The organism is Micromonospora sp. ZG13, from assembly GCF_059359355.1.
Genome location: NZ_JCADBQ010000012.1, coordinates 1 through 55,717, shown reverse-complemented (window position 1 = coordinate 55,717; position 55,717 = coordinate 1). Strand labels below are relative to the sequence as shown.

The following is a 55,717-nucleotide window of genomic DNA, read 5'->3' as shown; positions in this document are numbered from 1 at the left end:
GGTGGCGCCGGGGGTGGCGAGTACGCGCCGGAGCACCCCGCCCAGCGCCTCGTTGACCTCGTCGGGCCGCTCCATCATGAGCATGTGCCCGGCACCCGGGCAGACGGTCAGTTCGGTCGCCGGCAGCGCGGCGGCGATCGACTCGGCGCAGGGCGGCGGGGTGAGCCGGTCCCGGTCGCCGACCAGGGCCGCCGCCGGCAGGTGGGCCAGCGCGGTGAGGGTGTCCAACCGGTGCTGCGCGCCGATGGAGGCGCGGAACCCGCCGATCGAACGCAGGGAGGCCCGGGCCACCGCCGAGGTGACCAGCCGGATGTCGTGCGGGTCGCAGCGGTCGCCGAAGAGCATCCAGCGGATGCTGGGACGCAGCGCCCGCAGCAGCGCCCGGGGCGGCCGCCAGGACCCGCACCGGGCCAGTACGCCGGCCCCGGTGGTCTCGGCGAGCCGGATCAACCGGGCGATGCGCGGCGAGAGGCCGTAGACGGTGTGCGTATGGCCCTCGGCGGTGGTGGAGACGAAGACCAGCCCGGCCGTCCGGGCGGCGAAGTGCCCGGGGTGGCGGTGCGCGTACTCCATGATCGTCATGCCGCCCATCGAGTGGCCGACCAGCACGACGCGGCCGGTCGGCGCCACCTCGTCCAGCACCGCGGCGAGGTCGTCGCCGAGCTGGGCCACGGTGGCGGTGGGCAGCGCCATGCAGCTCGACCGGCCGTGCCCGCGCGCGTCGTAGGTCACCACCCGCACCGCGTCGGCGAACCGTCGCCGCAGGTCGGCGAGCTGCCGGTGCCAGGCGCGCCCGTCGAGCGTCCAGCCGTGCAGCAGCACGACCGTGACCTCGGCGTCGGCCGGTCCGGCCGCCTCGACGTGCAGGCGTACGTCGTCGGCAAGACGCACCTCGACGTGCTCCGGCATCGTCACCTCCCCAGGGCCGCACGGAACCGCAACACCGGGGATACCCGGTGGTAACACCGGCTACCCGTCATGAGACCACGACAACCGGGTCGGTGAGAAGATTCGCAACCCGCTCCGGACCTCCCGGGGGCCCGCCAAGCTGAGGGCATGGGGTCGCCCCGCGCCGCGCTGGCCGAGCTGCTCGCCGGCAACCGCCGCTTCGTCAGCGGCCAGCCGATCCACGGCCACGACGTCACCGCGGCCGCCGCGGCGGCCTCCGGCGACCAGCAGCCGTACGCGGTGCTCCTCGGTTGCATCGACTCGCGGGTGCCGCTGGAGGCGATCTTCGACCAGACCTTCGGCTCGATCTGCGTGATCCGCACCGGCGGGCACGTGCTCGACCGGGCGGTGCTCGGCTCCATCGAGTACGTGGTGGGTGAGCTGGGCGTACGGCTGGTGGTGGTGCTCGGGCACGAGCGGTGCGGCGCGGTGGCCTCGACCGTGGACACGCTGCGCGGCGGGCGGTCGCCGGGCGGCTCGCTGGCCCACCTCGTCGAGCAGATCGCCCCGGCGGTGACCGAGGTGGGCGTCGACGACCCCCGGGTGCATCCGTTGGCGATCCGGCGGCACGTGCTGCGTACGGTGCGCGCCCTGCGCGCCGACGCCCTGCTCGCCGCCCCGGTCGCCGCCGGCCGGCTGGCGGTGGTCGGTGCCCTCTACGACCTGGCGACCGGCGAGGTGGCCCTGCTGGAGACGTGAGGGTCCGCAGACGCGCGACCGCCCGCCGGGATGGTCCCGACGGGCGGTCGCGGTGTCGCGTGGGGGAGGGGCTCAGCCCTCGAAGACGCCGGCCTCGACGAGGCGCTTCTCGGTGGCGTCCCAGCCGTCACCCGGGTGGGTGGCGTTGAGGTTGTTGAGCTCGGCCCGGATCTTCGCGGCGTGGCCGGCGGCGGCCAGCACCCGGATCTCCTCGACGAAGGCCTCGGAGTCGGTGCGCAGGTGCGCGGTCTTGCCGTTGGTCAGGTTCCGCACGTAGGCGTGCTTGCCGCCGTTGAGCGGGATGACGTACTTGAACTCGCCCAGCACGCTGAGGGCGCCACCCTGGCCAGCCTGGCCGGCCCGGACTGACGCGCGCGCGGTCTTAGAGGTGTTGCTCGCCACGGAGGTACTCCTTGCAAGACGTACGGGAGGACGGAACGTCCGGGGGCTGTGCGGGTGTCACCCTGCTGGGTGCGCCCGCGAAGATGTGCGCGGCACAGGCCGCCGATGGAACTGTACACGAACACGGTCCCTGGCTGGTCATCGCGTCGTGAGGGGTCAACCGGGGCACCCGTCCGACTATTCCGACCGCGAATTTTCCGATTCCCTGGCGCACCATCCGTCACACCAGTCATCATGTGTTCCAGCAACCACTCGGGTGGTCGAGGTCGTAGGGGAAGACGCACCTCGCTCTCCGGGAGGTCACCGTGCCAACGCGTGGCGTCGTATACGTCCACTCGACCCCGCTCGCCGTGTGCTCACACGTCGAGTGGGCGATCGCGCGCGTCCTCGCCGCGCCGGTCAACCTGCAGTGGACGGCTCAGCCCGTCGACCCCGGCGCCCGCCGGGCCGAGTGCGGGTGGACCGGTCGCCCGGGGACGGGCGCCGAGCTGGCTGCTGCCCTCCGGCAGTGGCCCATGATCCGTTTCGAGGTCACCGAGGAACCCAGCCCCGGCGCCGACGGCGAGCGCTTCATGTACGTGCCCGGACGGGGCCTGTTCCGGGCGACCGTCGGGGCGGCCGGCGACATCCAGCTCGGCGAGGACCGGCTGCGCAGCATCATGGCGGGCGCGCGGGCGCCGGAGGCCCTCGCGCACGCCCTCGACAAGGCGCTCGGCACGGCGTGGGACGCGGAACTGGAGCCCTACCGGTACGCCGGCGACGGCGCGCCGGTGACCCTGCTCACCCGCGTCGGCTGACACCACGGCCCGGACCGGGGCCGACTCATCCGATGGGGTGAAGGTCAAGTTGCCCCGATAACGGGCGAACTGGTGGGATGGGCCGCGTGTCGACTACCCCGCGACGTGCCGGCGTCGCGCTCGCCGTCCTGACCGCGCTGCTCGTCTCCGGATGCTCCCGGCCGGCGGAGCGCCGCCCCGACCCGACGCCCACGAGCGCCGCCGCCCCGACGGCCACCCCGGCACCCACCGCGAGCGTCCCCGGCGCCGACCCCGCCGCCCGCGCCGCCGCCCTCGTGGCCTCGCTGGCCGACGAGGACCTCGTGGGGCAGGTGCTGATGCCGTACGCCTACGGCGACGCGGCCACCCGGGTCTCGCCCGGCTCGGCGGCCGGCAACCAGGCGCTGGCCGGCGTGGACACCCCCGCCCAGATGGTCGAGAAGTACCGGCTCGGCGGGCTGATCCTGGTCGGCTTCAGCGCCGACGACCCCACCAAGGGCAACCAGGAGACGACCAACGTCGACAACCCGAAGCAGGTCCGCGCGCTGACCGACGGCCTGCGCGCGGCCGCCGGCCGGCTGCCCGCCGGGCCGGCGCCCTTCCTGGTCGGGACCGACCAGGAGCACGGCGTCGTCACCCGGATCACCGACGGCGTGACCCTGCTGCCCAGCGCCCTCGCCGCCGGTGCCGCCGGACGACCGGAGCTGACCGAGGCCGCCTGGCGGGCGGCCGGCGCCGAACTCGCCGCGATGGGCATCAACCTCGACTTCGCCCCCGTCGCCGACGTGCTCGTCACCCGCAGCACGGTGATCGGCTCCCGGTCGTACGGGGCGGACCCGAAGGTGGCGGCGGGGCAGGTCGCCGGCGCGGTACGGGGCCTGCAGGCCGCCGGCGTCGCGGCCACCGTCAAGCACTTCCCCGGGCACGGGCACAGCGCCGCCGACTCGCACGAGGGTCTGCCGGTGCTCGACCAGCCCAGGAAGACGCTGGAGACCGGGGCGTGGCCGCCCTTCTCCGCCGCCATCGACGCGGGCACGATGGCCGTGATGTCCGCCCACCTCGACGCGCGGTCGGTGGACCCGGGCACCGCGGCGACCTTCTCGCACAAGCTGCTCACCGGCGTGCTCCGCGGCCAGCTCGGCTTCCAGGGCGTGGTGATCACCGACGGGATGAACATGCCGCCGGCCAAGCGCTGGTCGCCGGGCGAGGCCGCCGTGCGGGCGCTGAAGGCGGGCAACGACCTGATCCTGATGCCGCCGAACGTCCGTCAGGCGTACGACGGGCTGCTCGCCGCGCTCCGCGACGGCTCGCTGCCCCGGACCCGCCTCGTCGAGGCCGCGACCCGGGTGCTGACGATGAAGTTCAAGCTGGCCGACCGGCCCACGCCCGAGCTGTCCACGCTGGCCGGCCCGGCGCACCGCAAGGCGGCGGAGGACCTGGCCGCGGCGGCGGTGACGGTGCTGCGCGGCGCCTGCGGCGGCGGCGTACGGGGCCCGGTGACCGTGACCGCCTCCGGCGGGCGCGAGCACACCCGGGCGGCGCTGACCGAGGCGCTCAGGGCGGCCGGGGTCGAGGTGGTGGCCCGTGGCGGCACGGTGGTGCACCTCGTCGGGTACGGCGACGGCGCCGGCGACCTGCGCGCCGACGCCGCCGTCACGGTCGCCATGGACACTCCGTACGTGCTGGCGAAGGCCAAGTCGCCGACCCTGCTGGCGACCTACTCGTCCAGCCGGGCGTCGATGACCGCCCTCGCCGGGGTGCTGGCCGGCAAGGCCCGCCCCGACGGCCGCTCCCCGGTGCCGGTGAGCGGCCTGCCCGCCACGACCTGCGGCGCCTGAGCGGCGTCAGTCGCGGTTGATCCGGGCCGACTGCTTCACCAACTGGTACGCGGGCAGCAGCTCCGTGGGTTCCGGAGTGTCCAGGCTCAGCACGATCGGCCCGTAGAGGGAGGAGACCGCGACGGCCCGGTCGTTGACCGCGCCGCCGTCCTTCCTGGGGTAGCTCGCCTCGACGGCGTCGAGGGTGCCGGCCTTGAGCCGCCGGTACTCCGCGTCCGCCGCCTTCGGCGAGTACGCGTCGAGGAAGTGCTTCAGGTGCGCCTCGGCGCCGCCGGCGACCCCGTCGACCCGCCACACGCGGAGGAACCCGATCGAGCCGGCCGGCCGGGCGTCGATCTCGCACAGCATGAGGGCCTTGCCGAGGCGGGCCTCGCCGAACTCCGCCGAGCCCTTCACCGCCTCGACCTTCCACCGCGCCGGCACGGAGAAGGTGACCGGCAGCTCGCAGGGCGTGCCCTTCCCGCCGACCGTGGTGCCGGCGGCGGCAGCCGCCACCTCGTCGTGCCAGGGCGGTCCGGGGGTCACCGGCGAGGCGGTGGCGCTCGGTGAGGCCGACGGGGAGGTGCCGGCCGAGGGCGGCTCCTCCTTGCCGTCGGCGCAGCCGCCGGTCAGTCCGATGGTGAGCGCCGCGAGCACGGCGACGCGGGTACGACGTTCCATGGTGTCCATTCCCCGTTGACGACGAGAGCCGGCTCATCAAAGCGGCGCGGACCGATGCCGTCAACCCGGTTGATCTACGGCGTCGCGCGCAGGGCGGCCACCAGCCACTCCACGGCGGGCACCGAGGGCGGGAACGGGGGCCGCCGGTTGAGCACCCCGATCAGCTGCCAGTACCGCTCCACCTGCCGGTCGGTGAAGGCCGCGATGCCGTCGGCGAGCGCGAGCCGTTCGGCGCGGGACAGCCCCGGGTCCACCATCTCGTGGAGCACCGCCCGCGCCCGCCCGGAGTCCGGGGCGATCCCGGCGGCGAGCGCGGCGCGCGCCGGCTCGATGGAGGGCATCGCCGGCGGCGGGGACGTCACCGCCGCCCCGGCCACCGCCATCGCCCGTACCCGCAGCCGGAAGGCCGGGTCGGCGACCAGTTCGGCCAGCTCGACCCAGGCGTCCACCTCCTCGTCGGTGGGCTCGTCGGGCAGGTCGGTGGGGAGCGTCCGCATGGCGCGGGCCAGCCCGTCGCCGTCGGGGCCGGGCTCCACTCCGCCGAAGACCTCGGCGACGAACTCGTCGATGATCCGCTGCCGCTCCCGGGCGGAGAGGCGGGCCAGGTCGTTCATCAGTCTCAACTCCTCGGTCGTACTGCCACGTCGGGCGACCGACCGCAGCACCGCCCGGCGCAGCCGCAGCGTGCGGATCTCGGCGTCCAGGGCGCGGCTGTGCGCCCGCGCCACCTCCCGCACGCTCGTCCGCCGCTGGAGGATCCGGCGGACGTCGTCCAGGCCGATCCCCAGCTCCCGCAGGCTCCGAACGAGGTCCAGCCGGGCCACGGCCGCCGCGTCGTAGAGCCGGTAACCGCCGGTGGAGCGCGCGGTGGGCGGGAGCAGGTCGAGGTCGGACCAGAAACGGATCGTCCGGACGGAGAGGCCGGTCCGGCGGGCGAGCTGCCCGATGGTGAACAGGTCGGTGTGGTCGTCCACGTCCAAGAGCCTCCTGCCTCCAGCCGCTGGAGAGTCAAGCGGGAAACCGGGTCGCGTTCGGCCGCCCCACCTGGCACCCTCGCGCAGATGGGAACGGCTGAGGGTTTCGCGTACGTCGAGAGGTCGGACGGCACGGTGGTGATCACCCACCACGGCCGGGCGGCGGGCACCCTGCGGGGCGGCCGGGCGGCGGAGTTCCTCGCCGAGGTCGACGGCGATCCGCAGCTCGTCATGGCCCGGTGGACCGGCAACTACCGTCGGGGCAACGAGCGGACCGCCCGCCGACATCCCCGCAACCAGGGCTGAGCGACGCGGGAGGGCCGGCGCTCACCCGAGCGCGGGCCCTCCCGGCGGTACGTCGTGATGCGTTCTGTGCCTTGCACCGTGCCCGGCCGCGTGGCCGGTCGAGCCGGTGACCAGAGCCTGGACGACCGGCGCTGTCGTCGCCGCGTTGCGATACCACGGCGGTATCTTCATGCCGCAGAGGTATCAGCACCGCGGCGCGGTGGTTCGTCGGCGCCACGCGCCTGCCAGGTCCTCCGACCCCGCACTTCGGAAAATCAACGGCCGGCCCCGCAGCCTCCGCGCGGCCCTACAGGGGGATGTTGCCGTGCGCGCCCCGGGCCGCCGGGGCGGCGGCGAGGGCCTCGGCGATGCGGCGGCGCGTCTCGGCGGGGGTGATGACGCCGTCCACCACGCCGATCTCCAGGGCCCGGTTGACGCCGCCCGCGATGCGGGTCTGCTCCTCGACGAGCTGTGCGCGCAGCGTCTCGCGTTCCTCGGCGGGCACGGCGGCCAGCTTCTTGCGGTGCAGGATGTTGACCGCGGCGCCGGCGCCCATGACGGCGACCTCGGCGTTGGGCCAGGCGAACACGGCGGTGGCGCCCAGGGAACGGGAGTTCATCGCGATGTACGCCCCGCCGTACGCCTTGCGGGTGACCAGGGTGACCCGGGGCACGACGGCCTCGGCGAACGCGTGCAGGAGCTTCGCGCCGCGGCGGACGACGCCGTCCCACTCCTGGCCCAGGCCGGGCAGGTAGCCGGGGACGTCGACCAGGACGATCAGCGGTACGCCGAGGGAGTCGCACATGCGCACGAACCGGGCGGCCTTCTCGGCGCTGGACGCGTCCAGGCAGCCGCCCAGGCGCAGCGGGTTGTTCGCGACGACGCCGACGGTGCGCCCGGCGAAGCGACCCAGGGTGGTCACGACGTTGGGGGCCCACTTGGCGTGCAGCTCCACGCCGGGGGCGTCCAGCAGCGCCTTGACCACCGGCTTGACGTCGTAGGCCCGGTTCGGCTCCGCCGGCATCCTCGCCGCCAGGTCGTGTCCCCCCTCGTCCTGGGCGGACACGTCGTCGGGCGACAGGCGCCCCTGCCGGCCCAGCAACGCGGCGAGCCGGCGCGACTCGGTGATCGCCGACTCGTCGTCGGCGCAGGTCACGTGGACCACCCCGGAGCGGCGGCCGTGCGGCTCGGGCCCACCGAGACGCGCCATGTCGACCTGCTCGCCGGTGACGCTGCGGACCACCTCCGGGCCGGTCACGAAGATCCGGCCCGCGCCGCTCATCACCACGATGTCGGTCAGTGCCGGCCCGTACGCGGCGCCACCGGCCGCCGGACCGAGCACCGTGGAGATCTGCGGCACCCGCCCCGAGGCACGCACCATCGCCGCGAAGACCTGGCCCACGGCGTCCAGGGCGACCACGCCCTCGGCCAACCGCGCCCCGCCCGAGTGCCACAGCCCCACCACCGGCACCCGTTCGCGTACGGCGGTGTCGATGGCGTCCACGACGTGCCGGCACCCCTCGGTGCCCATCGCCCCGCCCATCCGCGTCGCGTCCGTGGCGTACGCGACGACCGGCGAACCCTCGATCTCGCCGCGCGCCCACAGCACGCCCGAGGTGTCGCGGGGCACCGACAGCCGCAACGATCCCGCGTCGAACAGCGCCCGGAGCCGAACCTCCGGATCCCGGTGGTCGACGACGGAAGATGCGTCCACGCCGACGGCGGTGGTGCTCACGTGTGCCTCCATGGCAGTGGTCTCAGGCCCGCGTGAAGACGAGAGCCACGTTGTGGCCGCCGAAGCCGAACGAGTTGTTCAGCGCGGCGGGGATGTCCATGTGGCGCGCCTCGTTGGCGGCCACGTCCAGACTGAGCCCGTCGTCGGGGTCGTCCAGGTTGATCGTCGGCGGTACGACACCGTCGCGGATCGCCAGGATGGTGGCGATCGACTCCAGCGCGCCCGCCGCGCCCAGCAGGTGCCCGGACATCGACTTGGTCGAGGTCAGCACCGGGTGGTCGCCCAGCGCCGCCCGCAGCGCGGTGATCTCCGCGACGTCGCCGACCGGGGTCGACGTGGCGTGCGCGTTGACGTGCACGATGTCCGCCCTGGCGATGTCCGCGTCCGCGATCGCCTTCGCGATCGCCCGGATGGCGCCCTCGCCCTCCGGGTGCGGCTGGACGATGTCGTAGCCGTCGGAGGTGAGCCCGGCGCCGGCCAGCCGCGCGTAGACCCGGGCGCCCCGGGCGGCGGCGTGCTCCGCCCGCTCCAGCACCAGGATGCCCGCGCCCTCGCCGAGCACGAAGCCGTCGCGGGCCTTGTCCCACGGGCGGGAGGCCCGCTCCGGCTCGTCGTTGCGGGTCGACATCGCCCGCATCGAGCTGAAGCCGGCGATGGGCAGCTGGTGGATGACCGCCTCGGTGCCGCCGGCCACCACCACGTCGGCCCGGCCGGCGCGGATCATGTCCATGCCGAGGGCGATCGCCTCGGCGCCGGTCGCGCAGGCGCTGGCCACCGAGTGCACCCCGGCCTTCGCGCCCAGCTCCAGGCCCACCCAGGCGGCGGGTCCGTTCGGCATCAGCATCGGGATGGTGTGCGGGGAGACCCGCCGGGGGCCGGACGCCTCCAGGATGTCGTCCTGGGCGAGCAGCGTCAGCGCGCCGCCGATGCCGGAGCCGACGCTGACGCCCAGCCGCTCCGGGTCCAGCCCGGAGTCGGCCAGGCCGGCGTCCGCCCAGGCCTGCTGCGCCGCGATGATCGCGATCGCCTCGGAACGGTCGAGCCGGCGGAGCTTGACCCGGTCGATCAGGCCGGTCGGCTCGACCGCGAGCCGGGCGGCGATCCGGACCGGCAGTTGCTCGGCCCACTCCTGGGTGAGCGGACCCACCCCGGAGCGGCCGGCGAGCATGGCGTCCCAGGTCGACGCGACGTCCCCGCCCAGCGGGGTGGTCGCGCCGAGCCCGGTGACGACGACGTCGGTGTGAGCCATGATCAGGACTGCGCCTCGATGTAGCTGACGGCGTCCCCGACGGTCTTCAGGTTCTGCACCTCGTTGTCCGGGATCTTGACGCCGAACTTCTCCTCGGCCGCCACCACGACCTCCACCATGGAGAGCGAGTCGACGTCCAGGTCGTCGGTGAAGGACTTCCCCTCGGCCACGTCGTCCGGGTTCACCCCGGCAACCTCTTCGAGGATCTCGGCGAGGCCGGCGGTGATCTCGTCACGGGTCATTGCGGTTGGTTCCTCTCATCGTGGTTCATTCGACGGCCGACGACGCCGGCCGTCACTCCCCGGCACGCGGCCGGAGGGGCTTTCAGGGGCAGCGGACGACCTGACCGGCGTAGGTCAGGCCGCCGCCGAAGCCGAAGAGCAGCACCGGGGCGCCGGAGGGCACCTCCCGCCGCTCCACCAGCTTGGACAGGGCCAGCGGCACGCTCGCCGCCGACGTGTTGCCGGACTCGACGATGTCCTTGGCGACGATCGCGTTCGGGATGCCGAGCCGCTTGACGATGCCGTCGATGATCCGGGCGTTGGCCTGGTGCGGTACGAAGGCGGCCAGCTCCGACGGGTCCACCCCGGCGCGCTCGCACGCCTGCCGGGCCAGCGGCGCCAGCTCCGTGGTGGCCCAGCGGAAGACCGACTGGCCCTCCTGCTGGATGTACGGGCGCCAGCCCTCGATGCGTACCGCGTCGCCCCTCTCCGGCACCGAGCCCCAGACCACCGGGCCGACGCCGGCCGGCTCGCCGTCGGCGACGGCCGACACGACGGCCGCTCCGGCGCCGTCGGCGAAGATGATGCAGGTGGAGCGGTCGGTCCAGTCGACCATGTCGGACAGCTTCTCCGCGCCGATGACCAGGGCGTTGCGCGAGGCGCCGGCCCGGATGGCGTGGTCGACGGTGCCCAGCGCGTACGCGAAGCCGGAGCAGGCCGTGTTGAGGTCGAACGCACCGGGCGCGGTGATGCCGAGCTTGGCGGCGACCCGGCAGGCCACGTTGGGGCTGCGGTCGGCGGAGCTGCACGTCGCCACCACGACCAGGTCGATGTCGGCGGCGGTGAGCCCGGAGTTGGCGAGCGCCTTGCCGGCGGCGGCGCTGGCCATGTCGGCGACCGTCTCGCCGTCGGCGATCCGCCGGGTGGCGATGCCGACCCGGTCGCGGATCCACTCGTCGTTGGTCTCGACGAGTTGGGCGATGTCGTCGTTGGTGACCACCCGGGAGGGCTGGTAGTGCCCCAGCGCGACGATCCGGCTGCCGGTCATGCGTGTCCTCCGATGCGGACGAGCGGTTGGCCCGGGGCGACCGGGTCGTCGTGGTGGGCGAGCCACTCGGTGAGCACACCGTCGTCGTGCGCGGTCACCTCGACCGGGCCCTGGCGGGTGGCCACGTGGCCGACGACCTGGCCGGTGCGCAGCATGTCGCCCTCGGCGAGGTCCCGGGCCGGCTCGAAGGTGCCGGCCGCCGGTGCCACCACCACGCGGAAGTGCATGGTCGGCTCGTGGCTGGGCGCCATCCCGTGCCGGGCGATCAGGTCCCGGGCGGCGGGCAGGTCGTCCGGGGTGTTGAGGGTGACCACCTCGGGGGCGCCGGCCCCCTTGAGCTCCCGCTTGACCAGGCCCGCGAGGGTGCCGGCCGGGGGCAGTTCGATCACGCCGGTCACCCCGAGGTCGGCCAGGGTGCGCATGCAGAGGTCCCAGCGCACCGGCGCGGTGACCTGGCGGACCAGGCGCTGCACCATGTCGCGCCCGTGGTTGACCGCGGCGCCGTCGAGGTTCGACAGCAGGATCCGGGCCGGGTCGGTCGGGGTGATCCCGGCCGCCACGGCGGCCAGCGCCGTCTCGGCCGGGGCCATGTACGGGGTGTGGAAGGCGCCGGCCACCTTCAGGCGGATGACCCGGGCCTTCGTCGGCGGCTCGGCGGCGAGCTTGTCCAGCCCCTCGACGGCGCCGGCGGCGACGAACTGGCCGGCGCCGTTGCGGTTGGCCGGGTGCAGCCCGTGCGCGGCGATCGAGGCGAGCACCTCGTCCGGGTCTCCGCCCAGCACGGCGGCCATCCCGGTGGGCTCCAGCGCGCAGGCGGCGGCCATCTCCCGGCCGCGTACGCCGGCCAGCGTGATCGCCGCCTCCGCCGGGAGCACCCCGGCGAGCGCCGCCGCGCCCAGCTCGCCGACGCTGTGGCCGACGGTGAGCGTGACGTCGTACATCGGCAGGTGCTCGGCGGCCAGCAGCGCGGCGGCGACCAGCAGCGGCTGGGTCCGCGCGGTGTCCCTGATCTCGTCCGCGTCGGCCGTGGTGCCGAGGTGCACCAGGTCGACCCCGGCCAGCGCGGACCACCAGCGCAGGCGCGCCTCGGCGCCGGTGAGGTCAAGCCAGGGAGTCAGGAAGCCGGGTTTCTGGGAACCCTGGCCGGGCGAGAGTACGGCGAGCACGTCTATGACTCTCCCGGATACGGGCGGGTAGCGCTGTGCCGCCTCCGACCAAACCGCACTAGAACCTTTGGAGGAATCCTACAAAGATCGGCGGCGATCATCACCTGTGTGTGGCGTTTTGATGATACTTGGGGCCATTGTCTGGGTTGGTACCATCGGGACCACCGGGTCGAGCCGGCCGACGGTGAGGGCGACCTGGAGCGCGAACGCGTCGCGCGCCGCGAGCGGCGAGAAGCCGGTGACGTCGGAGATCCGCCGCAGCCGGTAGCGCACCGTGTTCGGATGCACGAAGAGGGACCGCGCGGCGCTCTCCAGCGTGCCGCCGGCCGCGAAGAAGGCGTCGAGGGTCTCCAGCAGCTCCCCGCCGGCGCGGACCAGGGCCGCGTAGACGTCGTGACGCAGCCGGCGGCGCGCCTCCGCGTCCCCGGCCAGCGCCCGCTCCGGCAGCAGGTCGTCCGCCGGCACCGGTCGGGGCGCGGTCGGCCAGGCCGGGGCGGCCCGGAAGCCGGCCAGCGCGGCGCGCGCCGACTCGGTCGCCTCGTCCAGGCTCGGCACGGCCGGACCGACCACCACCGGCCCGTCCCCGAACGTGCCGAGCAGCTTGCCGGTGGCCGCGACCGGGTCGGCGGCACCGCCGAGCACGATGACCAGCCGGTCGCCGTGCACCCCGCCGATCACCTCCGTGCCGATGCGCCGGGCCTGCCGGTGGACGGTGTGCAGCACGGCGGAGACCTCCCCGCCGGGGGAGCGGCCGACCGCCACCGCCACGGGCGGGGCGTCCGCCCAGCCGAGTGCCGCCGCGCGGCTCGCCAGCACGTCCGGCGAGTCGCCGCGCAGCAGGGCGTCCACCAGCAACGCCTGCAACCGGGCGTCCCACGATCCGCGCGACTCGGCGGCGCGGGCGTACACGCGGGCGGCGGCGAAGGCGATCTCCCGGGAGAACCGCAGCACCGCCTCGCGCAGCTGCTGCTCCTCGCCCTTCGCCGCCAGGTGCGAGACCTGCTCCTCGACCACGTCGATCATCACCTTCACCAGCGCGACGGTCTGCTGGAGGCTGATCGAGCGGGCCAGCGCCTGCGGCGCGGTGGCGAAGACCTCGTCCGAGACCTCCTGGGTGCTGTCCGCCGTGCCGCCGCCGTCGCGCAGCCACTGCACCAGCGACCGGGCGCCGGCCTGGGCCACCAGCATCACCCAGGAGCGGTGGTCGGGCGGCAGGTCGCGGAACCAGGGCAGCGTCTCGTCCATCCGGGCCACGCTGGCGCTGGCCAGCGCCCCCGCCGCCCGTTCGATCCGGCGCAGCGTGGCCGACAGTTCCGTCCCGCCCGGCTCGCTCACCGCCCCAGCGTGACACGCCCCGACCTGCACCTGGGCGCCGGGCGGCCCGCCCGCTGCGGGTGGCCGGCCTGCCGTGGCCCCGGGCGGCCCGGCCGCCGCGACGACGGGCGGCGGTGAGGTCAGGCCGGGGGCGGGGCGGGCAGCCCCAGTTCCTGGGCCAGGATGGCGGCCTGCACCCGACTGCGCAGGTCCAGCTTGGCGAGGATCCGGCTGACGTGGGTCTTGGTGGTGCTCTCGGCCAGCGCCAACCGGTCGGCGACCTGCTGGTTGGACAACCCGAGCCCCAGGCAGGCCAGCACGTCGCGCTCCCGGGGGGTGAGCGCGTCCACGGCCCCGCGCGTCGCGGCGGAGCTGGTCGGGGCGGTCGCCGCGAACGCGGTGATCAGACGGCGGGTGACCGCCGGGGCGATGAACCCCTCGCCCCGCGCGACCGTCCGTACCGCCGCCACCAGCCCCTCGGCGTCGGTGTCCTTGAGCACGAAACCCGCCGCCCCGGCCCGCAGCGCGCCGAAGACGTACTCGTCGAGGTCGAAGGTGGTGAGCACGAGCACGTCGGCGAGCCGGTCGGCGGCGATCTCCCGGGTGGCGGAGATGCCGTCCAGCCGGGGCATCCGCACGTCCAGCACGGCGACGTCCGGGCGCAGCTCGCGGCACAGCCGGACCGCCTCGGCGCCGTCCTCGGCCTCGCCCACCACCTCGACGCCGGCCGCCCCCGCCAGGACCAGCGCCAGCCCGGCCCGTACCGCCGCCTGGTCGTCGGCCAGCAGCACCCGGATCACCTCGGCCACGTCACGTCCCGCCCCTCACGGCGCCACCTCCGTCGGCAGCTCCACCCGTACCCGCCAGCGGCCGTCCGCCGGGCCGGCGGCGAACCGCCCGTTCAGCAGCACGGCCCGCTCCCGCATCCCGATCAGGCCGGCGCCCGCGCCGTTCAGCGTGCCACGGCCGGCGCCGACCGGGTTGCCCACGTCCACCACCAGCCCCGCCGGCTCATACGCGACGAGCAGGTCGGCCTCGCCGGCGCCGTGCTTGAGCGCGTTGGTCAGCGACTCCTGCACGATCCGGTACGCGGCGAGGTCCACCCCGACCGGCAGCGCGCGCGGCTCGCCGCGCCGGGTCGCGCGTACGGTCAGCCCGGCCGCGCGGACCCGCTCGACCAGCACGTCCAGCTCGCTGAGCCGCGCCCGGGTCGCCTCCTCCGTGGCGTCGACAGCCGTCCCGCCCTCCGCCGGTTCCCGCAGCAGGCCGATCATCTGCCGCATCTCGCCCAGCCCCTGCACGCTGCTCTCCCGGATCACCCGCAGCGCCGACTCGACCTGCGACCGGTCGAGCCCGGGCGCGGAGAGCACGGCCGTGGCGTGGATGGCCACCGCGCTCAGGTGGTTGGCGATCACGTCGTGCAGCTCGCGGGCCATCCGGGCCCGCTCCGCGCCGACCGCCTGGCGGCGGTCCAGCTCCACCAGGCGGGCCGTCTGCTCCGCCCGCGCCCGCTCGGCGGCCGCCTGGTCCCGGTACTGCCGCACGCTGATCCCGGTGAGCACCGGCAGCACCCCGGCCAGGACCACGGGCGCCCCGAAGCCCACGCCCCGCCAGTCGCCCTTCAGCAGCACCCCCACCGCCGTGCCGAGGACGCTCAGCCCGACCGTCGCCTGGAGCAGCCGACGCCACGTGCGGGCCGAGCCGAACACGCACGCGTCGTAGAGCACCTGGGTGTAGACCAGGACGGTCGCCAGCGAGCCGCCCAGAGCGAGGTCGGCCAGCACCGCCACCGTGCCGAGCGCCAGGCTGGCCCGGCTGGCGACCCGGCGCAGGCCCACCGCCACGCAGACCACGGCCAGCGGCAGCAGGAACAGCGTTTCCGGCACATCGGGGCGCCAGGACAGCTGCGGCTGCGTGCCCAGGCCGTACATGACCAACCCGCCGGCCAGACCCGCACAAGCGAGCAGAACGTCCCGCCCACGCCCCCCACCCCATACCCCCACCCCCAGATCCCACCACACCCCCTACACCCCGGGTTTCCGCCGATCGTGCAGGTGTGGTGGGGGGACGAAAGCTGCACAGGTGTACGAAATTCCCACCACAACTCCATGATCGCGAGGGGAGGGGGATGGGTGGGGTGGGGGAGTCGGGTGGCTGATGGGAGGGTCGGTGGCGGCCAGTACGGTGGCAGGGCCCGTCGGAGCTATCCCGGCGGGCGGGGCGAACGTGAGGAGACTCCGATGGCGCACGGGGAGGCCGAGCACGGCTGCGCCCAGGGCGAGCCCTGCCGGCCGGGCCACCACGAGCAGCCGGCGGCGGCCAAGCACCGCCGGCTGCCCGGCGGGTTCCCGGCGCACGCGCCGGAGCACCCGGCCCGCGCCCCGGAGCGCCCCGATGACGAGGTCACCGTGCCCCGGCAGCGCGTCGCGGAGCCGGCTCCGGCCGGCGAGGTCGAGTCGGCGGTGGCGCGGGGCTGCCGCAGCGACCTGCCCGGCTGGGCGGGCGCGCACCGGCACGGCCCGGTCCGCCCCCAGCAGCGCGCGACCCGCCGCGAGCGCCCGCCGCGCCGCTGGTGCTGACCACGGCGACGCCGTCCGGCCGCTAGCGTGGTCGGTGTGAAGGCGATCGCGATCGACGCGTACGGCCCGGCCGACCTGCTGACCGTCCGGGACCTGTCCGACCCGCCGGTCGGCCCGGACACGGTGCTCGTGCGGGTGCGGGCGGCCGGGGTGAACCCGGTCGACTGGAAGGTGCGCGAGGGGCACCTGTCCGGCGCGATCCCCGGGCACTTTCCGCTTGTCCCGGGCTGGGACGCGGCCGGGGTGGTCGAGGCGGTCGGCCCGGCGGTCACCGGGTTCGCCGTGGGCGACGAGGTCGTCGGGTACGTCCGCCGCGACCACGTCCAGTACGGCACGTACGCCGAGCTGGTGCCGGCGCCCGAGCGGACGCTGGCGGGCAAGCCGGTCCAGGCGTCCTGGGCCGAGGCGGCCGGCCTGCCCCTGGCGGGTCTGACGGCGTACCAGGCGCTCCAGTCGGCCCGCACCGGCGCCGGCGACACGGTGCTGGTGCACGGGGCGTCCGGCGGGGTGGGCCACCTGGCGGTGCAGATCGCCCGGGCGCTCGGCGCCGATCGCGTGATCGGCACGGCCGGCGCGGGCAACCACGACTTCGTCCGGTCGCTGGGCGCCGAGCCGGTCACGTACGGCGCCGGGCTGGTCGACCGGGTCCGCGCGGTCGCGCCCGACGGGGTCGACGTGGTGCTCGACCTGTTCGGCGGCGACGCGCTCGACGCCTCCGCCGAGTTGATCACCCGCCCCGCTCGGCTGATCTCCACGGCCGACCCGGAGCACGTCACCCGGCTGGGCGGCAGCTACCTGTTCGTCAAGCCGTCGACCGTGGATCTGGGCGTGCTCGCCGGGCTGGTCGACGCCGGCCGGCTGACCGTCCACGTGCAACGGACGTTCCCGCTGGCGCAGGCGGCGGACGCACAGCGCCTGGTGGAGGCGGGGCACATCCGCGGCAAGGTGGTCCTGGAGGTCTGACCCGGCCCCGCGCACCCGGCCGTCGTTCGGGCGTGTGCCCCCGGCCGGGGCGGGTCAGCGGGTGCGGCGGCGGACCAGCAGCGCGATACCGGCGAGCCCCGAGGTGATGACCAGCACCACCGCGACGTTGAGCAGCAGCAGTCGCTGCAACTCGCCGAGCGCCTCGTCAATGTCCTTCGCCGGGTTGAGGGCGTCCTCCGGGATGACCCGTTCGCCACCGCCGACGCCGCCACTGACGGTGTCGAACTGCCGCTCCAGCGGGACCCCGGCCGTGCGGAGCGTCTCCGACATGCTGAGCCGGCCGAGGAACCAGCCCGCGGCGGTCTTGCGGGCGTCCGGCTGCTTGGCCGGGCGGAAGACGCGCGGCCCGCCGACCGCCTTCGGGTAGAGGTCGTACGTCTGCTTCGGGACGTCACCGGCGTAGACCACGACGGTGTACTTCGGACCGAGGTCGGCGGCCTTCGGGCCCTTGGCCTGCCCCGTACGGCCGAGGAAGTTGACCTGGTCGATGATCGCCACCACGTGCGCGGGCTGGGCCTCGGCGCGCAGCCGCAGCGGCTCCGCCAGCCCCTCGCCGGTGATCTGCACCCCGGCCGGCGGGGGCTTCGGTGCCGCCGTCGCCGTCTCGGCCGGGCCGAGCGACAGGACCGCCGCCGCGAGCCCGCCCGTCAACACCGCGACCAGCCGCCGCATCGTTCGGACCATCGCCGCCTCCTCGCCCCGTTCGATGGATGGCTTGCTGCAGGTCACGCGTTGGTTGGCTGACGGGGGTGACCGAACCCGTGCAGGGCGCCACCCTCAAGACTGCGCAGAACGTCGATCGGTTGCAGCTCGTGGAACAGTAATTGGAACTATCTGTGATCCCGGCCCGACCAATGAACGGCGGCCGTGGATCAGCGGGCGGATCGTACCTTTACGGAGGGGTTCATGGGGGGCAGATTCCCACGAGTGGCGCTCACCTGGCCAGTGGTGGTCGGCGTGGCGCTCGGTGTGTCGTTGTTGCTGCCGGCCGCGCCGGCGGCCGCCCACAACTCGCTGACCGGCAGCGATCCGCGCGACGGTGCCCGGGTGGCCGAGGCGCCGGCCCGCATCGAGCTGCGGTTCCTGGCCAAGGTGGACCCGAATACGACGAAGATCACAGTCACCGGTCCGGACAACGTGGCCGCGCTGGGCGGTGCCCCGACCTTCTCCGGGTCCCGGGTGAGCATGCCGTTCAAGCCGGGCCGGGCGGGGCTCTACGTCGTCGACTACCGGGTGGCCTCCAGCGACGGGCACCCGGTCACCGGCGAGGTGCGGTTCACCCTGACCACGGGCACCCCCGCCGAGTCGCCGACCGCTCCGGCGTCGGCCGTACCGCCGTCGCCCGGGACCGGGCCGACCTCGGCCGCGCCCGAGTCGGCGGGCACGGGCTCGCCGACGGCGGCGGTGCCGGCGGCGAAGGAGAGCGACGACTCGGGCGGGCGCGGCTGGCTGTGGGCGCTCGGCGGCGTGCTCCTGCTCGCCGCCCTCGCCGCCGGCCTGCTGCTGCGCCGCCGCTCGGCCGGCCGCTGAGCGGCACGAGCCCCCGACGCCTCAGCGCCCGGACCGACCGGTCCGGGCGCTGAGGGAGGTACGCCGTGCGCGGCGCGCCGGCGTGCGGGCCACCTGCCGGCGCGGACGCCTTCCCGACGGAGCGCTCGTGGCGGTCGGGAAGGCGACCGGGGCTCAGACCAGGCGGACCCGGGCGGCGCGCAGCCGGCTCAGGGTGCGCTCGCGGCCGAGCACCTCCAGCGACTCGAACAGCGGCAGCCCGACGGTGCGGCCGGTGACCGCGACGCGTACCGGGGCCTGGGCCTTGCCGAGCTTGAGCCCGCGCTCGGCGCCGACGGCCTCCAGCGTCGACTTGAGCGTCTCCGCGTCCCACGACTCCAGCGCCTCGAACGCCGCCGTGGCGGCGTCCAGCAGCTCCGCCGAGCCCTCCTTCATCGCCTTGGCCCAGGCGGCCTCGTCGATCAGCGGCGCGGCGAGGAAGAGGAAGTCGACGTTCGGCACGATCTCGCTGAGCAGCGCGATCCGGGTCTGCGCCAGCGGGGCCACGGCCGCGAAGGCGTCCGCGTCGAACTCCTCCGGCTGCCACGGCGGCGGGGCGATGGTGCCGGTGCCCGTCAGCCACGGCCGGCAGGCCTCGACGAACTCCTCGACCGGAAGCGCCCGGATGTACTCGCCGTTGAACGCCCGGAGCTTCTTCTCGTCGAAGAACGCCGGCGAGGGGTTGACCTCCTCCAGCCGGTACTCCTGCTCGATCACCGACCACTCGACGATCTCGCGGTCGCCCGACGGCGCCCAGCCGAGCAGCATCAGGTAGTTGCGCATCGCCGAGGCGAGGTAGCCCTCGTCCCGGAACGCCTCCAGGGCCACCTTGTCGCGGCGCTTGGAGAGCTTCTGCCGCTTCTCGTTGACCACCACCGGCACGTGCGCCCAGATCGGCGGCTTGACCCCGAGGGCGTCCCACAGCAGCTGCTGCTTCGGGGTGTTGGGCAGGTGCTCCTCGGCCCGGATCACGTGGGTGATCCCCATGGTCATGTCGTCGACCACGTTGGCGAGCAGGAAGACCGGCGAGCCGTCGCCCCGGGCGATGACGAAGTCCTCGATCAGCTTGTTCTCGAAGGTCGGCTCACCGCGGATCAGGTCGACCACCACGGTCTCGCCCTCGTCGGGCGTACGGAAGCGCAGGGCGCGTCCCTCGCCGGCCGGCAGGCCCCGGTCCCGGCAGAAGCCGTCGTAGCCCTGGTACTGCGAGCCGGTGCGGGCCTGCACGGCCTCGCGGGTGCAGTCGCAGTAGTAGGCGCGGCCGGACGCCTGCAGCCGCGCGGCGGCGGCCCGGTGCTCGCCGGCGTACTCGGACTGGAAGTACGGGCCCTCGTAGCTGCCGCGCTCGATGCCGATCCAGTCCAGCGCGGAGAGGATGCCCTCGGTCCACTCCGGCTTGTTGCGGGCCGCGTCGGTGTCCTCGATGCGGAGCACGAACACCCCGCCCTGCTGCTTGGCGTAGATCCAGTTCTGCAGCGCCGAGCGGGCACCGCCGACGTGGAACATCCCGGTCGGGGAGGGGGCGAAGCGCACACGTACCGTCACGTCCCCCAGCCTACGGCGGCGCGCGACCGGATTAGGTCAAGGGGTACGCCTCAGGGCACCGAGCGGATCTTCAGCACCAGCACGCTGCCCAGCACGGTGACCGCCGCGGTGGCCGCGTAGAGCGCGGGGTAGCCGCCGAGGTGCACCACGAGCGGGGCGGAGATCGCGGGGCCGAGCACCTGCGGGGCCGAGTTGGCGATGTTGATCACGCCCAGGTCCTTGGCCCGGTCGGTGGCGGCGGGCAGCACCTGGGTGATGAGCGCGGCGTCCACCGACAGGTAGACGCCGTACCCGGCGCCGAGCAGCAGCGCGGCGGCCACGGCCACGGGCCAGACCGGTGCGACGGCCAGCAGCAGCGCGGCGACCGCCATGATCCCGCCGGCGGTGATGACGAAGACCTTGCGCCGGCCGGAGCGGTCCGACAGCCGGCCGGCCACCACGGCCGTGGCCGCGAGACCGGCCGTGTAGAGCAGGATCAGCACCAGCAGGCCGCCCTCGGGATCGGGGTGGCGCACCTCGTCGGTGAGGAAGTAGAGCAGGTAGAGCGTGCCGAGCGCGTTGCCGAGCTGCACCAGGAAGCGGGTGATCCAGGCCCAGCCGAAGTCGGGGTGCCGGCGCGGCGAGACCCACATCGAGGCGAGCAGCGCGCGCCAGCGCAGCGCCGGGCGGTGCGCCCGGGGCAGCGGGTCGTCGGCGGTGAGCAGCGCGAACGGCAGCGCCAGCAGCAGCACGGCGACCGCCATCGTGGCGTAGCCGGCGGCGGTGCCGCTCACCAGCACCACGCCGAGCACCAGCCCCAGCGCCTGGGGGATGCCGACCCAGCCGGAGACGCCGCCCCGCTGGACGACCGGCACCCGGTCCGGCACGGCGGCGGTCAGGCTGGCCAGCATGGCGTTGAAGCAGACCTGCGCGGCCACCCAGCCGAGCGCTACCCCGGCGACGGTGCGCTGCTGCGCGAGCAGCACCAGGGCCGCCGCGCCGAGCAGCGCCCCGCCGGCGGTCCACACGTGCCGGCGGCCGAACTCCCGCCCGGCCAGCCGCAGGCAGGTGCGGTCCGACAGCGCCCCGGCGAGGGGGTTGGCGAGCACCGCGGCGAGCGCGCCGAGGCCGGTGACCACGGCGAGCGCGGTCTCCTTGTCGGCCGGCGCGATCCGCTCCAGCTGCTGCGGCAGCAGCACCTGGATGGGCGTGAAGAACGCCATCCAGACCCCGAGGTTCGCGGCGAAGATCAGCGCGATCCAGCCCCGCCGGACCGGCACGGTCGGCTCGGCGAGCGCCGCCGGCAGCGACGCCGGCGTGGGGTCGACGGTGGTCACGGCCGGGCGATCAGGTCGCGCAGCCAGGCGTACGAGGACTTGGGCGTACGGAGCTGGGTGTCGAAGTCGACGTGCACCAGGCCGAAGCGCTTGGTGAAGCCCTCCGCCCACTCCCAGTTGTCCAGCAGCGACCAGACGAAGTAGCCGGTCACGTCGACGCCCTCGGTCATCGCCGCCCGTACCGCGCGCAGGTGCCCGTCGAGGTAGGCGATGCGCTCCGGGTCGTGCACCCGGCCGTCGGCGTCGGGCGCGTCGTCGTACGCGCAGCCGCTCTCGGTGATCTGGATCGGCGGCAGGTCGTCGGCGTACGTGCGGTGCAGCCAGCCGAGCAGCTCGTGCAGCCCGTCCGGGGCGACCGGCCAGTCGAAGGCGGTGCGCGGGTACCCGTCGAGCGGCACGAACTCGAACGGCAGGGGCGAGCCCTCCTGCGGGGCGCGTACGCCGGTGGGGTTGTAGTAGTTGACGCCCAGCACGTCGATCGGCGCGGCGATCACGTCGAGGTCGCCGGGGCGCACCACGGCAGTGTCGAAGCCCAGCTCGGCGGGGTAGCCCCGGCCGAACAGCGGGTCGGTGAAGAGGCGGTTGTGCAGCGCCTCGTACGCCGCGGCGGCGGCCCGGTCGGCGGCGGCGTCCCCGGCCGGGCGCACCGGCGAGTAGTTGTTCGCGATGGCCACCGGGCTCGCGGTGCGCGCCCGCAGCGCGGCGACGGCGAGACCGTGGGCGAGGAGCTGGTGGTGGGCCACCGGGAACGCGTCGAAGAGCAGCGTCCGGCCGGGGGCGTGCTCGCCCGTACCGTGGCCGAGGCTCATGTGGATGAACGGCTCGTTGAGGGTGATCCAGAGCTTCACCCGGTCGCCGAGGCGGGCGGCGGTCGCGTCGGCGTACTCGGCGAAGCGGTGGGCGGTGTCGCGGTTCAGCCAGCCGCCCGCGTCCTCGAGGGTTTGCGGCAGGTCCCAGTGGAAGAGCGTGGCGACGGGATCGACGCCGTGGGCGAGCAGGTCGTCGACGAGCCGGTCGTAGAAGTCCAGGCCGCGCGCGTCGACCGGGCCGTCGCCGGTGGGCCGCACCCGGGGCCAGGCGATCGAGAAGCGGTACGCCGAGACGCCCAGCCCGGCCAGCAGCGCGACGTCCTCGGCGTGCCGGTGGTAGTGGTCGCAGGCCACGTCGCCGGTGCTGCCGTCGGCGATCCGCCCGGGGGAGTGGGCGAAGGTGTCCCAGATGGACGCTCCCCGCCCGTTCTCGCCGACGCCGCCCTCGATCTGGTAGGCGGAGGTGGACACTCCCCAGCGGAATCCGGCGGGGAACTCGGGCATCGCTGCGGTCGACATGCGCCCTCCCGGCGTACGTGAATCGTGTTCGCGACTCTAGAGCGCCGTCGATCGATGCGCCATAGGTCTTCCGGCGCCGCAGCGCAATGGATTTCGGCGTGTCTTTTCCAAACCCGTCCAGGTACGTCCGAATTTGCGCATAGAGTGCCGATATCGTGGGATGTCCTCACTGGAGGAAGACGGAAATGATCCTCGTGGAACGCAGTGCGCACGTGATGGCGCCGATGGAAGCGGTCTGGGACGTCGTGCAGCGGGCCGAGCAGTTGCCGGCCTGGCTGGCGGGGGTCCGCGCGGCCGAGGTGCTCTCGGGAGAGGGCTTCGGGCGCCGACAACTCGTCCAGGCCGGACGTGGCGCGGCGCATGAGGCCGAGGTGATCGCCTACCAGGAGCCGACCCTGATCGGCTGGCGCGAACGCGCCAAGGGCGCCGGTGCCCGGGCGGAGGCGCGCACCGAGATCTACGTCCAGCTCACCGCGGACGAGGAGGAGGGCGGGACGATCGTGCGACTCATCGTCGTACGCTGGCCGGCCGGTCCGGTCAAGGCCGCCCTGCTCCGCCTCGGCCTGCGCAGGGTCGGCGCCGACCTGGAGGACTCGCTCGCCCGGCTGACCGATCTGGCCGCCGTCGGCTGAGCCGGGCACGTCCTGGCGTCACCCGCGACGGCGGTGGCCCGGTGTCCCCGCCAGGGACCCCCGGGACCACCGCCGTTCCGCTTCACGCGCCGCCACGGCCCGGCCCGACCGGCGACGACGAAGGGCCCGGCGCACCCGCGCCGGGCCCTTCGTCGGGTACGTCCTAGCTGTCGCCGCCGGTCTCGCCGACCGGGGCCGCGTTCACGTCCTCGATGGCGTACTTCTTGGCCGCCTCGGCCGGCACGTTCGCCGGCACCGTGCCGCGCAGGGCCAGCTGCCGCAGCGTCGCGACCACCACCGACTCGGCGTCGACGTGGAAGTGCCGGCGCAGGGCGTGCCGGGTGTCCGACATGCCGAAGCCGTCCGTGCCGAGTGAGGTGTAGTCGCCGGGCACCCAGCGGGCGATCAGGTCCGGCACCGCGCGCATCCAGTCGCTGACCGCGACCTTCGGGCCCTCGGCGTCGGCCAGCTTCTGCTGGATGTACGGCACCCGCTGCTCACCGCCCGGGTTGAGCAGGTTGTGCTCCTCGCACTGCACCGCGTCGCGGCGCAGCTCCGTCCAGGAGGTCACCGACCAGACGTCGGCGGCCACGCCCCAGTCCTGGGCCAGCAGCTGCTGCGCCTTCAGCGCCCACTGCATGCCGGTGCCCGAGGCGAGCACGTTGGCCTTCGGCGCGTCGTCGCCCACCGACGGGGCGGGGGAGTAGCGGTAGATGCCCTTGAGCACGCCCTCGACGTCCACCCCCTCCGGCTCCGCCGGCTGGAGGATCGGCTCGTTGTAGATCGTCAGGTAGTAGAAGACGTTCTCCTGCGCCTCGCCGTACATGCGGTGCAGGCCGTTCTCCACGATGTGCGCGATCTCGAACGCGAACGCCGGGTCGAACGCGACCACCGCCGGGTTGGTGGCGGCGATCAGCAGCGAGTGGCCGTCCTCGTGCTGGAGCCCCTCGCCGTTGAGCGTGGTCCGGCCGGCGGTGGCGCCGAGCAGGAAGCCCCGGGCCATCTGGTCGGCGGCGGCCCACAGCCCGTCGGCGGTGCGCTGGAACCCGAACATCGAGTAGAAGATGTACATCGGGATCATCGGCTCGTCGTGGGTGGCGTACGCCGAGCCCGCCGCCGTGAACGAGGCGACCGAGCCAGCCTCGTTGATCCCCTCGTGCAGGATCTGCCCGCCGGTGGACTCCTTGTACGACAGGAACAGCTCCCGGTCGACCGAGGTGTAGCGCTGCCCGTGCGGCGAGTAGATCTTCTGCGTCGGGAAGAGCGAGTCCATGCCGAAGGTGCGGGCCTCGTCCGGGATGATCGGCACCCAGCGCTTGCCGAACTCCTTGTCCTTCATCACGTCCTTGAGCAGACGGACGAAGGCCATCGTGGTGGCCACCTTCTGCTTGCCCGAGCCGCGCTTGACGTCGGCGAAGCGCTCCGGGCCGGGGATGGCGAGCCGCTTCTGCCCGGAGCGCCGCGACGGCAGGTAGCCGCCGAGCTGCTGGCGCCGCTCCTTGAGGTAGGCGATCTCGTCGGACTTCTCGCCCGGCGTGTAGTACGGCGGCAGGTAGGGGTTGTCCTCCAGCGCCTTGTCCGGGATGTCCAGGTAGAGGCGGTCGCGGAAGGTCTTCAGGTCCTCCAGCGTCAGCTTCTTCATCTGGTGCGTGGCGTTGCGGCCCTCGAAGTGCGAGCCCAGCGTCCAGCCCTTGATCGTCTTGGCCAGGATGACGGTCGGCTGACCGGTGTGCTCCATCGCCGCCTTGTAGGCCGCGTAGAGCTTGCGGTAGTCGTGCCCGCCCCGCTTGAGGTTCCAGATCTCGTCGTCGCTGAGGTCCTCGACCATCTTGCGGGTCCGCTGGTCGCGGCCGAAGAAGTGCTCCCGGACGTACGCCCCGGACTCCGCCTTGTAGGTCTGGTAGTCACCGTCGGGCGTGGTGTTCATCAGGTTGACCAGCGCGCCGTCGGTGTCCGCGGCGAGCAGCGGGTCCCACTCCCGGCCCCAGACCACCTTGATGACGTTCCAGCCGGCGCCCCTGAAGAACGCCTCCAGCTCCTGCATGACCTTGCCGTTGCCGCGCACCGGCCCGTCGAGGCGCTGGAGGTTGCAGTTGATCACGAAGGTGAGGTTGTCCAGCTCCTCGCGGGCGGCCACGCCGATCGCGCCGAGCGTCTCCGGCTCGTCCATCTCGCCGTCGCCCAGGTACGCCCACACGTGCTGGTCCGAGGTGTCCTTGATGCCCCGGTGGTGCAGGTAGCGGTTGAACCGCGCCTGGTAGATCGCGTTCAGCCCGCCCAGGCCCATCGAGACCGTGGGGAACTCCCAGAAGTCCGGCATGAGCCGCGGGTGCGGGTACGACGGCAGGCCGCCGCCCGGGTGTGACAGCTCCTGGCGGAACCCGTCGAGCTGGTGCTCGGTCAGCCGCCCCTCCAGGAACGCCCGCGCGTACATGCCGGGGGAGGCGTGGCCCTGGTAGAAGATGTGGTCGCCGCCGCCCGGGTGGTCCTTGCCGCGGAAGAAGTGGTTGAAGCCCACCTCGTAGAGCGAGGCCGAGCTGGCGAAGGTGGAGATGTGCCCGCCGACGCCGATCTCGGGGCGCTGCGCCCGGTGCACCAGCATGGCCGCGTTCCACCGCACGTACGCCCGGATCCGCCGTTCCACGTGCTCGTCACCCGGGAACCACGGTTCGCGCTCCGGCGGGATGGTGTTGATGTAGTCGGTGGTGGTCAGCGACGGCACCCCGACCTGGCGCTCGCGGGCCCGCTCCAGCAGGCGCAGCATGACGTAGCGGGCGCGCTTGGTCCCGCGCTCGTCGATGACACCGTCGAGCGACTCGACCCATTCGCCGGTCTCTTCAGGGTCGATGTCCGGAAGCTGGCTCGGCAGACCAGCGGTGATCACCGGGCGCTTGCGTTCCGTAGCCACAGGCGTTCCCTCGGTTCTGTGTGGGATAGGTCTCTAGCGCCATCCTGCCCCCTGGTGGCACCCGCCGTCACGCCCACCGCCCGGAGACGCGACGCGCGACACAGGTACCCGTCGGTAACTTTGCGCAACCGGCCAGGCCGGTGGGAGTTGGGCGGCCGGCTACCGCCTCGGGCAGAATGCGTCGTATGCGCAGTGAGGTGATCACCGTCCAGACCGGGGCCCGGCCCACCGTCCGGGACATCACGGCGGAGGCCGAGCGCTTCGTCGCCGGGCAGGGCGACGGCCTGCTGCACGTCTTCGTGCCGCACGCCACCGCCGGACTGGCGATCATCGAGACCGGCTCGGGTTCCGACGACGACCTGCTCGCCGCGCTCGACGACCTGCTGCCCACCGACGACCGCTGGCGGCACCGGCACGGCTCGCCCGGGCACGGGCGCGACCACGTGCTGCCGGCCTTCGTCCCCCCGTACGCGACGCTGCCGGTGGTCGACGGCCGGCTGGCGCTGGGCACCTGGCAGTCGGTCTGCCTGGTCGACCCCAACGGCGACAACCCCACCCGCAGCGTCCGCTTCTCGTTCCTGCCCGGCTGACGGCGCGCTCCGAGCCGCCCGGTCGGGCCGCGACGGCGCGTTCCGCACCGCCCGTTCCGACCGCGACGGCGCGTTCCGTGCTTCGGGTCAGACCGCGATGTCGCGTCGGGCGAAGGTGACCGCGCCGACGGCGGCCAGCGCCACGGTGGCGCCGGCGAGCAGCAGCGCCCCGACCGGCTGCACGCCGTCGAGCAGCGGCGAGCCGCCCAGGTACCAGTGGAACGGGGACAGCTCCCGCGTCCAGGCCAGCCCCCGCACCTGGGGCAGGACCGAGTTCGCCAGGTAGCCGAGCACGGCCACCGCGGCGCTGACCCCGAGCGCCACGGCCCGCCGCCCGGTGGCCGCGCCGACAGCGAAGGCGAGCGCGGCGAAGGCCAGCCCGAACAGGGCCAGGTGCAGGGTCATCGCCGCGAAGCCGCCGACGCCGATGCCGTCGAACTGCGACGGCCCGCTCAGCGCGACCATCGCCAGGCCGAGCAGGACGGCCACCGCCACGATGCCGACAGCCACCGCGGCGAGGCGGAGCAGGACCAGCCGGGTCCGGCCGACCGGGTGGGCGAGCACCAGGTCGAGCGTGCCGGCCTCCTCGTCGCCGGCCACCGCGCGGGCCCCGGCGGCGATGGCGAACACGGCGACCAGCAGCGGCACCAGCAGGCCGTACACGGCGCTGCCGAGGTAGCCGGCGGCGCTGGTGAGGTCGCTGTAGTTGAACGCCTCCAGCAGCCCCTCCGGGTACGCCTCCAACGCCTTCGTCATCTCCGGCGTCTGCATCGTCGGCCAGAACGAGGCGTACATCGCCCCGACGGCGACGATCGACACGGTCCAGCCGAACAGCGACCGGCGCGCGTCGTAGAGGGCCTTGGTGAACGGGTCACGCAGCAGCACGGACGGACTCCTCGCGCGAGTAGTAGCCGAAGAACAACTCCTCGAGATCGGGCTCCTCGGAGAGCAGCCCGATCACGGTGTGCCCGGCGGCCGCCTTGACCAGCGCGTCGGCCCGCCCGTCGAGGCGGCAGCGCAGGGTCGTTCCCGCGACCGTCACCTCGCTCACGCCCGGCAGGGCGGCGAACTCCGCCTCGGCGACCGGCTCGGCGAAGGTGACCTCCACCCGGCGTACGGCACGCTCGCGCAGCTCCTCGACCCGCGCCACGGTGACCAGCCGGCCCTCGCGGATGATGCCCACCCGGTCGGCGGCCTGCTGCACCTCGCTCATGACGTGCGAGGACATGAACACCGTCCGGCCGTCGGCGCGCGCCTCCCGCACCAACGACAGGAACTCCTGCTGGAGGAACGGGTCGAGCCCGCTGGTCGGCTCGTCGAGGATCAGCAGCTCCGGGTCGTGCATGAAAGCCTGCACCACGCCGACCTTCTGCCGGTTGCCCTTGCTGAGCCCTCTGATCCGCCGGCCGAGGTCCAGGTCGAGCCGGGCGGCCAACTCGTCGATCCGGGCCCGGGGCACCCCGCCGCGCAGATTGCCCAGGTAGGTGAGCAGCTCCCGGGCGCTCTGCCGGCCGTCCACGACGAAGTCGCCGGCCAGGTAGCCGATCCGGCGGCGCAGGGCGACCCCGTCGCGGCGGGGATCCGCGCCGAGGACGCTGATCCGGCCGCTGGTCGGGCGGATCAGGTCGAGCAGCAGCCGGATCGTGGTGGACTTGCCGGCTCCGTTGGGACCGAGGAACCCGTACACCTCGCCGCGCTCGACCCGCAGGTCCAGCCCGGTCAGGCCCCGGTTGCGCCCGTAGGTCTTGACCAGTTCGCCGGTCTCGATGGCGGGGTCAGCCATCGTTGCCTCCCCTCTTGTCGTACTCGGCCTCGAAGCGTTCGACGAGCTTCGGCACCTCGCGCTCGACGAACGCGTAGAAGTCCCGCATCACCCGCAGCCGTTCGCTGCCGGGCGCGTCCTCGCCGCCGACGACGGTCAGCCCCTGCTCCATCAGCTGGCGGAACACCCGGAACTTGGCGGCGTCGGCGGCGATGCGGATGATCGCGTCCGGCCTGACCTCGTAGGCGTGCCCGCGGTGGCCCGGCACCGGCACCCGCCGGGCCAGCCCGCTGGTCTCCAGCATCCGCATGCCGGTGCTGACCGAGCCCTTGGAGAGCCCGAGCCCCTCGGCGAGCTGGGCGCTGGTCTGCCACGGCGGGTCGCAGACGAGCAGCCAGCCGAGCAGCTTGCCGTACGCCGGTGGCAGGCCGAGCCCGCTCAGCACGACGGCGGCCTCCTCGGCGTAGTGGCGCTGGGCGGACGCTTCCGTCATGACTCCTCGTTTCGAACGTTCAATAAGTTCTGAACAGACCATACGCGCGGGTCGGCGTCCCCGGCAAGGGGTGTCGTGCCGCCGGCAGACCCCGTGCGGTCCGGGTGCCGAACTGTCGGCCGAAAGTAGGATGTGCGGCATGGCGCAGCACACCGTCCCCTCCACCCCGGCGGATCCCGCCCGCGCGGCGCTGGCGGGCGACGTGGTGCGCCGTATCACGCACATCGCCGCCGCGCTGCGCCACCAGCAGGGCATGGAGATCGCCGAGCTGGGGCTGACCCCCGCGACCGCGCGGGCGCTCCACGAGCTGGACCCCGACCGGCCGCTGCCGGCCCGTGACCTCGCCGCCGGGCTGGGCTGCGACCGCTCCAACGTGACCGCCCTGGTGGACAAGCTGGAACGGGCCGGGCTGGTCGAGCGGCACGCCGACCCCGCCGACCGGCGGCAGAAGACGCTGGTGGTGACCGGGCCGGGACGGCAGGTGCGGGCCCGGGTGCAGCAGGTCATGTCGGATTCCCGGCTGCTCGCCGGGCTCAGCGGGCGGGAGCTGGCGACCCTGCGCGAGCTGGTCTGGAAGGTCTCCGACGGGGGCTGCCCCGAGCGGTGCGACGAGGACTGACCGACACCGCGTCGTTCGTGTCCGAGTGGGCGCGCGGGCCGCTCGTCGGTAATGCTGTCCGACGTGACCACCCCGCAAGATCTCGACGACCGGTTCCGGGAGACGCTGGCCGCGCTGGCCGCCCCGGCGCAGCGGCGTGACCCGGCACGGCCGGTCACCGACGACACGACTCTGACCGGCGCGCGGGCGCTGGAACTCTTCGACGCGCAGGCCACCAGCCGCCAGCTCGACCTCGCCGGCCGGTGGCTGCGCAGCTTCGGCGAGGGCTTCTACACGATCGGTTCCGCAGGCCACGAGGGCAACGCCGCGGTGGCCGCCGCGCTGCGCGCCACCGATCCGGCGTTGCTGCACTACCGCTCGGGTGCCTTCTACTGCGTCCGCGCGGCCCAGGCCGGCGGGTCGGTGCCGGCGGAGCGGCCGGAGGCCGAGCGTCCCGAAGACGACCAGCCAGAGGCCGCGCGGCCCGAGGCCGAGCGGGTCGGGGCCGGGCACGGTGGTTCCGAACGGCCCGCCGAGGCTTCGCCGGGCGACGCGGTCGGCTCCGGCGACGCCCCCGCCCCCGACGCCCCCGCCCCGGACGAGCCGGCCGGCGGCGCCGGGTCCGTCGCGGACCAGCCGCTCTCCCCGGCGTACGCCGAAGCGGCCCGCGACGTCCTGCGCGGCATGGTCGCCTCCAGCCGCGAGCCGATCGCCGGCGGACGCCACAAGGTCTTCGGCCGGGCCGACCTGGCCGTCGTCCCGACCACCTCCACCATCGCCTCCCACCTGCCCCGCGCCGTCGGGATGGGACTGGCGGTGGAACGGCTCCGCCGGCTGGACACCTCCGGCCGGCGCGACGGGGCACAGGCCGGCGCCGAGCAGGCGCCCTGGCCGCCGGACGCCATCGTGGTCTGCTCGTTCGGCGACGCCTCGGTCAACCACGCGAGCGCCACCGCCGCGTTCAACACCGCCGGCTGGTACGACCACACCGGCCTGCGCATCCCGGTGCTCTTCGTCTGCGAGGACAACGGCCTCGGCATCAGCGTCCGCTCCCCGAAGGGGTGGGTGGAGACCACGCTGCGGTCCAAGCCGGGGATCCGCTACTTCGCCGCCGAGGGCGACGACCTGGTGCGGGCGTACGAGGCCGCGGCCGAGGCGGCGGCCTGGGTGCGGCGGCACCGGCGTCCCGCCGTGCTGCACCTGTCGACGGTGCGGCTGATGGGGCACGCCGGGGCGGACGCCGAGACCGCGTACCGCAGCGCCGGTGAGATCGCCGCGGACCTCGACCGCGACCCGCTGGCCGGCACGGCACGGCTGCTGGTCGACGCCGGGGTGGCCACGGGCGAGGAGCTGCTGGCCCGCTACGACGAGATCGGCTGGCAGGTGCGCCGGATCGCCGAGGAGGTGCTGGACGAGCCGAAGCTCACCGCGCCGGCGGACGTGGTGGCCCCGCTGGCCCCCCGCCGGCCGGCCCGCCTCGCCCGGGCGGTGGCCGACGCGGCGGCCCGCGCCGCGGGCCCCGGTGCCGGCGCCCGGACGGAGGCGTTCGGTGGCAAGCCGCCCGAGCTGACCGGCCCGCTGACGCTGGCGCAGAGCATCAACGCCGCGCTCGCCGACGGAATGCTCGACCACCCGCAGATGGCGGTGTTCGGCGAGGACGTCGGCGCCAAGGGCGGCGTCTACGGGGTGACGAAGGGGCTGCGGGACCGCTTCGGCGCGGCCCGGGTCTTCGACACGCTGCTCGACGAGACCTCGATCCTCGGGCTGGGGCTCGGCGCCGGGCTGGCCGGGATGCTGCCCGTGCCCGAGATCCAGTACCTGGCGTACCTGCACAACGCCGAGGACCAGCTGCGCGGCGAGGCCGCCACGATGCAGTTCTTCTCGCAGGGAGCCTTCCGCAATCCGATGGTGGTGCGGGTGGCCGGCCTGGCGTACCAGGAGGGCTTCGGGGGGCACTTCCACAACGACAACTCGGTGGCCGTACTCCGGGACGTGCCAGGTCTGGTGATCGCCGTGCCGGCGCGGCCCGACGACGCCGCGCCCATGCTGCGCACCTGCCTGGCCAGCGCCGCGGTGGACGGCACCGTCTGCGTCTTCCTGGAGCCGATCGCGCTCTACCACACCCGCGACCTGTACGCCGACGGTGACGGTGAGTGGCTGGCCCACTACGCCGAGCCCGGCGCGTGGACCGGCGGCCACGTGCCGATCGGGCGGGCCCGCGTCTACGGCGTCGGCTCCGCCGAGGACGTCACGATCATCACGTTCGGTAACGGAGTGCCGATGTCGCTGCGCGCGGCGGCCACCCTCGCCGACGAGGGCGTCGGCACCCGGGTGGTGGACCTGCGCTGGCTGTCCCCGCTGCCGGTGGCCGACATCATCCGCGAGGCCGCGGCGACCGGCCGGGTGCTGGTCGTGGACGAGACCCGCCGCTCCGGCGGGGTGGGCGAGGGGGTCATCGCGGCCCTGGTGGATGCCGGATATGTCGGAGCGGCGCGCCGAGTGGCCGGAGTTGACTCGTTTGTACCATTAGGCCCGGCGGCGCGTCAGGTTCTGGTCTCCGAGGAAGCAATTACCCAGGGTGCCCGCACGCTCCTGGCACGGTAAATTCCGTTGCACCCGGTGCGCCACTTGCGCGGGGAGCCACAACTGTGTGGACTTTGCCTGACGGCGTCGACGTGACGCCGCAGGCAGGGATGAGATGAGGAGGCACGCGACAGTGAGCGCGACCGCTGGTCAGGCCGCCGACGGGGTACGCAGCCTGGCGGACCGGTTCGGGATCGAACCGGGGATGGTCGTCATGGAGATGGGGTACGACGAAGACGTCGACCAGGATCTCCGGGACGCCCTGACCGACCGCTGTGGAGAGCTGGTCGACGAGGACACCGACGAGGTGGTCGACGCGGTGCTGGTCTGGTACCGCGACGGCGACGGTGATCTCTTCGAGCTCCTCGTCGACGCCCTCGGCCCGCTGGCCGACAACGGCGTCGTGTGGCTGCTCACGCCCAAGGCGGGGCGTGAGGGGCACGTGGAGCCGAGCGAGGTCGCCGAGTCCGCGCCCACCGCAGGCCTCCAGCAGACCTCCACCGTCAACGCCGGCCGGGACTGGAGCGGCGCCCGCCTCGTCCTGCGCCGCGGGGCCAAGGGCAAGAAGTAGACCGAGGCCGGCGATCACCCGGCGGCGCCCGCTGCCGGGTGTGGCAGGCTGTTGCCCATCCGACCCCATCCTGAGGAGCTCGCATGCCGATCGAGGTTGGCGCCGAGGCGCCGGACTTCGTGCTCAAGGACCAGAACAACCAGGAGGTCCGGCTCTCGGACTTCCGTGGCAAGCGCACCGTGCTGCTGGTCTTCTACCCGCTCGCCTTCACCGGGATCTGCCAGGGTGAGCTGTGCGAGGTGCGGGACAACCTCAACGACTACGTCAACGACGACGTCCAGGTGCTGACGGTCAGCGTCGACTCCGTCTACGCCCACAAGATCTGGGCCGACAAGGAGGGCTACCAGTTCCCGCTGCTGGCCGACTTCTGGCCGCACGGCGCGGTGGCCCAGTCGTACGGCGTTTTCAACGACGTCGCCGGCATCGCCAACCGGGGCACCTTCGTGATCGACAAGGCCGGCGTGGTCCGCTTCGCCGAGATGAACATGCCGGGCGAGGCCCGCGACCAGCAGGGTTGGCGCAAGGCCCTCGCCGACGCCGTCGCGGCTTGACCAACCGGGCACGCCGTACGACCGGGCCGGTGGAGGGCAGGGTAAGCTAGCCAACCTCCGGCCCGCTCGTACGGGTTCCGGGCGCGTAGCTCAGTGGGAGAGCACTCGCCTTACAAGCGAGGGGTCGCAGGTTCGAAACCTGCCGCGCCCACCCTTCACCACCCGCACCAACACCGGCCCGAAGATCAGAAACCAGGCCGATGGCAGCAACGGTGACAAGCGATGTCCCGATGGGCGAACCGCGACGACTGGGCGCGCTCGACATCCACCCGTCGGCCCTGTTCCGTACGCGATCCGCCGCCGGACTGCCCTCCAGGACAGATACGCCCTGCTGGCGGCCGACCCGGCGGTCGACGAAGAAGTCGACCCCGACAAGATCGACGACGACGTCCTGGCGCTGATGTTCGTCAGCTGCCACCCGGTGCTCTCCCCCGAGGCCCGGGTGGCGCTGACCCTGCGCGTGGTCGGCGGCCTGTCCAACGTTCGCCGGTCCTGCTGGAGGACCAGGACCGGCGGCGGTGGGACTTCTCGGCGATTCGCCGTGGGCTGGCCGCGCTGGTCAAGGCATCGACTCGCGGCCTCGGCCCCTACGGCCTGCAGGCCGCGATCGCCGCCGCCCACGCGTCGGCGCCCTCTGTGGAGGCGACCGACTGGGACCGGATCGTGGTGCTCTACGAGGCGCTCGGCCGGGTCGCGCCCTCGCCGGTGGTCGAGCTCAATCGGGCCGTCGCCGTGGCCATGGCCTCGGGTCCGGCGCAAGCCCTGGCCATCGTGGACGAGCTGATCGCCGTGGCCCGGCTCCCCGGTTCGCATTTGGTTCCGACCGTACGCGGGGAGCTGCTGGCCCGCATCGGCCGGCGGCCGGAAGCGCGCGCCGAGCTGGAGCTGGCGGCCCGGCTGTGCGCCAACCAGCGCGAACGCTCAGTGCTGCTGCGCAAGGCGGCCGCGCTGGGCTGACCTCTCCAGCCCGGCCAGCCGGGATTCGTGTACAGGCCCCACTCCACCACTCCACGATTCGACGTAGCCGTCACCGCGACTCCAACCGCATGGCCACGATCATCCCAGCCGTACAGGTGCCGCCCCCACCTGTCGCCGCCGGCCACCGCCGACATCCTGATCTGCCGCCGATAGCGCGCTTGTCGTCGCTGTTTGGAGCGCCGCTCATCGCCCACCTCAAGGCCACGCGTAGGGGGACCGCCATCCACGTGGTGTTGGCTACCCGTCCCCGCCAGCGTAGGCGCGCAGCGCCTCGTAGGTTGTCGGCAGGCCGTGTTGGCGGAGCGGGCCGTCCGGGCCCGACGGGCCGAATACGTGTGGATTCTGCGTGAGCCAGAGGACCACTGCCCGCTGTGCCGCCGTCAGTTCCTGGAAGGTGTGGCCGTGGTCCGATTCCATGTGCGGGAACGCGTAGTCCAGCACCACGTTGAAGTGGTTGTGCCAGTTCGACGTGGGTTGCTCGGCCAGTACCACGGCGACGAGGTCCGCACGCATCTGCTCGGCCATCGGCTCGGCGACGCGGTCGAGCACTTCGAGTGCGAGATCGGCGGGGTGTGCTTCCCAGATGGTCTGCTCGATGTTCCGCTTCCGGAGGATCGCCCATGAGCGGAGTTCGGCTACTGCAGAGCCCGGTGCCCCTTCCCCTGCCAGGAGCGCCCACGTCAGTGCAGCCGACCATCTCAGGTGGGAATCTGTGCTTCCAAGCTGTCTGTCGAGAAGGTCCGCCACATGCTGTGTACACGCGCCGCCGACCAGTCCCAGGGCGACGAGCGCCGCTCCCGCTATCCGCACTGGCTGCTGGTCGTCGGAGGCGACTTCGATGAGGCGGGGGCGGATGGAGGCCATTTCTTCCGGGAACCAGGCCAAAGCTTGGATCGCTTCGCCTGCGACCTCGGCGTCGGAGTCAGCCAGGCATTTCAGCAGCACCGGGACGCCGGACCGGACGGCGTCGTACGCGACGAGCTCGTGCCTGGTCTCCAACAGGCGCCGCTCGGCCTTGGCCAGCGGGATGGGCTGTCTCTGCCCTGTGCTGACGACGTCGTACCAGTGCTTCATCGTCCGCGACCAGCGCTGCCAGGTCTCCTCGGGGACTTGGGCCACGGCGTGCCGCATTTCGGCGACCGGGAAGCCGGTGGCCATGTGGTCGTGCCCGTAACCGACGGCAAGGCTGGAGAGCAGGCGAATGACTTCGTGCCTGGCCGGCGTGGTGGGGTCGGCCACCAATTCCAGCAGGAACCGGACTGCGTATGCGCTGGCCTCGTAGCGACTGCCCTGATGGAAGATGTTGCCGTACAACTCGTACATCGCTGCGCTGCGGACCTCGCCGTCGGGTGAGCGCAGGTCACGGATGAGGCCGGGTACGTCCTCGGCGCTTCCGTATGCGTGCGTCAACGAGGCCCAGTCGACGCTGTTCAGGTCGAGTTGCACCCCCCGCATTCTCCACGATGCGTGGCCAACATGGGGTACGCCGACTCCTCTGCCGATAAGCGGACGGTAGGCGGTGGCCGCGCGCATCGACGACTCGCTATATTTTGTCCACTGCATAGGCGATCTCCTGCCGCAACGGCGCCGCCTCCTCGTCGCGGTCGCACAGCAGCAGCACCCTGAACGGGATGCCCTTGCCGTCCGGCTGGCCGAGCGGGCTCGCCCAGTGACGAACGGCCTGATAAAGGATTTGGAATAGCGTGTGCTGATCCTCGGCACTGCTCGACAGCAACTGGGGCGCGTTCTCGACCACGATCAGGTACCCGTCCGCCGGCAGCCAGTTCAGATCACGAAGGCAGTCGGACAACGCGTTCCAGTTCCAGCCAAAGTAGCCGGGAAAGAGGAGCGCGTCGGAGAACTCGTAGAGGGCGTGGTCGGCATCCGTCATCCTCGTTCCGTCAAGCCGGGCGACGACGAACCTGCCCGTTGCCGGTAGCGCAGCGGCGAGCTCCACCAAGGCACTGCGCGAGCAAACCGCGAGCTGGTCAGTGGAGCCGCTCCACCAGTTGTTCATCATTCAGGCCCACCACGGTCTGCGTAGTTCCACGACCTCAGCGACCTCGCACGCCGTGTCTCCCGGGGTCTTCAGTGTGCCCGGGAAACAGCACAGCACGACGGGCAGGCCCTCGACCGAATGACCGGATCGGCTGACAAGCGGTCGCCAGTGCGGACGAGGCTCCGTCACGTCGGCCCCCGCAGCGTGCCGGTGGGGACCGATTGGAGCGAGGTTGAAGCCAGCGTCCTGTTCAGGCAGGGCGTCGATGGCCGTCAGATGTAGGCGCATCGAGATAGCCGACGTCCGTGGAACCCGACGCGATGCGGACGCGGTAGCCCCAGTTTCGGAGGACCTGTGCGATCTTCGCGGCGCCGCCCGGGTTGCAGGAATGGACGTTGACGACGCCGATGTAGAAGGGGCGCTTCTCGAAAGCGGCCCGTTCCAAGACCTCCACGACCGGCCAGATCGTGTCGTTGCCGCCCAGGTCGTGATCCAGCCATAGCTCATCCACGTGCCCGTCCCGGTACCGATGGAGGAGTTCGACTCCGGCAGCGCTCGTAGGGGCCACCTCCGCGCTGCGGCCATCGACGAACGAACGAAGGTCATCGACCAGAACGATCGTCCGGCGGGCATCCACGCGATGATGATGCCCGGCGCCGTCACAATTGCCAACCGGATCTGCCGCCGCCCGAGAGTCACGAGGCGTGACGAGGTGTCGTAGGATCCGTCGCGCTGAGACAGGGGACCCCCTGTGTTACCGAATCATCTGAGCGCCGCTGCTGCGGCACCGGCGTCTCGTCAGCGGGCCGTTTGCTTGCCAACTGTGTCGGCTCGGATCGCGATGGTGACCTGGTTCCCCGCGGCGGGGTCGATGACGCAGTGCAGTCCGAGGTCTGTGATGCGGCCGTCGCGTGGGTCCCACTCGCGGGCACCAGCGTCACTTCCCAAGATTGAGCCGAGCGAGTCGATCGTGGGCTTCCACAGGTTCGGCCAGGCGCGGCGGGGCCCGACCACGAACGCAAGCTGGAGGGCGATACCGCCATCGAGAAGTGGTTGAGCGGCGATGATCTGGTCGCGGATCTGCCGCTTGTATGCGGTGGTACTGGCTGACGCAGTCGTGCGCACCTGCAGCGAGCACACCCCGCCGGGATCCTGGACAGCGTGCGTCTGGCACACCGCGACCGAGGACCTCGTTGCATGCCGCTTGGTCGCCCACACCGAGGCGAACTGCCGCCCGATGCCCTTGGTCAACTGCGGGACGAGCGGAAACAGGTAGTTGTCGAGGTCGTTGAGCGCGAGCAGGGGCACCTTGTCCGGCAGCCCGATGTCCACGCGCAGCGCGAGCGGATCCGGTGTGACGCCCAACTGCATGGCGACGGCCGACTGGACGTCGGCGGCAAACGCGGCGAAGCGGACCTGGCCAGGTGACCCAGCCGTGTCCCAGCTGGCCAGGGCAGGCGGAACGCTCAGCGCGCTTCCCATGGACTCCGGGCGCGCATAGAAGACAGGCAAGGCCACAGGCGGAATCTATCGCCAGACCACAGCTCGACCACCCGTTGTGCCTGCGGGTTGCTCGGAGCAGCGTTCCTTGTTTGCCTTCTTGCTTGTGCCGCGATCCGCGCCGAGTGCGGAGGCGGAGACTTCCCAGGTGCGGTGGTGGCGGACCGCTCAAGCCGCACCGGGCTCCAGCGGCTCATAGCTGAATTCGGGGCTTGGCGCCAAGGCGATGAGTCGGTCGAGGACGGGCTTTGTATTGGCGCCCCACATCTTGGAGACGACCCAGGTGCGTCCTTGATCGTGCAGGGGTGCGTCGAGGAACCAACGGCCGAGGCGTTTGGTGGATCCCGGGTAGGTCGCTAGGAACGCCTTGGCGAGTTCTTCACCGCTCAGCAGGCCTTCGACTGGCAGGAATCTCGAGCGTGGGATGGCGGTGCTGAGCTGTTGGGCGGTAATTCCTGCCTTGTGTAGGGCTGTCGCCATGGTGAGCACGGCCCAGCGCTTACGCAGAGGACGACTGCGGCCTTCGGGAGTGACGATCTCGTACTGGGTCCAGTCGCGGCCATCGGCACTGACCGCCCGGGCCTGGCTCTGCTTACGACGGATCTGGACGGTCAGTTCGCCGGCCTCGGGCAGCGGGATGATCTGCTGCACGTCCAGCAGCAGCCTTTCGGCGACCTTGTACGGCGTGAGCTTCACGCAACGGATGTCAAGTCCGTACACGTCGGTCAGCCAGAGCACAGTCGTGGTGATCTCACGGTCGAACCCGGCAGCCACGAGTACCAGGCGTACTTCGCGGCTGAGCACCGTCTCCTCCCCGCCGGCGTCCTCGAGGAATTCCGCCAGTCTGGACCGGGCTTCGTCGACCGCTTCGGGTTCGACCTGGGCCAGATAGTGCTCGTGATGTTCGACGAGGTCGTCAAAGGTCATGACGGACACCATCGCGGCATACCGCAGCGCCTGAAGTTCCACGTGACCGCCGTCGTTGGTGCGCTTGAGCTCGATGACGACCAGTCGGCCACTGCGGTCGACTCCCAGCAGGTCGACACGGCGTCGAGCATCGGTGAAGGCTCCGAACTCCTCAGCCACGACCATCACGCCGTCGACGATCATGTCGATTCGCGCGCGAAGCAGCCGCTGCAGGTCAGCCCGCTCCAGCACTTGCTCCGCCGTGAAGGTGGTGGACGGCACCGGCTCCAACACGTTGGACGTCATCTCGTACAGCGGCATCCGGTCATCATTGCAGTGACGGCGGCTCTGCTGGGGAGGCCGCGCGTGAGCACGCAGGGCCCGGTGCTGCCGATCTGGAGCCGATCTCCGTGGCCTTCTGCCTGGGTGCCCAACTGGTGGGCGCCTCCGAGGATCTGACCTCGGTGCCGGCGGGGCGCTGCATCAACGCTTCCTCGGCTGGCTGCGGGGGAGAGGCCACCTGAGGAACGAGCGTCCCAGGGTGCGCATCCATCGCCTCGTACGGCGCCAGCAGTACGGCAGGAGGCTCACTCCGAACGGGTTTGATCCACTGTGGACATAAGCTACGCTCTCCGCCGGGCCTGCCGACTCGATCGGTACGTGCGGCAGAGGCAGCCACCGGCAACGGTGGCCGACGCCGTACGAAACCCCGGGTGACCTGCGTGATCCGCGGACCCCGGGGCCGCTCTTGGGTGGGTTTTCCGCCGCCGCTACCTGCGCCGCCACATCAACGAAGGACCGATTCTGTTGTACGACGCGATCGTCATCGGCGCCCGCTGTTCGGGTGCGTCCACCGCCCTGTTGCTCGCCCAGCGTGGACACCGGGTGCTCGTGGTGGACCGCTCCTCGTTTCCCAGCGACGTCATCTCGACGCACTTCCTCTGGCCGCACGGGATGTCCTACCTGAACCGGTGGGGACTGCTGGACGAGGTCCTGGCGGTCACTCCGGCGCACACCACGGTCGAGGTGGTCAACGACGGCATCTCGCTGACCGGCTCGGTGCCGACCGAGCTGCTGCGTGAGTACTTCCGGGACCTGCACGGCGACGACTCGGGCGTGGTGCAGAGCTATGCGTCCGTGCGGCGGCGGGTGCTCGACGAGATCCTGGTCGGCGCGGCCGCCAAGGCCGGTGCCGAGGTGCGAACCAACTTCACCGTTCGGGAGCTGATCGTCGAGAACGGGCAGGTCGTCGGTATCCGGGGGCGTGCGGTCGACGGAGAGCTGGTCGAGGAGCGGGCCCGGATCGTGGTCGGTGCCGACGGCCGGAACTCGTTCGTCGCCCGCACCCTCGCGTTGCCGAAGTACGACGAGCGGCCCCGCTGCACGTTCGCCTACTGGAGCTACTGGTCCGGCTTCGACCTTGGCCCGGCACAACTGCACCGGCGCGGCCGGTTGGCCTGCGCGGTGGCGCCGACCAACTTCAACCAGAACATGGTCCTGGTCTGGGGGCCGAGTGAGTGGTCGCGGGAGTTTCGCGGTGACGTGCCGGGCAACTACCAGAAGGCGTTGGACTTCGTCAGTCCGGAGCTGGGCGACGTGGTGCGCACCAAGGGGACCAGGGAGGAACGCATCTACGGCACCCTGGACCAGTCGGCCTTCCTCCGGCCACTGCACGGGCCCGGGTGGGTGCTCGTCGGTGACGCCGAGTCGGCCAAGGACCAGTGCACCGCGATCGGCATCACCCACGCCTTCCGCGACGCCGAGCTGGTCAGCGCCGCACTCGGCCGGTGGCTCCGCGGTGACGCGTCGATCGACGAGGCGATGACCGCCTACGGGGACCGCCGCCGGAGCCAGAACGCTGCCGCCTACCACGACTACGTCTGCACCCTTGCCGAGATGCGTCCGTACCGGCACGACGAGTTGCAACTGTTCGTCGCGTTGCGCGGCAACCAGCAGGAGACCGACCGGTTCATCGCCACACACGCCGACGTCGCGCCGGTGTCGGAGTTCTTCCAGGCCTCCAACCTCTTCCTGCTCAACGACGCCGCGAAGGAGTCCTCCGCAGACCACGCGGTCTTCGAGGACTTCGCGGAGACCTCCCGCAGCTACCAGCAGAACCTCTTCGCCTGATGATCCACCAGGGAGACGAAACCGTGACCACCGAGCTGGACCAGCGTGAAGACGGCGAACTGATCGGGATCATCCTCAAGGCGGCACACTGCCGGGACTTCGAGACCATGTCGCGTACCGCGACCGAGGTCTCCGAGATGACCCGTAACTGGGCCACCCACATCCCGTGGGACGACCTCGCGTCGCTCGAAGGCGCCGACGACGAGCTGGCCCAGGTGGTCGCCGACCTCACCGAGATGTGGGAGCCGGCCCACCTGCGCAACCCCGTCGACCCCGACGAGGAGTACGCCCTGGACAAGAACGCGTACGACTTCTACCGGCCCGCCGGCCGCAACCTGCTGACCCGGACCGAGGACTTCTACGGCTGGGTACAGGCCCGTCGCCGCACGGAGACGTGGCAGTACTCCCGGGTGCTGGAGGCGGCACCGGACAGCGTCGCCCAGATCACCAACGACCTGGGCCGGCGGGCCCGCGGCATCAACTTCAACTCGCAGGACTACCTGTCGTTCAACACCCACCCGGCGATCCGGGAGGCGGCGGCCAAGGCGATGCACGACTACGGGCCGCACAGCGCCGGCTCGCCGATGGTGCTCGGCAACACCCGCATCTCCGACGATCTGGAGGCTGCCCTCGGCGACCTGGTCGGGCTCGACCACGTGACGCTCTTTCCGACCGGCTGGGCGGCCGGCTTCGGCGCGGTCGTCGGTCTGGTCCGGCAGTCCGACCACATCCTGATCGACCGGCTGGCCCACTCCTGCCTCCAGCAGGGGGCACGGGCGGCCACCCGGAACGTGGTCCGCTACGAGCACCTCAACGTCGAGGCGGTACGCCGGCACCTGACCGAGATCCGGGCCACGGACACCCGCAACGGCATCCTGGTGGTCACCGATGGGCTCTTCTCGGTGGACGCGGACTGGCCGGACCTCGTCACCCTGCAACGCATCTGCCGGGAACACGATGCCACGCTGCTGGTCGACGTGGCGCACGACCTCGGCTCGATGGGGCCCGGCGGCACGGGCGTGCTGGGGATGCAGGACCTGCTCGGCAGCGTCGACATCGTGATGGGCGCCTTCTCCAAGACGTTCTGCTCCAACGGTGGCTTCGTGGCCTCCAACTCGCCGGCGTTGAAGCAGTACATCAAGATGTTCGGCGGCTCGCACTTCTTCTCCAACGCGCTGTCGCCGGTGCAGACCGCGGTGGTGCGGGAGGCCACCAGGATCATCCGGTCGGCCGAGGGGGACGTGCTGCGGGCCCGGCTCTTCACCGCGATCCACGCCCTGCGCGACGAGCTGACCGGCCGGGGTCTGACCTGCATGGGTGAGCCGTCACCGATCGTGCCGCTACTGATCGGCAACGAGAAGCTGGCGCGGACGGCGAACCGCCTGCTCTTCGACCGAGGGGTGCTGGCATTCATGGTCGAGTTCCCGGTGACCCCGACCGGCTCGTCCCGGTTCCGGCTTCAGGTGCAGGCCGGGCACCGGCCCGAGGAGGCCCGCGAGGCGGCCCGGATCATCGAGGGCGCCATCGCCGACTCCCGGGCGTACCTCTCCAGCGCCTTCGGCAGCGCTCCCCGCTGAGGGCCGTCTCGTAACTCGATGAAAGCGAGTGCCCGGCACCCGGACTGGACCGTCAGCCGGCCGATGCCCGTTCCGGTCTGTGAGCCGTTCGATGCGGACGATGCGGTGATTGGATCCCGGTACCGCCCACCATCGGAGTAACGCAGTGGAGGCACCCTCGGATGAGGGTGCCTCCTGCTGATCGCTTCGCCTTCCGCGGATGACGGCACTCACGAGATCTGGTTCGAAGCGGCCCAGGTGGATCAGCTCATGCGTTGTCGAGGACGACCGCTCGCATCAGCTCTGCGCACTCTGCTGCGGAGGGTGGAGGCGTGCGAAAGATCGCATGCAAGCGTCGGCGCTCGGACAGGGTTGTCGTTCACTGTCCGAGAGGGCGGTAGCGGAGGTGTACGACGCCGTTTCGGAATCGGCGCTCATCGAGGAGTTCGAGGTCGGTGCGCATGCCTGTCGGCAGCCCTGGCTTGCCCCCGCCGACGACAATGGGCAGGACGAGCAGCCGGCACTCGTCGACCAGCCCGGCCTTGAAAGCCTGCGTCGCGAGGTTCGCGCCTCCTACGGTGAGATCGCTGCTGGCCGTGGCCTTCAGTTCGCGTACTGCGGCGGGGTCGAAGCGGCGTTCGAGTCGGGTGTCGGCAGTCGACACCGCGGCGAGGGTCGTGGAATACACGACTTTGCTCGCCGCCTGCCAGGCGCTCGCGAAGTCGGCCATGAGGTCGGACTGCGCGGCCAGAGTGGCGTCGGTCTCCCAGACGACCATCGCCTCGTACAGGCGTCGCCCGTAGAGACACGTGCCCACGGACCGCAGGAGGTCGGTGTGGAACGCGAACACCTCGTCGCCGATCGGGAACCAGTCGAACGCGCCCCGATCGTCCTCGATGTAGCCGTCAAGCGACACGTTCGTCACGTAGATGAGCTTGCCCATGCCGTTACCTCTCGATGGTCGATCAAACTAGATCCAGTCTCGGGCCGTCTCACCACTCCCTTGTCCCGGGAGGCCAGACCGACTGCCCATACCTGTTCTACGAACGACCCGCGGCGGATCCGACACCGTTCCGGAAACGTCCTCAGACTCCCGCCGCTCGGCGCCCGTGATCGTGAAGCACGGACGTCGATGGAGCATCGTCGACTTGGACCTGCACAGGTCCCTCGGCTATGCGCACTGTCAGGAGCTCCTGATCCTGCAGCTCTACGGTTCCACGTAACCGGGAGCCATCCCGCAGGATCGCCTCAGCGCCGTCCACCGCGATCGCGTCGGCCCATCCGAGAATGGCGTCGCCGTCGAGTTCAACGTCGACGGACTCGCCGGCCCTGGGCGGCACACCAACCCACTCTGCCCCCACCGGCACGCCCGCTACCACGGCGTCGACCATCATCGGTGTGCCTGGATGCACCACGAGGACATTTGCTCGCATGCGCCAGATGATCGCAGCCGACATCCGCTTCTGCCGCTGCCAAGGCGCTCGTTGACCGGCGGAGACGTCACGCTCCGCACAAGTCACCAGCTCGCCAGACTCGAAGGGCTTGTCGGGACGGTAGGCCGTTGGCCCTTCTGCCGGTCAGCGGTGGCTGACGACGTTGACCACGTTGCCGTCCGGGTCGCGGACGAAGAAGCGCCGGACGCCCCACTGCTCGTCGGTAATCGGGTGCACAATCTCTGCGCCCGTCGCGCGTACCGCCTCGTAGACGGCGTCGACGTCAGCGACCTCCACGCTGAGGTCCGGGTTTACGGAGGCCGCTGCATCTTTGGTGATGAGGATGACCTGGGCGGTGGGGTCGAACGGTGAGACCAAGTTGACCACCCAGCCCAGGTTCATCTCCTCGTGGAAGCCCAGAAGTTGGTAGAAGCCGCTGCTCGCGACCGGATCGGCGGTTGTGATATCCGGCACGGCACGGCGAATCGTCATGCAGGATTCTGGCACGCGAGGTACCGGCTCGTGCGAGTAGTGGGCCCCGCTCACCAGGCGCCAGGCGGGATGCTGCGGAGCACTCGGACCATGACATGCCGCGGCATCCTGATCTGCCGCCGACCGAGCGTCACTGCCGAGGACAGTGAGCTCCTTGACCGGCAGTCACCGGGTGAGGCCGATGTGTGTGGCACGTTCCGAGGCCAGGATGGTGGCGCTGAGTTCGGTCACGAATGCCCGGACGTCATCGGCGCTGCCGGGGTCGGTGTCCGGGCCGGAGTCGTACCACCAGTCGCGTGCCCAGATGATCAGGTGCGCCCATCGGGGGCGGGCGGTGATGGTCCTGTCGGCGGCCTGCCGTTTGGACAGTTGCTGGCCGTTCTGGAGGCGCTGGAAGGCCCGGCAGAGGGTGAGCACCGCGTAGGACTGGGCCCCGGAGGTGTTCATCTGGGTCACCCAGGCCGGCCAGTCGCGGACGTGGTCCAGCAGAGCCGAGCGGACGCGGTCGGGGTCGACGGCGGGTAGCAGGATGTCGGCCGGCGGGCCCAGCAGGCTGCGGCCGTGATCGTGGACGGCAGACCAGGTCACGAGGCGGTGGGTGGTGGCAGGTAACAGGTGCAGCACTTCGCCGGGGCTGACCCGGGCAACAACATGGTCCCGACTGGTGCCACCGTGCGCCGCGTCGCGTGCGGCAGCCAGTGACACGTATTCCACCTCGATCCTGCCGGCCCATTGCGGGTGTCGCCGGTCAAGGTCTGTGTGCAGTCCGGCGAGCACGGCGAGGAGGTTCTCGTCCGGGTCGCTGTCGAGTACCGCGAGCAGGTCGAGATCACTGCGATCTTCGGCGAAGTCGCCGGCTACCAGCGAGCCGTGCACGTACAGGCCCAGAAGCTCACCAGCCAGCGCGGGACTCCACGCGTCACGAAGATCGGATAGAACCATCTCGGCTGGTGCCACCAGGTCATCCTGCGCTGCGGCCCGCCAGCCCGCCACCGAGTAGGTGTGGGCAGCCGTTGACACGACCCGCACCGACCAGCAACGCCGCCATCCGAATTAGCGGGGCGCGGCCACGCCGGAAGGCGTAGGCAAACGTACATGCCGATGTGCGGGCGCCGTGCGGTCGAGCGCCGGGGGTCGCACCTTTGTGCCCCCCCGAGCTGGTATTCCCTCGTCCGACGGAGTGCATGCCAACCCCCATGACTGCGCGGCCCGCGACCGGTCGTGCGGGTGCCCGGGCACATCCTTGCCATGTTGGTTAACTGGTGTTCTACTTTACCAGAACAATTCGCGATGCCCGGAACGGATAAGGAAGACGACTAAGTGATCAACTTTCATGTCGACCGGTCCAGCAGCGTCCCCGCCTATGCCCAGCTGGTGCGGCAGGTGCGCGAGGGGCTACGGATCGGGACGTTGCAGCCCGGGGACCAACTCCCCACCGTGCGCAGCGTGGTGACCTCGTGCACGGTCAACCCGACCACGGTGCTCAAGGCCTACCGGGAACTGGAGCTGTCCGGCCTGGTGGAGGCGCGACAGGGTGCGGGCACCTTCGTCAGCGGAACGCTCGGTCACGCGGATCCCCATGCCATGGCCCGCTTACGCAGCAGCCTGGCCCGGTGGCTCGGCCAGGCCCGCGAGGCCGGTCTGGAGGACGAGGACGTCCAGGCGCTGCTCGCCTCGGTGATCGCGGAGAACTCGGCGCGCAGGACCCAGGGTGGCGACGACCGGACGCAGGCAGCACCGGCACCGGGCGCTGGGTTCCAGAAGAAGGAAGGCGCCGCATGAGCGAGCAGTCCATCGCCGTGGAAGCCCGCGACGTGGGCAGGCGCTACGGCACCGTTTGGGCGCTACAGAAGTGCAGCTTCCAACTGCCCGCCAATCGGATCATCGCGCTGGTCGGCGCGAACGGCGCGGGCAAGTCGACGCTGATGAGCATCATCGCCGGCACGTTGGCGGCCACCTCCGGCTCGCTGCTGGTCCACGGCCGGCCGGTGGTGAAGGGCAGGTCCACCAACGGGGCTGGTTCTGCCGGGAGCCGGGTCGCGATCCTGGCCCAGGACAAGCCGCTGTACCGGGACTTCACTGTGTCGGACATGCTGCGCTTCGGAAGGTCCACCAACCGGGTGTGGGACCAGCGGCGGGCGCTGTCGTGGCTTCAGCGCTTCGACATCCCGCTGGACCGGCGCTGCGGCAAGCTGTCCGGCGGGCAGCGGGCGCAGGTCGCACTGGCGGTCGCCCTGGGTTCCCGCCCGGCGGTGCTGCTGTTGGACGAGCCTCTCGCGAACCTGGACCCGGTGGCCCGCACTGAGGTGACCGGTGAACTCATGGCGGAGGCCGCCGACGGCGACATGACGGTCATGCTGTCTACCCACATCGTCGCCGAGCTCAGTGGCGTCGGTGACCATCTGCTGCTGCTCGACGCGGGACGGCCCGTGCTCACCGGCGATGTCGAGGAGTTGCTCGACAGCCACGTGCGGCTGACCGGGCCCCGCGCGGACCAACCGCCTGGCCCGGGCGCGATCGTCCAGGCGCAGCACACTGACCGCCAGTCCACGTTCGTCCTCCGGCAGCCAGCGCCACCGATGGCGCACGCCGTCGTCGCCCCCGGCTGGACCGCCCAGCCCATCACCCTGGACGAGCTGATCCTGACCTACCTCAAGGCATCGTCCAAGGCACATCGTGATCTGGAGACAGCAGCATGAGCCCGGTCACCCACGCGCCCGCCGCCACGAACCGCCAGGACGATCTCGGGTCCGCCGAGGGCGTCCGCGGTCTGCTGTGGCTGACCTGGCGTCAGCACCGCTGGACCCTGATCGGCATGCTCGTCCTGGCCGCAGTCCTGGTGGGCTGGATGACCTACCTGTCCATGGAACTGACGGACCTGTGGCACCAGTGCGGCAACGCGTACTGCCCGGAGAACTCCCCGCAGGGCGAGCGGCTCGCCGGGTCCTCGAGCCTGGTCCTGACCTTGGGTGCCCTGTCGCGGGTGGTGCAGTACATGCCGCTGCTGATCGGCGTGTTCATCGGCGTCCCGGTGCTGACCAGGGAGCACGAGCAGCGAACCCTGCTGCTGGCCTGGAGCCAAGACGTCTCCCCGACGCGCTGGCTGTGGACCAGGCTCGGCCTACTCGGCCTGTTCGTGGCGGCTGTGACCGCGGCCGTCGCCGGCGTCAGCGACCACCTGGAGCGAATGAGGACTCTGGTCGCTCCGGGAACCCTGTTCGACTACGTGCCGTTCCTGAACACCGGGATGCTGCCGGTCGTGATCAGCATCTGCTGGTTCGCGGTCGGCGTCGCACTCGGCGCCGCGATCAGACGCACGCTCCCCGCCGTGTTCGGCGTGATCGCGGGTTTCATCGGCCTGACCTATTTCGTCCAGTGGCGCTACCCCACCCTCATGAAGCCGTTGTCCGCGCACCTGCAGGTGGGCGGGCCGGACGGCGGTCTGTTGCGCGACAACGCCCTGGTCGTCAAGGGCGGCATGATCGACTACGGCAGCGACGGTCCGTCCGGCGCGTTCGACGCCTCTGGACGCCAGCTCAGCGGCGTCGAGCTGCAACGCCTCTGCCCGCCCGACAACGATGCCGCCACGATGCTCTCCTGCTACTCCAACAACCATCTCCTGCAGCACCTGCAGTACCAGCCGGGCAGCCGGATTCCCGACTTCCATCTGATCGTCGCGACCGGCTACCTGGGCCTGACCGCGGTGGCCCTCGCCGCCGTCTGGATAATCGTCCGCCGCACCAACCTCAGCGCAGGCTGACCCTCAGCGCCGAGGTGTCGCATCCCTCGGCGATGACCGCGGCGTGCCGCAGGATGATTTCGATGCGGAAACCCGAACGAAGATGGTCGGCCGGTACGCCGGCCGACCATCTCGACGATGACGCGCTGTCCGCTCATGCCGCCGACCGCGCGTCACGGGGCAGAGCCGCTGTCCATGGCTGGCGGTGCGCGGTCGTGTCGAGAAAAGTGCACCGGCCCGGAGGTCGCTACGCTGCTGTGTGTGAGCTACGACCTGTACTTCTGGTCGTCCGGGCCCACGCTGGTAATCCGACTGGCACAGTCACCGGGTAGCGCAGTGGTCAGTGTCCGCGTCGATGGCGCACCATGGATCTGGTGCTGGCCACACGGATAGAGACGCTGCTCGACCTGCTGTAGCGACTCGCAGAGCAACAAGTGTCGGCGTACTGGTTGTCGTGCAGAGCCGCGTACGACCAAGCACTGGCCGGACCTTGAGGTTCCGCCTCCGCCGGTCGGGGCAGGGCGGGGCTCAGGAAGGAAACACCAGGGTCACGTCGTTGGACGTGATCGGTGAGCTCACATCGCACCTGACCGCATGCGGCCTGTCCGTGGCATCCGGCCACGGAGCCCGCCACAGAAAACACGTTGGCGGATCACGGGCCCGCTGCTAGTTTTCCCGAGGCCGTGCGAGAGACCGAGGAGGTGGTACCCGTGAACGTTTCGACATGGGTGCTCCCCTCTGGGGTCACGGTCGGGCGATAGGTCGTCCGGGAGCGCCGTTCACGAGCACTCCGAAAGGCACGACCATGCGCTTCACTACTGAGCAGCGCCTCGATGACGGCGTCCTCGAACGCGAATTCACCCTCGACGGGATCCCCGGCATCCTGTGGACGCCCGAAACCGCCTCGGCACCGGTCCCGCTGATCCTGCTCGGGCACCCCCCGCTCGGACTGCACAAGATGTACCCCCGCCTGGTGGCGCGGGCCCGGCACGCTGCGGCGGATGGCTTCGCCGCAGCCGCCATCGAGCTGCCCGGCAGCGGTGACCGGCCCCGTTGGGCCGCCGCCGAGCAGGCCCGCGCCGACCTGCGCCGGGCTATGGAGGCCGGCGAGCCGGTCAGCGACGAGATCATCGACGCCCTCGTCCTTCCGCTCGTCGACAAGGCGGTCCCGGAATCGCAGGCCGCCCTGGATGCCCTCCTGTCGCTGCCCGAGATCGGCGGCCCGGTCGGGTACTCGGGGGGAGTGATCTCCATCGGCATCCGGCTGGCGGTGGTCGAGCCGCGCATCGTGGCCGCCGGCCTCTTCGCAGGGAGCTTCGTGCCTCGCACCATGTTCGAGGAGGCCCGACAGGTCACCATTCCGCTGCATGTCCTGCTGCAGTGGGATGACGAAGGCAACGACCGGCAGGCGGCCCTGGACCTGTTCGACGCCTTCGGCTCCGTGGAGAAGACGCTGCACGCCAACATGGGCGGACACACCGGTGTCCCTCACTTCGCAGGGCAGGACGCGGCAAGGTTCTTCGCCCGGCATCTTCGCTAGCCGCAGACCCGGAGGCCCACCACCAGGCCAGCAGCAGGCGGTAGGCGGCGCCGGCCGGCACGTCACTCATCGAGGACAGGCCCCGGCTCTCCTCGATGGCGGTGGCCAGCAGTCGTACGACCGCCGCGATCGCGCCGGTACCGGGCCATCGGCGGTACCGGCCGATCGGGGCGGAGTTCTGTTCCTGGTGACCGGCTTGATCTCTGCAAGATCAGCTGTACCTACTTCTGTACTTCAAGGGGGCCGTCGGCGCTGCCTCCACGCACGTGCAACATGATGGAATCAACGGGGTCGTCTGACCCGATGTTGAGTTCGATGCTCCAGGTGGGCCCGGTCAAGTGGCCCCACGCCGGATTGGAGAGGTCGACGTCCCGGAAGCTGTCGACTAGCCGCTGCCTGACGTCGCTCGCGGCAGCCAGGACCGGCGGTTCATGGTCCTCTGGCAACTCGTCGATCGAGTTGGCGTGCGGTGGCGCCTTGAAGATGAATACATCCCAGCTCAAGGTGTCTTCGCCCCTCGTCGTGCTGCCGCGTCAGTGTAGTGAAAGCAGGCAGGTCGCCAGGGTGCGACGGTCGGGAGGCAGCCGGGGCGGGTTGAGGTTCGTACTGCTCGGACGTCCTCAACTGCCGCCGACCGCGCGGTCGCGCCGAGAAAGTGCGTGTGACCATGGCGAGGTCGAGGTTGGGCCTCGTGCGCCGATGGCCTGGTACGGCAAGGGCAGTCGGACGGGTCAGGCGTAGCGGGGCTCGCTGATTCGGCGGCGGAACTCCGCGTGAGCGGTCTGGAAGACGTCGTTGAGCCGCTCGGTCTCAGTCTCGGTCGGTTCTCGCCGCAGTCCGACATCGATCTTGAAGTCGCCGTCGACGATTGCCACGTCGAGGCGGTCGAGCAGGTCCGCGGGAAGCCTGGTGATGACGAACTCGCGGAACGCGTCGGCGATCGTGCCCGCCATGTCGCCGCACCCGCAGGTGCGGCCATCCAGGACCGCACCGAGATGGCTGCGGCCGACGATCGCGTCCGGGTGTACGGGATCCATCACGGCCAGGCCCTCCTCCAGGACCGTGCGGGCCTCCGACAACCGTGCCTCATGCTGGAGGAACAGACCGAGAGCGATACAGGCCCGCCCGACCGTGTCATGGTCGCTGCCGCGGCGCGCCTGGTGCACTGCCTCGGTCAGCCGTTGCTCCGCCAGGCCCACCTGGCCGGCCTCCTTCAGCGCGAGACCCCAGTTGCGCAGCACCTGGCTGCGCAGCTCCGGACGACCGATGCGCTCCGCTCGCGCCTGCGCCGACGCGTACGTGCGCAGCCCCGCCTCGGCATCGCCGGCTTCGTCCTGGGCCATCGCCAAGCCGAGCGCTGCCATCAGCGCCTCCTCCTGCCGGCCCTGGCGGTCGTACGAAGCGAGCACGCGCTCGATCGCATCGATCCGCCCCGCCCGGTCACCGAGACCACGGCCGAGGTTCGCCAGCGAGGACAACGCGTTGAGCGTCGCCTGGTGGTCAATGCCGAGCCGCTCCTCCAACGCAGCGACCAGGGAGGTGAGCAGGGCCTCGGATGCCGGGTCGTCATGGTTGAGCATCTGGGTGACGACGTGCCCGACCTGCTCGACGACCTCGTCCGGCAGCTGGTGCAGGCCCACGAAGAGCGGCTCGCCGGTGCCACCGGCGTGCACAATCGCTGCTCGCAGCGCCAACGCGGAGGCCACCCGCTCGTGCCCGTTGCGCCACAGGTTGGCCACCGCCTCCTCGACGACCTGCCGGGCACCTGCCACGTCGCCACGCTGCCGCAGCAGGTCCGCCAGCGGCTCGAGGCCGAACGCGTACCCGGCATGCTCGCGACCGTAGAAGGCGAGCCGTTCCTGAACGCCCTGGCGTAACTCCGTCTCGGCCTCGTCGAGTCGTCCAGCCATGCGCAGCGCCGAGCCCAGATTGAGCCGGTAGGTCAACTGGTCCTTGCGGGACTCCTGATCGCGCGGCGTCGCGGAGACGGCACGGCGGTAACACTCGATCGCGCGGTCGCGTTGATCGGCGTTGAGCAGCACATTGCCGAGGTCACACTGGGCCGAGGCCCATTCCGGGCTGCCGTGACCGTGTTTGTCCGTGACGGCCTGCAACTCGCGCGTCATGACGTTCTCGGCGTCGCCCATACGGCCCTCCCGCAACAACGCGAAGGCCACCTCGACCGGAGTGAGGGATGTCGTCACGATCCGCAAGCCTAGGGCCCGCCCACTGCGGGTGCCGGCTCGGTAGGCCCTGGCGTGAAGAAGCGGACGATGTCGTCGGCCGCGGTGGGGGAGAGCATCATTGCCTGGACCCGTGCGGACATCTCGGAGATCGGGTGGATCCTGGTGAACATCGCCTCCTCGTACGTCCGGATCGCCGAGTCGGGGTCGGCGGGGTTGGTGGCGAGTTCGGCGGCGAGTTCGGCGGCGTCGAGCATGGCTTGGTTGGCGCCCTCGCCGACCGGCGGCATGAGGTGCGCGGCGTCACCGATGAGGGTGATGCCCGGCTGGTGGGCCCAGCGTGTAACGGTGGGCATCGTCTCGATCCTGCGTGGGTTCGGCGGGCCGTCGCCGGCTTCGATGAGTGCGGTGAGGCTGGGGTCCCAGCCATCGAACATGTCCAGCAGAGCGCGCTTGCTGCGGTAGGTGTACAGAGGGCGATCGTCCGCGCGTAGGGAGATGCCGACTCGGATGCTGCCGTCGCCGAGGCGTTGTGCTGCCAGGATCTGGTTCACGCCGATGCACCACAGGTTTCCGGGGCCGACCAGATCGGCGAGATCCGGGTGGCGCCGGTCGGCGTCGTGGACGCTCAGCTCCACCAAGGTGGCCACGGAGGACAGCCTCGCGTCGGTCAGCAGCGACCGGACGACCGAGCGTGCGCCGTCCGCGCCGATGAGCACGTCGCAGTCGGCGCGGTGGCCGCCATCGAACGTCAGCCCGAAGCCTCCGTCTGGTTGTGGCGTCGCCGCGACGAGCCGGCGCTGCCACACGACCGTGTCGGCGGGCAGCGAATCGAGCAGAAGATCACGCAGTGCGCCGCGGTCGATCTCGGGGCGTCCGGAGAACGAGCCGGGTTGTGGTTTGTGGTGCACGAGGGTGCGTCCGGCCGGGTCGAGGATGCGATGTTCCTCGCCCTCGGGCCGCGCCTCGGACCGGAACCGGTCGGCGAGGCCCGCATCGGCCAGGGCCTGTTGCCCGGACTCCGGGTGCAGGTCGAGCGATCCGCCCTGCGATCGCGCGGATCGGCTCGCCTCGCGTTCGTACACCACCGCGCCGATGCCGTGCCGGTGCAGGATCCGGGCCAGCGTCAGGCCGCCGAGGCCACCGCCGGCGATCGCGATTCGCATCGTCATCTCCGTTACCGTACGGTGTATCTTATGGATACGCCGTACGGTAACGCATTCCTGCCCGTCTGGGAACGGCCCGAGCCCCAGCCCCGGGCGGCGCCGGTGCCGCTGAGCCGCGCGAAGATCGCCGCCACGGCAATCCGGCTCGCCGACGCACACGGTCTCGACGGGCTGTCGGTACGCAAGATCGCCAAAGAGCTCGGCGTCGGTCCGATGAGGCTCTACGACTACGTGATCAACAGATCCGAACTGCTCGATCTGATGGTCGACACCGTGTACGCCGAGATCGCCGAGGCCGACCAGCACTCCGAGTGGCGCGCCACGGTGCTGGCCCTCGCCCGGGCGACCCGCGAAGCCGCCCTTGACCATGAGTGGTTCGCCGACCTGCTCGGCGCAAGGCCGCACATAGGACCTCACGCGCTCGCCGTGGGCGAATCGACCGCGGCGGCGCTCAGCCAGGCCCCCGGCGTGCGCGGCGTCGACGATCTGCAGCGGGCGGTGGACGCCCTCAACGCGTTCGTCGTCGGAGCGGTCCGCAGGGAGATCACCGAGCGACGCACCGCCCGTTCCACCGGCACCGACGTGTCCGCTTGGCAGGCTGCCCTCGGGCCCTACCTGACACGCATGCTCGAAACAGGCCGCTATCCCACCGTCGCCCGGCTCGTCATCGACGGCGCCCACCTCGACGCCGAGGAAACCTTCCATCACACCCTGATCACGATCCTGGACGGCATCACCAGTTATCCCCGCACGTGACCCACCGCTCGTATGTCAGTGCCAACTCGAGCAGCCGCTCACGGCTCTGCCGAGATGAGTGCGTAGAGGACTCGCGTCGCTGGACGCATCGGGGGTAGTCCGGATCCATGCGCAACGCAGAACCGCGGATACTGCGACATGCACGGTGTTGCCAGAATCGGCGGTATGGGTTCACGGGCGCGATGGGCAGCCATCGTCGATCGCTTGTCGTCCTCCTACGCCGAAACGTTCGCCGCAGAGTTCGCGCGTGTGGCGTTCCGCAGAGCGAGGCGGCCACGGGCGATCGCTGCTCTGGTCCGGGCCGCGGAGGAGATGTCGGCCGAGGGCGAGCACGCTATCGCAGAGGCCCTATACCGCAAGGCGGCAGAAGCCGGAGACGACCGGGCCGTCGTGAAGCTGGTCAACTGGCCCGGTATCCGGGAGGACCCCGCTGCGATGGAGGCCGTATATCGGGCGGCGATCACGGCCGGTGACGTTCAGTCGATGGCGTCTCTGGCGGCGCTGCGCACCCGGCAGGGAGACACGGCCGAAGCTCGCGTTTTGTTCACGAAGGGCATCGAGTCCGGCGACGTCAACGCGTTGACGATGTATGCAGCCTTCCTGCGCAACCACGGCGAGCCCGGCGAGCTCAATGAGGCGATGGAGCATCGCCGTCGCCAGATGGAGGCCGGCGACACCGGTGCTCTGCCGATCCTCGGCGCGCTCTTGCTGACGGCGCCACAGCGACAGGTCGAAGCGGAGGCCGTGCTACGTCGAGGTGCCGCGCTGCTGGAGAACCGTTGCCGATGCCTGCTCGCTGCGCTGCTGTCGGACCGGGGTGCGACCGGTGAAGCAGCTGAGTTGGTCCGGCGGGTACGCGCCACCGGTGACGACCTGGTACGTAGCTACGCCGAGCAGCTTGCGGAGGAGTACGAGTTGTCCTCCTGATCTCTCGGACCAACAGCAGTACGCGTCGCGCGGCCCTCGCGACTGAACATCCGGATCTGCCGCGATCCGCTCGATGTGTTCGCGGCGCCAGTCCGCTGAAGTGACCTCGGACGCTACGGGAGGTTGGGAGGAGGCCGCGCGCCCGTCGGGAGCGATCGACAATGGCCGCGTGCTTTCCGACGTTCTTGCCTACTACAAAGACCTTGAGACCACTGGACTGCCGGTGGCGATGTGCTGGACGGTGACACAGCCGCTCGGCGCTGCCCTGACCCTCGAGGACGTCGCGTCCCGCCTTGGTGGCGACCCCGACGATCTCGAAGTGCTCGACCTGTCCGAAGCCTACGAGATCGGCCCGAACGACGGATGGGTCCTGCATCTCGATCAGGCAGGCCCTGCTGTCACCATCTTCGAGAACAACGGCTTCCAGGGCACCCGCCCGGAGGTGCTGCGGGCGCTCAGCATCGACGCGAAGGTTCACAGTGCCTGGTGGGATGTCGACGCGATGACACGGTTCAGCTTTGCCACACAGGGCGAGCTCATCACCACGACGGAAACTGGCTGGCCACGTGCAGGAGTCAGACCCGACGCGCTCGACGCCGAGCTTGCTGATCTCTACGACGCCATGCGGACTCCCGGTCTACGGGTGGCAGGAATGCTCGCTGCCGTCGAGCGCCGTACCGGTATCCGTCTTGATCGCGACTGGTTCGATCGCCCACACGAAGCCATCGTGATTGCTCGCCCGTGAACCAGCACGGCCGCGGCAGTGCCGAGCGCCCTTCCGCTGATCAGAGGGCGTCCTGACACGGACACCCGCCGGCTAGGCCCTCGAAGATCACAGATGACACATGCACATCTCGGCATAGCGCAGCGCCCACCGCTTCGCCGTCGGCCAGGACACGTCATAGCGTTCCGCGGCACGGGCGACCGGCCAGCCCTCATCCACGATCAAACGCGCCAGGCGAAGACGTGCACGAGGAGTCAAAGCGGCGTTAGCGTGGGACACGAAGGCCTCCTGGTTGGCGGAGCGGTTCCTAGCCCGTGTTTCATATGTCCCGGAGGTACTGGTTGATGGCCGCGATGGTCAGGGTGGCCTCGTAGCGCACGGCTAG

The 55,717-nt window shown here is 71.6% G+C and carries 54 protein-coding genes, 1 tRNA gene and 3 pseudogenes (1 of these 58 cut by a window edge); 25 read left to right on the top strand and 33 right to left on the bottom strand.

Features of this window, described 5'->3' with window-relative positions; translation table 11 throughout:
- A protein-coding gene (locus AC5L34_RS22315; protein ID WP_494826814.1) for an alpha/beta fold hydrolase crosses the window boundary here: on the bottom strand, positions 1-909 show its 5' portion. 21 nt of this gene lie to the left of the window's left edge; only the first 909 of its 930 coding nucleotides appear in the window; its start codon is at positions 907-909; its stop codon lies beyond the left edge, outside the window.
- 147 nt (positions 910-1,056) lie between these two features.
- Between AC5L34_RS22315 and AC5L34_RS22310 the strand changes: the two genes are divergently transcribed.
- Positions 1,057-1,647, top strand: coding sequence for a carbonic anhydrase (locus AC5L34_RS22310; RefSeq protein WP_441175049.1), 591 nt, complete (start codon positions 1,057-1,059; stop codon positions 1,645-1,647).
- Positions 1,648-1,719: 72 nt separating this feature from the next.
- Here AC5L34_RS22310 and AC5L34_RS22305 read toward each other — a convergent pair whose 3' ends face one another.
- Positions 1,720-2,049 carry a hypothetical protein gene (locus tag AC5L34_RS22305; RefSeq protein WP_101412235.1) on the bottom strand — a complete coding sequence of 110 codons (330 nt, stop codon included), beginning with the start codon at positions 2,047-2,049 and terminating at the stop codon, positions 1,720-1,722.
- Between the two features lie 305 nt (positions 2,050-2,354).
- Between AC5L34_RS22305 and AC5L34_RS22300 the strand changes: the two genes are divergently transcribed.
- Together AC5L34_RS22300 and AC5L34_RS22295 are read left to right on the top strand one after the other, a co-directional pair.
- Positions 2,355-2,846 (top strand): DUF3145 domain-containing protein, encoded by a 492-nt coding sequence (locus AC5L34_RS22300; RefSeq protein ID WP_111133972.1) that lies wholly within the window; start codon positions 2,355-2,357, stop codon positions 2,844-2,846.
- A 77-nt stretch (positions 2,847-2,923) separates the two neighbouring features.
- The gene (locus tag AC5L34_RS22295) at positions 2,924-4,663 is read left to right on the top strand and encodes a glycoside hydrolase family 3 protein (RefSeq protein WP_441175048.1); all 1,740 of its coding nucleotides are present in this window, start codon (positions 2,924-2,926) and stop codon (positions 4,661-4,663) included.
- Positions 4,664-4,669: 6 nt separating this feature from the next.
- Here AC5L34_RS22295 and AC5L34_RS22290 read toward each other — a convergent pair whose 3' ends face one another.
- Positions 4,670-5,323, bottom strand: a complete 654-nt coding sequence (locus AC5L34_RS22290; RefSeq protein WP_494826812.1) for a lipoprotein — start codon at positions 5,321-5,323, stop codon at positions 4,670-4,672.
- 74 nt (positions 5,324-5,397) lie between these two features.
- Positions 5,398-6,297, bottom strand: coding sequence for a helix-turn-helix domain-containing protein (locus AC5L34_RS22285; protein WP_494826810.1), 900 nt, complete (start codon positions 6,295-6,297; stop codon positions 5,398-5,400).
- 87 nt (positions 6,298-6,384) lie between these two features.
- On the opposite strand from AC5L34_RS22285, the gene AC5L34_RS22280 reads away from it, so the two are divergent.
- On the top strand, positions 6,385-6,603 hold the full coding sequence (locus AC5L34_RS22280) for a hypothetical protein (RefSeq protein ID WP_250100938.1): 219 nt from the start codon (positions 6,385-6,387) through the stop codon (positions 6,601-6,603).
- Positions 6,604-6,889: 286 nt separating this feature from the next.
- Here the strand turns inward: AC5L34_RS22280 and AC5L34_RS22275 are convergent, their stop codons facing one another.
- From AC5L34_RS22275 to AC5L34_RS22240, 8 genes are all read right to left on the bottom strand, one after another.
- A complete protein-coding gene (locus AC5L34_RS22275) occupies positions 6,890-8,329 on the bottom strand; it encodes an acyl-CoA carboxylase subunit beta (protein WP_494826809.1) in 1,440 nt (479 codons plus the stop codon).
- 10 nt (positions 8,330-8,339) lie between these two features.
- Positions 8,340-9,566 (bottom strand): beta-ketoacyl-ACP synthase II, encoded by a 1,227-nt coding sequence (fabF, locus tag AC5L34_RS22270; protein WP_441175044.1) that lies wholly within the window; start codon positions 9,564-9,566, stop codon positions 8,340-8,342.
- A 2-nt stretch (positions 9,567-9,568) separates the two neighbouring features.
- Positions 9,569-9,808: an acyl carrier protein gene (locus tag AC5L34_RS22265; RefSeq protein WP_007072348.1), complete on the bottom strand. Its 240-nt coding sequence runs from the start codon at positions 9,806-9,808 to the stop codon at positions 9,569-9,571.
- Positions 9,809-9,890: 82 nt separating this feature from the next.
- Positions 9,891-10,835, bottom strand: a complete 945-nt coding sequence (locus AC5L34_RS22260) for a beta-ketoacyl-ACP synthase III (RefSeq protein WP_357722071.1) — start codon at positions 10,833-10,835, stop codon at positions 9,891-9,893.
- Positions 10,832-12,001, bottom strand: a complete 1,170-nt coding sequence (locus AC5L34_RS22255) for an ACP S-malonyltransferase (protein WP_494826806.1) — start codon at positions 11,999-12,001, stop codon at positions 10,832-10,834. The genes AC5L34_RS22260 and AC5L34_RS22255 overlap by 4 nt, the downstream gene beginning before the upstream one ends.
- Positions 12,002-12,079: 78 nt before the next feature.
- Complete coding sequence (locus AC5L34_RS22250) at positions 12,080-13,366, bottom strand: PucR family transcriptional regulator (protein ID WP_494826804.1); 1,287 nt, start codon at positions 13,364-13,366, stop codon at positions 12,080-12,082.
- Between the two features lie 89 nt (positions 13,367-13,455).
- Positions 13,456-14,115: a response regulator gene (locus tag AC5L34_RS22245; RefSeq protein ID WP_441175147.1), complete on the bottom strand. Its 660-nt coding sequence runs from the start codon at positions 14,113-14,115 to the stop codon at positions 13,456-13,458.
- A gap of 24 nt (positions 14,116-14,139) precedes the next feature.
- Complete coding sequence (locus tag AC5L34_RS22240; RefSeq protein WP_441175041.1) at positions 14,140-15,246, bottom strand: sensor histidine kinase; 1,107 nt, start codon at positions 15,244-15,246, stop codon at positions 14,140-14,142.
- Between the two features lie 309 nt (positions 15,247-15,555).
- Here AC5L34_RS22240 and AC5L34_RS22235 point away from each other — a divergent pair, with 309 nt between their 5' ends.
- Both AC5L34_RS22235 and AC5L34_RS22230 read left to right on the top strand, forming a co-directional pair.
- Entirely contained in the window at positions 15,556-15,894 is a 339-nt protein-coding gene (locus AC5L34_RS22235) for a hypothetical protein (RefSeq protein WP_441175040.1), read from the top strand.
- A gap of 36 nt (positions 15,895-15,930) precedes the next feature.
- Entirely contained in the window at positions 15,931-16,857 is a 927-nt protein-coding gene (locus AC5L34_RS22230; protein ID WP_441175039.1) for an NADP-dependent oxidoreductase, read from the top strand.
- A 54-nt stretch (positions 16,858-16,911) separates the two neighbouring features.
- On the opposite strand, the gene AC5L34_RS22225 is transcribed toward AC5L34_RS22230, so the two are convergent.
- A complete protein-coding gene (locus tag AC5L34_RS22225; RefSeq protein ID WP_441175038.1) occupies positions 16,912-17,562 on the bottom strand; it encodes a hypothetical protein in 651 nt (216 codons plus the stop codon).
- A gap of 222 nt (positions 17,563-17,784) precedes the next feature.
- Here AC5L34_RS22225 and AC5L34_RS22220 point away from each other — a divergent pair, with 222 nt between their 5' ends.
- Positions 17,785-18,408 (top strand): copper resistance CopC family protein, encoded by a 624-nt coding sequence (locus AC5L34_RS22220; RefSeq protein WP_494826801.1) that lies wholly within the window; start codon positions 17,785-17,787, stop codon positions 18,406-18,408.
- A 153-nt stretch (positions 18,409-18,561) separates the two neighbouring features.
- Here the strand turns inward: AC5L34_RS22220 and gltX are convergent, their stop codons facing one another.
- The 3 genes from gltX to AC5L34_RS22205 are packed head-to-tail and all read right to left on the bottom strand — an operon-like array spanning position 18,562 to position 22,615.
- Complete coding sequence (gene gltX / locus AC5L34_RS22215; RefSeq protein ID WP_494826799.1) at positions 18,562-19,971, bottom strand: glutamate--tRNA ligase; 1,410 nt, start codon at positions 19,969-19,971, stop codon at positions 18,562-18,564.
- A 50-nt stretch (positions 19,972-20,021) separates the two neighbouring features.
- On the bottom strand, positions 20,022-21,287 hold the full coding sequence (locus tag AC5L34_RS22210) for an MFS transporter (RefSeq protein ID WP_494826797.1): 1,266 nt from the start codon (positions 21,285-21,287) through the stop codon (positions 20,022-20,024).
- Positions 21,284-22,615, bottom strand: coding sequence for a GH1 family beta-glucosidase (locus AC5L34_RS22205; protein WP_494826796.1), 1,332 nt, complete (start codon positions 22,613-22,615; stop codon positions 21,284-21,286). The genes AC5L34_RS22210 and AC5L34_RS22205 overlap by 4 nt, the downstream gene beginning before the upstream one ends.
- Before the next feature lie 185 nt (positions 22,616-22,800).
- Between AC5L34_RS22205 and AC5L34_RS22200 the strand changes: the two genes are divergently transcribed.
- Positions 22,801-23,247, top strand: coding sequence for an SRPBCC family protein (locus tag AC5L34_RS22200; protein ID WP_088999023.1), 447 nt, complete (start codon positions 22,801-22,803; stop codon positions 23,245-23,247).
- 163 nt (positions 23,248-23,410) lie between these two features.
- Here the strand turns inward: AC5L34_RS22200 and aceE are convergent, their stop codons facing one another.
- Positions 23,411-26,155, bottom strand: a complete 2,745-nt coding sequence (gene aceE / locus AC5L34_RS22195) for a pyruvate dehydrogenase (acetyl-transferring), homodimeric type (RefSeq protein WP_494826793.1) — start codon at positions 26,153-26,155, stop codon at positions 23,411-23,413.
- Between the two features lie 185 nt (positions 26,156-26,340).
- Here aceE and AC5L34_RS22190 point away from each other — a divergent pair, with 185 nt between their 5' ends.
- Positions 26,341-26,745 (top strand): YjbQ family protein, encoded by a 405-nt coding sequence (locus AC5L34_RS22190; RefSeq protein ID WP_363900337.1) that lies wholly within the window; start codon positions 26,341-26,343, stop codon positions 26,743-26,745.
- A gap of 87 nt (positions 26,746-26,832) precedes the next feature.
- On the opposite strand, the gene AC5L34_RS22185 is transcribed toward AC5L34_RS22190, so the two are convergent.
- The 3 genes from AC5L34_RS22185 to AC5L34_RS22175 are packed head-to-tail and all read right to left on the bottom strand — an operon-like array spanning position 26,833 to position 29,000.
- A complete protein-coding gene (locus AC5L34_RS22185; protein WP_494826791.1) occupies positions 26,833-27,630 on the bottom strand; it encodes a DUF2705 family protein in 798 nt (265 codons plus the stop codon).
- Positions 27,617-28,528 carry an ABC transporter ATP-binding protein gene (locus AC5L34_RS22180; RefSeq protein WP_441175032.1) on the bottom strand — a complete coding sequence of 304 codons (912 nt, stop codon included), beginning with the start codon at positions 28,526-28,528 and terminating at the stop codon, positions 27,617-27,619. Before AC5L34_RS22180 ends, AC5L34_RS22185 begins: the two co-directional genes overlap by 14 nt.
- Positions 28,521-29,000: a GbsR/MarR family transcriptional regulator gene (locus tag AC5L34_RS22175; RefSeq protein ID WP_441175031.1), complete on the bottom strand. Its 480-nt coding sequence runs from the start codon at positions 28,998-29,000 to the stop codon at positions 28,521-28,523. Before AC5L34_RS22175 ends, AC5L34_RS22180 begins: the two co-directional genes overlap by 8 nt.
- Positions 29,001-29,139: 139 nt before the next feature.
- On the opposite strand from AC5L34_RS22175, the gene AC5L34_RS22170 reads away from it, so the two are divergent.
- The 7 genes and pseudogenes from AC5L34_RS22170 to AC5L34_RS22140 all read left to right on the top strand — a co-directional run bounded on the left by AC5L34_RS22170 (position 29,140) and on the right by AC5L34_RS22140 (position 34,260).
- Positions 29,140-29,619, top strand: coding sequence for a MarR family winged helix-turn-helix transcriptional regulator (locus AC5L34_RS22170; RefSeq protein WP_441175030.1), 480 nt, complete (start codon positions 29,140-29,142; stop codon positions 29,617-29,619).
- Positions 29,620-29,670: 51 nt separating this feature from the next.
- Positions 29,671-30,013: pseudogene (locus AC5L34_RS22165) on the top strand (transketolase); the annotation flags it as partial.
- Between the two features lie 113 nt (positions 30,014-30,126).
- Positions 30,127-32,202: pseudogene (locus AC5L34_RS22160) on the top strand (thiamine pyrophosphate-dependent enzyme); the annotation flags it as partial.
- Between the two features lie 112 nt (positions 32,203-32,314).
- Positions 32,315-32,752 carry a DUF3052 domain-containing protein gene (locus tag AC5L34_RS22155; RefSeq protein ID WP_007072328.1) on the top strand — a complete coding sequence of 146 codons (438 nt, stop codon included), beginning with the start codon at positions 32,315-32,317 and terminating at the stop codon, positions 32,750-32,752.
- Between the two features lie 83 nt (positions 32,753-32,835).
- Positions 32,836-33,303 (top strand): peroxiredoxin, encoded by a 468-nt coding sequence (locus AC5L34_RS22150; protein ID WP_088999030.1) that lies wholly within the window; start codon positions 32,836-32,838, stop codon positions 33,301-33,303.
- 79 nt (positions 33,304-33,382) lie between these two features.
- Positions 33,383-33,454: transfer RNA gene (locus tag AC5L34_RS22145), tRNA-Val, on the top strand.
- Between the two features lie 485 nt (positions 33,455-33,939).
- The gene (locus AC5L34_RS22140; RefSeq protein ID WP_441175028.1) at positions 33,940-34,260 is read left to right on the top strand and encodes an RNA polymerase sigma factor; all 321 of its coding nucleotides are present in this window, start codon (positions 33,940-33,942) and stop codon (positions 34,258-34,260) included.
- A gap of 258 nt (positions 34,261-34,518) precedes the next feature.
- On the opposite strand, the gene AC5L34_RS22135 is transcribed toward AC5L34_RS22140, so the two are convergent.
- The 5 genes from AC5L34_RS22135 to AC5L34_RS22115 all read right to left on the bottom strand — a co-directional run bounded on the left by AC5L34_RS22135 (position 34,519) and on the right by AC5L34_RS22115 (position 39,007).
- Positions 34,519-35,727: a HEAT repeat domain-containing protein gene (locus AC5L34_RS22135; RefSeq protein ID WP_441175027.1), complete on the bottom strand. Its 1,209-nt coding sequence runs from the start codon at positions 35,725-35,727 to the stop codon at positions 34,519-34,521.
- Positions 35,728-35,824: 97 nt separating this feature from the next.
- Complete coding sequence (locus tag AC5L34_RS22130) at positions 35,825-36,301, bottom strand: barstar family protein (protein ID WP_441175026.1); 477 nt, start codon at positions 36,299-36,301, stop codon at positions 35,825-35,827.
- Positions 36,302-36,530: 229 nt separating this feature from the next.
- Positions 36,531-36,917, bottom strand: coding sequence for a cyclic-phosphate processing receiver domain-containing protein (locus AC5L34_RS22125; protein ID WP_441175025.1), 387 nt, complete (start codon positions 36,915-36,917; stop codon positions 36,531-36,533).
- Positions 36,918-37,078: 161 nt separating this feature from the next.
- Positions 37,079-37,798 (bottom strand): hypothetical protein, encoded by a 720-nt coding sequence (locus tag AC5L34_RS22120; RefSeq protein WP_441175024.1) that lies wholly within the window; start codon positions 37,796-37,798, stop codon positions 37,079-37,081.
- A 150-nt stretch (positions 37,799-37,948) separates the two neighbouring features.
- Positions 37,949-39,007 (bottom strand): hypothetical protein, encoded by a 1,059-nt coding sequence (locus AC5L34_RS22115; protein WP_441175023.1) that lies wholly within the window; start codon positions 39,005-39,007, stop codon positions 37,949-37,951.
- Between the two features lie 480 nt (positions 39,008-39,487).
- Here AC5L34_RS22115 and AC5L34_RS22110 point away from each other — a divergent pair, with 480 nt between their 5' ends.
- Positions 39,488-40,816, top strand: a complete 1,329-nt coding sequence (locus AC5L34_RS22110) for an NAD(P)/FAD-dependent oxidoreductase (protein ID WP_441175146.1) — start codon at positions 39,488-39,490, stop codon at positions 40,814-40,816.
- A gap of 23 nt (positions 40,817-40,839) precedes the next feature.
- Complete coding sequence (locus AC5L34_RS22105; protein WP_441175022.1) at positions 40,840-42,393, top strand: aminotransferase class I/II-fold pyridoxal phosphate-dependent enzyme; 1,554 nt, start codon at positions 40,840-40,842, stop codon at positions 42,391-42,393.
- 358 nt (positions 42,394-42,751) lie between these two features.
- On the opposite strand, the gene AC5L34_RS22100 is transcribed toward AC5L34_RS22105, so the two are convergent.
- From AC5L34_RS22100 to AC5L34_RS22085, 4 genes are all read right to left on the bottom strand, one after another.
- Positions 42,752-43,315, bottom strand: a complete 564-nt coding sequence (locus AC5L34_RS22100; protein WP_494826787.1) for a dihydrofolate reductase family protein — start codon at positions 43,313-43,315, stop codon at positions 42,752-42,754.
- A 142-nt stretch (positions 43,316-43,457) separates the two neighbouring features.
- Positions 43,458-43,829, bottom strand: coding sequence for a hypothetical protein (locus AC5L34_RS22095; RefSeq protein ID WP_494826786.1), 372 nt, complete (start codon positions 43,827-43,829; stop codon positions 43,458-43,460).
- A 120-nt stretch (positions 43,830-43,949) separates the two neighbouring features.
- Positions 43,950-44,297, bottom strand: coding sequence for a VOC family protein (locus AC5L34_RS22090; protein ID WP_494826784.1), 348 nt, complete (start codon positions 44,295-44,297; stop codon positions 43,950-43,952).
- Positions 44,298-44,462: 165 nt separating this feature from the next.
- Complete coding sequence (locus AC5L34_RS22085) at positions 44,463-45,254, bottom strand: nucleotidyltransferase domain-containing protein (protein ID WP_494826782.1); 792 nt, start codon at positions 45,252-45,254, stop codon at positions 44,463-44,465.
- A 363-nt stretch (positions 45,255-45,617) separates the two neighbouring features.
- Here AC5L34_RS22085 and AC5L34_RS22080 point away from each other — a divergent pair, with 363 nt between their 5' ends.
- The 4 genes from AC5L34_RS22080 to AC5L34_RS22065 all read left to right on the top strand — a co-directional run bounded on the left by AC5L34_RS22080 (position 45,618) and on the right by AC5L34_RS22065 (position 49,576).
- Positions 45,618-46,079, top strand: a complete 462-nt coding sequence (locus AC5L34_RS22080) for a GntR family transcriptional regulator (RefSeq protein WP_494826780.1) — start codon at positions 45,618-45,620, stop codon at positions 46,077-46,079.
- On the top strand, positions 46,076-46,996 hold the full coding sequence (locus tag AC5L34_RS22075) for an ABC transporter ATP-binding protein (RefSeq protein WP_494826779.1): 921 nt from the start codon (positions 46,076-46,078) through the stop codon (positions 46,994-46,996). Before AC5L34_RS22080 ends, AC5L34_RS22075 begins: the two co-directional genes overlap by 4 nt.
- Positions 46,993-48,057, top strand: coding sequence for an ABC-2 membrane transporter-related protein (locus AC5L34_RS22070; RefSeq protein WP_494826777.1), 1,065 nt, complete (start codon positions 46,993-46,995; stop codon positions 48,055-48,057). Before AC5L34_RS22075 ends, AC5L34_RS22070 begins: the two co-directional genes overlap by 4 nt.
- 784 nt (positions 48,058-48,841) lie before the next feature.
- On the top strand, positions 48,842-49,576 hold the full coding sequence (locus AC5L34_RS22065; protein ID WP_441175016.1) for an alpha/beta hydrolase: 735 nt from the start codon (positions 48,842-48,844) through the stop codon (positions 49,574-49,576).
- A gap of 221 nt (positions 49,577-49,797) precedes the next feature.
- Here AC5L34_RS22065 and AC5L34_RS22060 read toward each other — a convergent pair whose 3' ends face one another.
- The 3 genes from AC5L34_RS22060 to AC5L34_RS22050 form a co-directional block, all read right to left on the bottom strand.
- The gene (locus AC5L34_RS22060) at positions 49,798-50,079 is read right to left on the bottom strand and encodes a hypothetical protein (RefSeq protein WP_494826775.1); all 282 of its coding nucleotides are present in this window, start codon (positions 50,077-50,079) and stop codon (positions 49,798-49,800) included.
- A 228-nt stretch (positions 50,080-50,307) separates the two neighbouring features.
- Complete coding sequence (locus tag AC5L34_RS22055; RefSeq protein ID WP_494826774.1) at positions 50,308-51,780, bottom strand: tetratricopeptide repeat protein; 1,473 nt, start codon at positions 51,778-51,780, stop codon at positions 50,308-50,310.
- 11 nt (positions 51,781-51,791) lie between these two features.
- A complete protein-coding gene (locus AC5L34_RS22050; RefSeq protein WP_441175014.1) occupies positions 51,792-52,931 on the bottom strand; it encodes an FAD-dependent oxidoreductase in 1,140 nt (379 codons plus the stop codon).
- 24 nt (positions 52,932-52,955) lie between these two features.
- On the opposite strand from AC5L34_RS22050, the gene AC5L34_RS22045 reads away from it, so the two are divergent.
- The 3 genes from AC5L34_RS22045 to AC5L34_RS22035 all read left to right on the top strand — a co-directional run bounded on the left by AC5L34_RS22045 (position 52,956) and on the right by AC5L34_RS22035 (position 55,353).
- A complete protein-coding gene (locus tag AC5L34_RS22045; RefSeq protein ID WP_441175013.1) occupies positions 52,956-53,681 on the top strand; it encodes a TetR/AcrR family transcriptional regulator C-terminal domain-containing protein in 726 nt (241 codons plus the stop codon).
- Between the two features lie 165 nt (positions 53,682-53,846).
- Positions 53,847-54,608 carry an SEL1-like repeat protein gene (locus tag AC5L34_RS22040; RefSeq protein ID WP_494826771.1) on the top strand — a complete coding sequence of 254 codons (762 nt, stop codon included), beginning with the start codon at positions 53,847-53,849 and terminating at the stop codon, positions 54,606-54,608.
- A 169-nt stretch (positions 54,609-54,777) separates the two neighbouring features.
- On the top strand, positions 54,778-55,353 hold the full coding sequence (locus tag AC5L34_RS22035) for a DUF6461 domain-containing protein (protein WP_441175011.1): 576 nt from the start codon (positions 54,778-54,780) through the stop codon (positions 55,351-55,353).
- Positions 55,354-55,467: 114 nt separating this feature from the next.
- Here AC5L34_RS22035 and AC5L34_RS22030 read toward each other — a convergent pair.
- Positions 55,468-55,611: pseudogene (locus AC5L34_RS22030) on the bottom strand (helix-turn-helix domain-containing protein); the annotation flags it as partial.
- Positions 55,612-55,717: the final 106 nt, after the last annotated feature.

What these genes read in the sequence shown, in the direction of transcription:
- AC5L34_RS22310 (WP_441175049.1), top strand. Translation starts at nt 1,057, where the DNA reads ATGGGGTCGCCCCGCGCCGCGCTGGCCGAGCTGCTCGCCGGCAACCGC.
- AC5L34_RS22295 (WP_441175048.1), top strand. Translation starts at nt 2,924, where the DNA reads ATGGGCCGCGTGTCGACTACCCCGCGACGTGCCGGCGTCGCGCTCGCC.
- AC5L34_RS22290 (WP_494826812.1), bottom strand. Translation starts at nt 5,323, where the DNA reads ATGGAACGTCGTACCCGCGTCGCCGTGCTCGCGGCGCTCACCATCGGA.
- AC5L34_RS22280 (WP_250100938.1), top strand. Translation starts at nt 6,385, where the DNA reads ATGGGAACGGCTGAGGGTTTCGCGTACGTCGAGAGGTCGGACGGCACG.
- AC5L34_RS22275 (WP_494826809.1), bottom strand. Translation starts at nt 8,329, where the DNA reads ATGGAGGCACACGTGAGCACCACCGCCGTCGGCGTGGACGCATCTTCC.
- fabF (WP_441175044.1), bottom strand. Translation starts at nt 9,566, where the DNA reads ATGGCTCACACCGACGTCGTCGTCACCGGGCTCGGCGCGACCACCCCG.
- AC5L34_RS22265 (WP_007072348.1), bottom strand. Translation starts at nt 9,808, where the DNA reads ATGACCCGTGACGAGATCACCGCCGGCCTCGCCGAGATCCTCGAAGAG.
- AC5L34_RS22260 (WP_357722071.1), bottom strand. Translation starts at nt 10,835, where the DNA reads ATGACCGGCAGCCGGATCGTCGCGCTGGGGCACTACCAGCCCTCCCGG.
- AC5L34_RS22240 (WP_441175041.1), bottom strand. Translation starts at nt 15,246, where the DNA reads ATGTACGGCCTGGGCACGCAGCCGCAGCTGTCCTGGCGCCCCGATGTG.
- AC5L34_RS22235 (WP_441175040.1), top strand. Translation starts at nt 15,556, where the DNA reads ATGGCGCACGGGGAGGCCGAGCACGGCTGCGCCCAGGGCGAGCCCTGC.
- AC5L34_RS22225 (WP_441175038.1), bottom strand. Translation starts at nt 17,562, where the DNA reads ATGGTCCGAACGATGCGGCGGCTGGTCGCGGTGTTGACGGGCGGGCTC.
- AC5L34_RS22220 (WP_494826801.1), top strand. Translation starts at nt 17,785, where the DNA reads ATGGGGGGCAGATTCCCACGAGTGGCGCTCACCTGGCCAGTGGTGGTC.
- AC5L34_RS22205 (WP_494826796.1), bottom strand. Translation starts at nt 22,615, where the DNA reads ATGTCGACCGCAGCGATGCCCGAGTTCCCCGCCGGATTCCGCTGGGGA.
- AC5L34_RS22200 (WP_088999023.1), top strand. Translation starts at nt 22,801, where the DNA reads ATGATCCTCGTGGAACGCAGTGCGCACGTGATGGCGCCGATGGAAGCG.
- AC5L34_RS22190 (WP_363900337.1), top strand. Translation starts at nt 26,341, where the DNA reads ATGCGCAGTGAGGTGATCACCGTCCAGACCGGGGCCCGGCCCACCGTC.
- AC5L34_RS22180 (WP_441175032.1), bottom strand. Translation starts at nt 28,528, where the DNA reads ATGGCTGACCCCGCCATCGAGACCGGCGAACTGGTCAAGACCTACGGG.
- AC5L34_RS22175 (WP_441175031.1), bottom strand. Translation starts at nt 29,000, where the DNA reads ATGACGGAAGCGTCCGCCCAGCGCCACTACGCCGAGGAGGCCGCCGTC.
- AC5L34_RS22170 (WP_441175030.1), top strand. Translation starts at nt 29,140, where the DNA reads ATGGCGCAGCACACCGTCCCCTCCACCCCGGCGGATCCCGCCCGCGCG.
- AC5L34_RS22150 (WP_088999030.1), top strand. Translation starts at nt 32,836, where the DNA reads ATGCCGATCGAGGTTGGCGCCGAGGCGCCGGACTTCGTGCTCAAGGAC.
- AC5L34_RS22130 (WP_441175026.1), bottom strand. Translation starts at nt 36,301, where the DNA reads ATGATGAACAACTGGTGGAGCGGCTCCACTGACCAGCTCGCGGTTTGC.
- AC5L34_RS22115 (WP_441175023.1), bottom strand. Translation starts at nt 39,007, where the DNA reads ATGCCGCTGTACGAGATGACGTCCAACGTGTTGGAGCCGGTGCCGTCC.
- AC5L34_RS22100 (WP_494826787.1), bottom strand. Translation starts at nt 43,315, where the DNA reads ATGGGCAAGCTCATCTACGTGACGAACGTGTCGCTTGACGGCTACATC.
- AC5L34_RS22095 (WP_494826786.1), bottom strand. Translation starts at nt 43,829, where the DNA reads ATGTCGGCTGCGATCATCTGGCGCATGCGAGCAAATGTCCTCGTGGTG.
- AC5L34_RS22090 (WP_494826784.1), bottom strand. Translation starts at nt 44,297, where the DNA reads ATGACGATTCGCCGTGCCGTGCCGGATATCACAACCGCCGATCCGGTC.
- AC5L34_RS22075 (WP_494826779.1), top strand. Translation starts at nt 46,076, where the DNA reads ATGAGCGAGCAGTCCATCGCCGTGGAAGCCCGCGACGTGGGCAGGCGC.
- AC5L34_RS22070 (WP_494826777.1), top strand. Translation starts at nt 46,993, where the DNA reads ATGAGCCCGGTCACCCACGCGCCCGCCGCCACGAACCGCCAGGACGAT.
- AC5L34_RS22065 (WP_441175016.1), top strand. Translation starts at nt 48,842, where the DNA reads ATGCGCTTCACTACTGAGCAGCGCCTCGATGACGGCGTCCTCGAACGC.
- AC5L34_RS22050 (WP_441175014.1), bottom strand. Translation starts at nt 52,931, where the DNA reads ATGACGATGCGAATCGCGATCGCCGGCGGTGGCCTCGGCGGCCTGACG.
- AC5L34_RS22045 (WP_441175013.1), top strand. Translation starts at nt 52,956, where the DNA reads ATGGATACGCCGTACGGTAACGCATTCCTGCCCGTCTGGGAACGGCCC.
- AC5L34_RS22040 (WP_494826771.1), top strand. Translation starts at nt 53,847, where the DNA reads ATGGGTTCACGGGCGCGATGGGCAGCCATCGTCGATCGCTTGTCGTCC.